At 65.0% G+C, this 57,671-nt stretch carries 46 protein-coding genes (2 of these 46 only partly in view); 26 read left to right on the top strand and 20 right to left on the bottom strand.

Annotated features, from left to right (window positions below; genetic code table 11):
• The 3 genes from tssA to QCE73_RS22735 form a co-directional block, all read right to left on the bottom strand.
• Positions 1–1,001, bottom strand: partial view of a type VI secretion system protein TssA gene (gene tssA / locus QCE73_RS22725; protein ID WP_309883677.1) — the 5' portion only. Its footprint begins 556 nt before the window's first position; 1,001 of the gene's 1,557 nt are visible here — the first part of the coding sequence; the start codon lies at positions 999–1,001; its stop codon lies beyond the left edge, outside the window.
• Positions 1,002–1,062: 61 nt separating this feature from the next.
• Entirely contained in the window at positions 1,063–1,809 is a 747-nt protein-coding gene (locus QCE73_RS22730; RefSeq protein ID WP_035501284.1) for a response regulator transcription factor, read from the bottom strand.
• Positions 1,806–3,776, bottom strand: coding sequence for an ATP-binding protein (locus QCE73_RS22735; RefSeq protein WP_309883678.1), 1,971 nt, complete (start codon positions 3,774–3,776; stop codon positions 1,806–1,808). Before QCE73_RS22735 ends, QCE73_RS22730 begins: the two co-directional genes overlap by 4 nt.
• Positions 3,777–4,140: 364 nt before the next feature.
• Here QCE73_RS22735 and QCE73_RS22740 point away from each other — a divergent pair, with 364 nt between their 5' ends.
• Positions 4,141–5,082, top strand: a complete 942-nt coding sequence (locus QCE73_RS22740) for a hypothetical protein (protein WP_309883679.1) — start codon at positions 4,141–4,143, stop codon at positions 5,080–5,082.
• Positions 5,083–5,130: 48 nt separating this feature from the next.
• Here QCE73_RS22740 and QCE73_RS22745 read toward each other — a convergent pair whose 3' ends face one another.
• Positions 5,131–5,748: a VC0807 family protein gene (locus QCE73_RS22745; RefSeq protein ID WP_309883680.1), complete on the bottom strand. Its 618-nt coding sequence runs from the start codon at positions 5,746–5,748 to the stop codon at positions 5,131–5,133.
• Positions 5,749–5,868: 120 nt separating this feature from the next.
• Between QCE73_RS22745 and QCE73_RS22750 the strand changes: the two genes are divergently transcribed.
• Positions 5,869–7,530, top strand: coding sequence for an NAD-dependent malic enzyme (locus tag QCE73_RS22750; RefSeq protein WP_309883681.1), 1,662 nt, complete (start codon positions 5,869–5,871; stop codon positions 7,528–7,530).
• A 14-nt stretch (positions 7,531–7,544) separates the two neighbouring features.
• Here the strand turns inward: QCE73_RS22750 and QCE73_RS22755 are convergent, their stop codons facing one another.
• The gene (locus tag QCE73_RS22755; RefSeq protein ID WP_309883682.1) at positions 7,545–9,032 is read right to left on the bottom strand and encodes an MmgE/PrpD family protein; all 1,488 of its coding nucleotides are present in this window, start codon (positions 9,030–9,032) and stop codon (positions 7,545–7,547) included.
• Positions 9,033–9,211: 179 nt separating this feature from the next.
• Here QCE73_RS22755 and QCE73_RS22760 point away from each other — a divergent pair, with 179 nt between their 5' ends.
• Positions 9,212–9,658, top strand: coding sequence for an SRPBCC family protein (locus QCE73_RS22760; RefSeq protein WP_035501288.1), 447 nt, complete (start codon positions 9,212–9,214; stop codon positions 9,656–9,658).
• Between the two features lie 69 nt (positions 9,659–9,727).
• Positions 9,728–10,060 (top strand): DUF2322 family protein, encoded by a 333-nt coding sequence (locus QCE73_RS22765; RefSeq protein WP_309883683.1) that lies wholly within the window; start codon positions 9,728–9,730, stop codon positions 10,058–10,060.
• Positions 10,061–10,105: 45 nt separating this feature from the next.
• Here QCE73_RS22765 and QCE73_RS22770 read toward each other — a convergent pair whose 3' ends face one another.
• The gene (locus tag QCE73_RS22770) at positions 10,106–11,458 is read right to left on the bottom strand and encodes an MFS transporter (protein WP_309883684.1); all 1,353 of its coding nucleotides are present in this window, start codon (positions 11,456–11,458) and stop codon (positions 10,106–10,108) included.
• 103 nt (positions 11,459–11,561) lie between these two features.
• Positions 11,562–12,479: a 5-dehydro-4-deoxyglucarate dehydratase gene (gene kdgD, locus QCE73_RS22775; RefSeq protein ID WP_035501290.1), complete on the bottom strand. Its 918-nt coding sequence runs from the start codon at positions 12,477–12,479 to the stop codon at positions 11,562–11,564.
• A 203-nt stretch (positions 12,480–12,682) separates the two neighbouring features.
• Between kdgD and garD the strand changes: the two genes are divergently transcribed.
• Positions 12,683–14,275 (top strand): galactarate dehydratase, encoded by a 1,593-nt coding sequence (gene garD, locus QCE73_RS22780; protein ID WP_309883685.1) that lies wholly within the window; start codon positions 12,683–12,685, stop codon positions 14,273–14,275.
• A 22-nt stretch (positions 14,276–14,297) separates the two neighbouring features.
• Here the strand turns inward: garD and QCE73_RS22785 are convergent, their stop codons facing one another.
• Positions 14,298–15,677: a tetratricopeptide repeat-containing glycosyltransferase family protein gene (locus tag QCE73_RS22785; RefSeq protein ID WP_309883686.1), complete on the bottom strand. Its 1,380-nt coding sequence runs from the start codon at positions 15,675–15,677 to the stop codon at positions 14,298–14,300.
• On the bottom strand, positions 15,674–17,164 hold the full coding sequence (locus QCE73_RS22790) for a tetratricopeptide repeat-containing glycosyltransferase family protein (protein ID WP_309883687.1): 1,491 nt from the start codon (positions 17,162–17,164) through the stop codon (positions 15,674–15,676). Before QCE73_RS22790 ends, QCE73_RS22785 begins: the two co-directional genes overlap by 4 nt.
• Before the next feature lie 280 nt (positions 17,165–17,444).
• Here QCE73_RS22790 and QCE73_RS22795 point away from each other — a divergent pair, with 280 nt between their 5' ends.
• Entirely contained in the window at positions 17,445–18,638 is a 1,194-nt protein-coding gene (locus QCE73_RS22795) for an MFS transporter (protein ID WP_309883688.1), read from the top strand.
• Positions 18,639–18,642: 4 nt separating this feature from the next.
• On the opposite strand, the gene QCE73_RS22800 is transcribed toward QCE73_RS22795, so the two are convergent.
• Positions 18,643–19,437 carry an SDR family oxidoreductase gene (locus tag QCE73_RS22800; protein WP_309883690.1) on the bottom strand — a complete coding sequence of 265 codons (795 nt, stop codon included), beginning with the start codon at positions 19,435–19,437 and terminating at the stop codon, positions 18,643–18,645.
• A gap of 114 nt (positions 19,438–19,551) precedes the next feature.
• On the opposite strand from QCE73_RS22800, the gene QCE73_RS22805 reads away from it, so the two are divergent.
• Positions 19,552–20,499, top strand: coding sequence for a GlxA family transcriptional regulator (locus QCE73_RS22805; protein ID WP_309884185.1), 948 nt, complete (start codon positions 19,552–19,554; stop codon positions 20,497–20,499).
• 40 nt (positions 20,500–20,539) lie between these two features.
• The gene (locus tag QCE73_RS22810) at positions 20,540–21,784 is read left to right on the top strand and encodes a Zn-dependent hydrolase (protein ID WP_309883691.1); all 1,245 of its coding nucleotides are present in this window, start codon (positions 20,540–20,542) and stop codon (positions 21,782–21,784) included.
• Here QCE73_RS22810 and QCE73_RS22815 read toward each other — a convergent pair.
• On the bottom strand, positions 21,765–22,328 hold the full coding sequence (locus QCE73_RS22815; protein ID WP_309883692.1) for an alpha/beta hydrolase: 564 nt from the start codon (positions 22,326–22,328) through the stop codon (positions 21,765–21,767). The two genes, QCE73_RS22810 and QCE73_RS22815, sit on opposite strands and share 20 nt — an antisense overlap.
• 41 nt (positions 22,329–22,369) lie before the next feature.
• Positions 22,370–23,128, bottom strand: a complete 759-nt coding sequence (locus tag QCE73_RS22820) for a universal stress protein (RefSeq protein WP_309883693.1) — start codon at positions 23,126–23,128, stop codon at positions 22,370–22,372.
• A 139-nt stretch (positions 23,129–23,267) separates the two neighbouring features.
• Here QCE73_RS22820 and QCE73_RS22825 point away from each other — a divergent pair, with 139 nt between their 5' ends.
• The 9 genes from QCE73_RS22825 to QCE73_RS22865 all read left to right on the top strand — a co-directional run bounded on the left by QCE73_RS22825 (position 23,268) and on the right by QCE73_RS22865 (position 36,032).
• Positions 23,268–25,940 carry a LuxR C-terminal-related transcriptional regulator gene (locus QCE73_RS22825; protein WP_035501302.1) on the top strand — a complete coding sequence of 891 codons (2,673 nt, stop codon included), beginning with the start codon at positions 23,268–23,270 and terminating at the stop codon, positions 25,938–25,940.
• A gap of 139 nt (positions 25,941–26,079) precedes the next feature.
• The gene (locus QCE73_RS22830) at positions 26,080–28,578 is read left to right on the top strand and encodes a glycogen/starch/alpha-glucan phosphorylase (RefSeq protein WP_309883694.1); all 2,499 of its coding nucleotides are present in this window, start codon (positions 26,080–26,082) and stop codon (positions 28,576–28,578) included.
• A complete protein-coding gene (gene glgX / locus QCE73_RS22835; protein WP_404989810.1) occupies positions 28,562–30,658 on the top strand; it encodes a glycogen debranching protein GlgX in 2,097 nt (698 codons plus the stop codon). Before QCE73_RS22830 ends, glgX begins: the two co-directional genes overlap by 17 nt.
• Before the next feature lie 86 nt (positions 30,659–30,744).
• Positions 30,745–32,334, top strand: coding sequence for a TrkA C-terminal domain-containing protein (locus QCE73_RS22840; protein WP_309883696.1), 1,590 nt, complete (start codon positions 30,745–30,747; stop codon positions 32,332–32,334).
• A 41-nt stretch (positions 32,335–32,375) separates the two neighbouring features.
• Positions 32,376–33,371, top strand: coding sequence for a 2-hydroxyacid dehydrogenase (locus QCE73_RS22845; RefSeq protein WP_035501306.1), 996 nt, complete (start codon positions 32,376–32,378; stop codon positions 33,369–33,371).
• A gap of 12 nt (positions 33,372–33,383) precedes the next feature.
• Positions 33,384–34,055 (top strand): hypothetical protein, encoded by a 672-nt coding sequence (locus QCE73_RS22850; RefSeq protein WP_309883697.1) that lies wholly within the window; start codon positions 33,384–33,386, stop codon positions 34,053–34,055.
• Between the two features lie 345 nt (positions 34,056–34,400).
• On the top strand, positions 34,401–34,874 hold the full coding sequence (locus QCE73_RS22855; protein ID WP_035501308.1) for a glycine zipper family protein: 474 nt from the start codon (positions 34,401–34,403) through the stop codon (positions 34,872–34,874).
• Between the two features lie 35 nt (positions 34,875–34,909).
• Entirely contained in the window at positions 34,910–35,497 is a 588-nt protein-coding gene (locus tag QCE73_RS22860) for a hypothetical protein (RefSeq protein WP_309883698.1), read from the top strand.
• 22 nt (positions 35,498–35,519) lie between these two features.
• Positions 35,520–36,032 (top strand): hypothetical protein, encoded by a 513-nt coding sequence (locus QCE73_RS22865; protein WP_035501311.1) that lies wholly within the window; start codon positions 35,520–35,522, stop codon positions 36,030–36,032.
• 9 nt (positions 36,033–36,041) lie between these two features.
• Here QCE73_RS22865 and QCE73_RS22870 read toward each other — a convergent pair whose 3' ends face one another.
• Entirely contained in the window at positions 36,042–37,013 is a 972-nt protein-coding gene (locus QCE73_RS22870; RefSeq protein ID WP_035501312.1) for a hypothetical protein, read from the bottom strand.
• Positions 37,014–37,228: 215 nt separating this feature from the next.
• On the opposite strand from QCE73_RS22870, the gene QCE73_RS22875 reads away from it, so the two are divergent.
• The 9 genes from QCE73_RS22875 (at position 37,229) to QCE73_RS22915 (ending at position 46,730) form a co-directional block, all read left to right on the top strand.
• On the top strand, positions 37,229–37,441 hold the full coding sequence (locus QCE73_RS22875; RefSeq protein WP_035501314.1) for a DUF2964 family protein: 213 nt from the start codon (positions 37,229–37,231) through the stop codon (positions 37,439–37,441).
• 58 nt (positions 37,442–37,499) lie between these two features.
• Positions 37,500–37,757, top strand: coding sequence for an RNA-binding protein (locus tag QCE73_RS22880; RefSeq protein WP_035501315.1), 258 nt, complete (start codon positions 37,500–37,502; stop codon positions 37,755–37,757).
• 58 nt (positions 37,758–37,815) lie between these two features.
• Positions 37,816–38,613 carry a polyphosphate kinase 2 gene (ppk2, locus tag QCE73_RS22885; RefSeq protein WP_309884186.1) on the top strand — a complete coding sequence of 266 codons (798 nt, stop codon included), beginning with the start codon at positions 37,816–37,818 and terminating at the stop codon, positions 38,611–38,613.
• A gap of 27 nt (positions 38,614–38,640) precedes the next feature.
• Entirely contained in the window at positions 38,641–40,335 is a 1,695-nt protein-coding gene (locus QCE73_RS22890; protein ID WP_309883699.1) for a SulP family inorganic anion transporter, read from the top strand.
• 148 nt (positions 40,336–40,483) lie between these two features.
• Positions 40,484–42,775: a DUF3141 domain-containing protein gene (locus QCE73_RS22895; RefSeq protein WP_309883700.1), complete on the top strand. Its 2,292-nt coding sequence runs from the start codon at positions 40,484–40,486 to the stop codon at positions 42,773–42,775.
• 38 nt (positions 42,776–42,813) lie between these two features.
• Entirely contained in the window at positions 42,814–43,752 is a 939-nt protein-coding gene (locus tag QCE73_RS22900) for a phosphate acetyltransferase (RefSeq protein WP_035501323.1), read from the top strand.
• Between the two features lie 3 nt (positions 43,753–43,755).
• Entirely contained in the window at positions 43,756–44,946 is a 1,191-nt protein-coding gene (locus QCE73_RS22905) for an acetate/propionate family kinase (protein ID WP_309883701.1), read from the top strand.
• On the top strand, positions 44,943–45,725 hold the full coding sequence (gene fabI, locus QCE73_RS22910) for an enoyl-ACP reductase FabI (protein ID WP_309883702.1): 783 nt from the start codon (positions 44,943–44,945) through the stop codon (positions 45,723–45,725). The genes QCE73_RS22905 and fabI overlap by 4 nt, the downstream gene beginning before the upstream one ends.
• 3 nt (positions 45,726–45,728) lie before the next feature.
• Entirely contained in the window at positions 45,729–46,730 is a 1,002-nt protein-coding gene (locus QCE73_RS22915; RefSeq protein WP_309883703.1) for a hypothetical protein, read from the top strand.
• A gap of 9 nt (positions 46,731–46,739) precedes the next feature.
• On the opposite strand, the gene QCE73_RS22920 is transcribed toward QCE73_RS22915, so the two are convergent.
• The 7 genes from QCE73_RS22920 to QCE73_RS22950 form a co-directional block, all read right to left on the bottom strand.
• Entirely contained in the window at positions 46,740–47,321 is a 582-nt protein-coding gene (locus QCE73_RS22920) for a PqiC family protein (protein ID WP_309883704.1), read from the bottom strand.
• The gene (locus tag QCE73_RS22925; RefSeq protein WP_309883705.1) at positions 47,321–48,922 is read right to left on the bottom strand and encodes an MlaD family protein; all 1,602 of its coding nucleotides are present in this window, start codon (positions 48,920–48,922) and stop codon (positions 47,321–47,323) included. The genes QCE73_RS22920 and QCE73_RS22925 overlap by 1 nt, the downstream gene beginning before the upstream one ends.
• Entirely contained in the window at positions 48,919–50,205 is a 1,287-nt protein-coding gene (locus tag QCE73_RS22930; protein WP_187604005.1) for a paraquat-inducible protein A, read from the bottom strand. The genes QCE73_RS22925 and QCE73_RS22930 overlap by 4 nt, the downstream gene beginning before the upstream one ends.
• Positions 50,202–51,677: an efflux transporter outer membrane subunit gene (locus QCE73_RS22935; RefSeq protein WP_309883706.1), complete on the bottom strand. Its 1,476-nt coding sequence runs from the start codon at positions 51,675–51,677 to the stop codon at positions 50,202–50,204. Before QCE73_RS22935 ends, QCE73_RS22930 begins: the two co-directional genes overlap by 4 nt.
• Before the next feature lies 1 nt (position 51,678).
• Positions 51,679–54,900 carry a multidrug efflux RND transporter permease subunit gene (locus tag QCE73_RS22940; protein WP_309883707.1) on the bottom strand — a complete coding sequence of 1,074 codons (3,222 nt, stop codon included), beginning with the start codon at positions 54,898–54,900 and terminating at the stop codon, positions 51,679–51,681.
• Positions 54,901–54,944: 44 nt separating this feature from the next.
• Entirely contained in the window at positions 54,945–56,189 is a 1,245-nt protein-coding gene (locus tag QCE73_RS22945) for an efflux RND transporter periplasmic adaptor subunit (protein ID WP_309883708.1), read from the bottom strand.
• 482 nt (positions 56,190–56,671) lie between these two features.
• A protein-coding gene (locus QCE73_RS22950) for a PLP-dependent aminotransferase family protein (RefSeq protein WP_309883709.1) crosses the window boundary here: on the bottom strand, positions 56,672–57,671 show its 3' portion. It continues 410 nt past the right edge of the window; the window shows 1,000 of its 1,410 coding nt (coding positions 411–1,410); the start codon falls outside the window, past its right edge; it ends in the stop codon at positions 56,672–56,674.

The following is a 57,671-nucleotide window of genomic DNA, read 5'->3' on the forward strand; positions in this document are numbered from 1 at the left end:
CCGAGCTGGGCGAGGGCCATCGCGGCGGCATGGTTCAGATCGAGCCAGAACGGATACGTCAGCACCTGCGTTTCGGCGAAACCGACGATATCCATGTGCGCCGCACGCGACTGCAGATTGCGCAGGGCATCCTGCAACGGCGCGATCGGGCCGGGAAGCCGCGTCTCCGAGCCCTGGGCATTCGGCGCATGCTCGACGCCGGCCCACACGCCCACGCGCCGCAACCTGAACCCGAGCGCGCTCGACGGCTCGTTCTGCGCGTACCAGTTGCCGATGGCCGCGAGCCGGTCGAGCGTTTCGTCGGTGGCGTGGATGGCGCTGTCGGATGAATCGACGGCGAGCGGCGCGAGCGGATCGGCTTGGATCGCGGGCGCGGCTACTGGCGCTGGCGCGGGCCGGGGCGCAGGGGCGGGAGCCGCAGCGACAGGCTCCGGCTCGACCACAGGCTCGACGACAGCCACAGGCTCCGGCTCCGGCTCGGCAAGCTGCACCGTGCCGAGCAACGCCCGCAGCGGTTGCATCGAAGGCGCGTCGGCGTCCTTGTCGGCGAGCACGCTGTCGATGCCCGCGAGCGCCGCGCGCAGACCATCGACGAGCGCGGCATCCTGCGGCGGCCAGCTCGACCAGTCATGCTCCTCGCCATGCGCGCGAACGCGGTCGATCAGCCATTGAATCGCGTTGCGCCGCGCGCGCAGCCGCGCGACCGGCGGATAAAGCTGCTCCCAATGCGTGGCGAGCAGTCCTTCGAGCATCTGCGCGCCGTCGTTCAGACCGGGCAATCCGCGCGTGATCAGGAGCGCGCCCGTCAGATAGCTCGCGACGAGAATGTCCTTGCCCTTGCCCGCCAGCAGCCCCGACGACAACTTCACCACCTGTTCCCAGTCCGGCGCGCCGCTCGCGGCCGGATTGGTCAGTTTGGCGATTTCGTTTTGCAGCAGATCGAAGTCGGGATCGTCGCGCACGTCGACGCCGCAGGGCTGCGCGTCGCTGATGGGTTGCAAGCCAAGGCTCTTGAAGTCGGTCACGGCGTTCTTTGCAGGTGATGAGAGTGAAGGGGCGCGCTCAGGTCCACAGATGTTCGATGTCGGTATCGAAGATATAGCCCGCGCCGCGCTCGGTGCGCAACAGCGCCGGCTTCTTCGGATCGGTCTCGATCTTGCGCCGCAGCCGCAGAATCTGCACGTCGATGGCGCGATCATAGATGTCATCGAAGGCGCGCGTGCTTTCGAGCAGCTTTTCGCGCGTGATGATGCGGCCCGGCGCGTTCAGAAACGTGACCAGCAGATTGAACTCGGAATTGGTGAGCGGCACCGTCGATTGATCCGAGGCGCTCAGGCGGCGTGTGTTCAGATTCAGCGTCCAGCCCGCGAAGCGATACGCGTTCGGCAGCTTGCCGCGCGTGAGCGGCGCGGCGGTCGTCGCGCCCGCGCGGCGCATCACCGCGCGCATGCGTGCGAGCACTTCGCGCAGCGAGAACGGCTTCACGATGTAGTCGTCCGCGCCGAGTTCGAGGCCCATCACGAGATCGGCTTCGTCCTTGCGGCCCGTGATGTACATGATCGGCACCTGCCCCTGCGTTTGCATCTGCTCGCGCCAGCGGCGCGCGAGGTCGGTGCCGTCGCCATCGGGCAGGCCGAGATCGAGCAGCACGAGGTCGTAGCGCTTCGCGGCGAACATGCCGATCGCCTCCTGCGCGCTCGCGGCGCCGTCGGCCTTGTAGCCGTGTCCAGAGAGATATTCGATCAGCAGGATACGCATCGAATGATCGTCGTCGACCACGAGGATGCTGTGTTGCGGCTGCAGAGTCATGAGAAGTCCTTCAAGGCTGATGCGGCGGCGCGTGCGAGCGACTCGCGGTCGATGGGCCGGCTCAGGACGACGACACGCGCGGCGAATCCGATGTCGTTCGCGGGCAGGCTGTCGGCGGCGGCGATCACGAGCGCGAGGTCGTCGTCGGCTTGGGTGGCTGCGTCGAGCGCTTCGTGTGCGTCGGCGTAACCGATCGGCTCGAAGCCCATTTCGGCGAGCCAGTCCTCGCAGCGTTCGCGCGAGCCGGGATCGGCGTCGATCAGCATGACGCGTTCGCCGTTGCCGAGCGGTTCGGGCGGTTCGGGCGGTTCGTGACGTTCGTGCGGGGACGCGGGCACGGGCGCCTTCGTCAACAACGGCAGCACGAGCCGAAAGCGCGTGCCCTCCGGTCCCGTCGCGATGGCGACGCCGCCCTGATGCTCGCACGCGACGCCCGCGACGATCGCGAGGCCGAGGCCCGAGCCGCCGCCTTTCGCGCGCACCGAAAAGAACGGTTCGAAGAGATGCTGGAGATGTTCGGCGGGAATGCCGGGGCCGTCGTCTGCGACGTCCACCCACGCGATGGCGCCCGGCGGCGTATCACCGATGGCGAGCGGCTCGTCCATCGCGAGCGCGCTGCCGACGCGCAGCACCACGCGCGAGCGCGCCGCGAGGCTCGCGTTGCTCGCAAGGTTCAGCACGGCTCGCACGAGCTGGCCGCCGTGCGCCGCGACGAACAGGCGCGAATCGGCGCCCTCGAACTCGATGACGACGCCGTTGCGGCACAACGGCCGCGCAAGCGTGACGCTTTCCCGCACGATCGTCATCAGATCGAGCGATTCGCGCACGCGATCCCCGCGCCGCGCCGCCAGCAGGATTTCCTCGGTGAGTTCATAGCCGCGCGCCGATGCGGCCTGCACTTCGCGCAGCGGTTTGCGCGCGGCCGAGTCGTGCGAGAGCCGGTCGCGGGCGATTTCGGCGTAACCGTCGACGGCCGCGAGGATGTTCTTGAAGTCGTGCGCGACGCCGCCCGCGAGCAGACCGAGCGATTCCATCCGTCGTCCGCGCTCCAGCCGAAGCGCTAGCTGCCTGCGCTCGCGCACGGTCACGGCCACGAAGAACGTCAGAATCGCGAGCCCGGCCATGTCGATTTGCAGGTTCCACGCGCTTTCGGCGTTCTCGTAGTGATACGGGCCGAGCTTCATCAACGTCAGTCCGACGCCGAGCACCGCGGCCGTGCCGAGCGTCGTCGCGGCGGCCGCCAGTCCGCCGTAGATGGCGGTGCCGGCGAGCAGCAGCGAGACGACCGCGCGCTGCACCTGTTCCGACACATGCAGCGCCGCCGCGCCGAGCAGCAACGCGACGACCGCGACGCTGCACGCGAGCGCGAAGAGCGGTTCGGCATGACGCGCGTTGCCCGCGTCCGCCGGCGAGCGCGCGCGCCACGCGAGCACCGCCGGCACGAGCACCAGCACCGCGACGCCGTTGCCGACGAAGAGCGTGCGCCATTCGCGCCACCAGCCGTCGTGACCGAGGTCGCTGGCGAGCGTCGCGCCGAGCATCGACGTGACGCCGATGCCCGCGAGCGGGAGCAGCAGCAGAAAGCGCATCAGGCTCGTGGTGGTGACGATCGTGCCGCTGGCATCGACATAACGCCGGCCGAGCCACGCGCACAGCGCCACTTCGAGCACGTTCAGCACGCAGAAGCCGAGATCGCTGCGCCATGACGTGTTGCTGAAATCGCCCGTCGCGGCGATCGCGATGAACACCGCGAGCAGGTGGATGGGCCAGCGTCGCGGAGCCATCGGCCAGAGTATCGCGATGGCGATGGCAGGCGCGGGCCACGCGATCGCGGCGAGCGTGCCCGCGCTTTCCAGATGCGCGACGGGCCGCGCGAGCAGATAGCAGAGTATGCCGAGCACGACGGGATCGGCGAACGCGCGCAGCGTGCTCGTCGATGGCGCGGGTGCCGGTGTCGGGCGAGGCATGTGCGGATCGCGCCCGCTGGTTCCGCGAAAGAGATTCGCTAGAAAGTTCTGCCGGATGGAGAGTGACATGAGCAGTGAACGAGCGGGCAGGGGCGATGTTTTACGTCGACGAAGGCTTCATCGAATGACGATTCCTCCGTGATTATTTCGGCAGAAACAGGGGGAACTTGAATGGGTAGTTACCGCGCCGGCGACGCTTGCAATTCACCCGACCGTCGGATAAGGTCACCAGCGCCTTCGGTCAGGACCGCCTGGGCGAGTCGGAAAACAGCGCCGCATCGCGCGAGCGAAACATCCCGCGCCGACACAATGAAAGCAGCACATGCGTTCGAACAAGTCATCACCTTCGATGGAAAAAAACGCGATGAACGATTCGACCCGCCCGCCGGCGACCGCGATCACGACGAACATCACGTTGCGCGCGGGCATGGAAGAGCCGTTCGCCGCCTGGCAATCCCGGTTCACGCATACGGCCACGCAGGCAGCGGGATTTCTCGCACTCGACATCGCGCCTGCCTTCGCGGGTTCATACGACTGGCGGATCATCCATCGATTCCGCTCCCCCGAGGCGCTCGAAGGCTGGCGCACGTCCGTGCTGCGCGCGCACCTGTTCGCCGAACTCGCACCGATGCGCGATCCCGCGACCGCCGCATTCGACGACGAAACCGTGCACTCGCTCGATCCGCTTTCGTGCGTCACGGAGGTCATCATGACCGTCGTGGAACCGGGCAAGGAAGGGGTTTTTCGGGCGTGGGCGGAAACCATTCAGGCGAGCCAGTCGAACTTCCCCGGCTACATGGGAACGCTGGTTCAGGCGCCGGTTTCGGATGAGATGCAGTACTGGACGACGCTCGTGCGCTTCTCCACGCCCGCGCAACTCGATGCATGGCTCGGCTGTCCTGCCCGCAAGCAGTTGCTCGAACAGGTCGAACCGCATATTGCCAGGTGGAAAAGCTACCGGATGGCAAGCCCTTTCGCCGGCTGGTTTCCGGAGACGGGCAAGCGGTCGCCGGCGGCCTGGAAACAGTCGGCGCTCGTGCTGCTCGTGCTGTTTCCGGTCGTGATGCTCGAACTCAGGTTCCTGAGCCCGCTGCTCGCGGGGCAGCATGTGGCGATCGCCACGTTCATCGGCAATGCGATCAGCGTGTCGCTCGTGTCGTGGCCGCTCATGAAGATCGCAGTGCTTTGCATGGGCTGGTGGCTGCGCCCTTCGCCTGCGCGGCGCTGGCGTCGCGAAGCGCTGGGCGCCTGCACCATGCTGACGCTCTATATCATCGAACTGGCGATATTCATGCTCGTGTTCTGAAGCGTCATGTGAACGGTCAGGGCCGCTGCCGTACCGATAATCGGGCGGCTATTGCTGCTGACGTTTGATGTAGATGCGGCGATAGATGATCGTCCAGACCGTCAGTCCGCCATACACGACGTACCGGACCCACGTGGAGAGCCGGCCCGCGTCCGGCTCGGACAGCGCGAGCGTGATCCACAGGCGGGCCAGATTCTCCCCGACGAGGCCGATGCCCCACACGACGGTCATCAGCCGGATGGATCTGGCGAGCGCCGGGCGCGATTGCCATCGCGCGTCGAATTCCGCCTCGCCGCCCTGCTTTTCGCGTGACATCGTCGAGCGCGCGAGATAGAACACGAGCGGCCGCTCCAGAAAGAGCGAAAGCAGAAACAGCACGCCGATGATCCCGCTCACGGCAGGGTCGCGCGCTTCGCCCATCCAGCGCGACGCGCCGGACAGCAGCACCATCAGCGACATGGCGATGCCCGCCAGCACCAGAGCGCTCAGCGCATCGAAGTGCCGGTAGCGCACGACATCGATGATCATCCACACGACGAGCGGCACAGCCGAAGCGATGAGCGCGTCCACCACGCCGTAACGGTCGATCGTGATCCGGTAGGCGAGCGCCGGCAATGCCACGTTCACGACAAACGCGAGCGCATAACGTGCGGACGGAATCATCATCGACCTCTCCCGGTCATGCCGTTTCTTCCGACGGATCATCGATACGTCCCTGATCCGGGATCGTGTTGCGGTATCGGCGCGAACGACTATGCTTAGCGATGCATCTCCCCCGACGTTTTCGTGGCATTCCCAGCTCACGTCAAGAAGGAAACGATCATGTCCACGCAGGCTCATGGCTACGATATTCTGCACAATCCCCGGCTCAATCAGGGTTCCGCTTTCTCGCAGGAGGAGCGCCGGAAATATCGCCTGGAAGGATTGCTGCCGCCCGGCGTGACTTCGCTGGAGATTCAGATCGCGCGCACCCATGCGCAACTGTCGAATCTCGACAACGACCTGCAACGATACCTGTTCCTGTCCGACCTGCAGGCGCGCAACGAGACGCTCTTCTATGCGCTGCTCATGTCCGACCCGGCGACTTTCATGCCGATCGTCTATACGCCGACGGTCGGCGAAGCGTGCCAGAAGTTCGACCATGTGTTCAGGGCGACGCGCGGTCTTTATGTGCCGATCGACGCGCGCGGGCGCGTGAAGGAATTGTTGCGCAACTGGCCGGAACAGGATGTCCGCTTCATCGTCGTGACGGACGGCGAGCGCATTCTCGGACTCGGCGATCTCGGCGTCGGCGGCATGGGCATTCCGATCGGCAAGCTCGCGCTGTACACCGCCTGCGCCGGCGTGCCGCCATCGGTGTGCCTGCCCGTCACGCTGGATGTCGGCACGAACAACGCGTCCCTGCTCGACGATCCGCTCTATCTCGGCCTGCGGCACGAACGCGTGCGCGGCGACGACTACACCGCTTTCGTCGATGAGTTCGTGGAGGCGGTGCAGGCGCTCTATCCGAAGTGCTGCATCCAGTGGGAAGACTTCGCCAACTTCAACGCGGTGCCGCTGCTCGCGCGCTTCAAGGACAAGGTTTGCACCTATAACGACGATATTCAGGGCACCGCCGCCGTGGCGCTCGCGGGCATCTACGGCGCGCTGCGCATCTCGAAGCAGAAGCTGACCGACCAGCGCTTTCTGTTTCTCGGCGGAGGATCGGCGGCGACGGGCATCGCCGAACTGATCAGCGCGGCCATGGCGCTGGAGGGTCTGGATATCGACTCGGCCCGCAAGCGCAACAGTCTCTTCGACATCAACGGACTGATGGTGCAGTCACGCACCGATCTCGCCGATTTTCAGAAGGTCTTCGCGATCGATCACGCGCCGATCGACACCTTCGTCGATGCGGTCCGGACGCTGAAGCCGACGGGCATCATCGGCGTGAGCACGGTGCCGAAGCTCTTCAGTCAGGCGGTGATCGAAGCGATGAGCGAGATCAACGAGCGCCCGATCATCTTTCCCTATTCCAATCCGACGTCGCGTTCCGAGTGCACGGCGGAAGAAGCGTACCGATGGTCCAACGGCCGCGCGATCTTCGCGAGCGGCAGCCCGTTCGAACCGGTGCAGATAGAAGGCCAGCAGTTCGTGCCGGGGCAGGGCAACAATGTCTATATCTTTCCCGCGATGGGCATGGCGGTGTTCGCCACGGAGGCCACGCGCGTGACGGAGGACATGTTCATCGTCGCGGCGAAGGCGGTGGCCGAGCAGGTCAGCGACGAGAGCCTCGACAAGGGCCTCATCTATCCGCCGCAAAGCCGCATCCTGGAGGCGTCGATGCATGTCGCGGCTTCGGTGGCGGCGTACATCTTCGATCATGGCTTCGCGCGTGTCGAGCGGCCCGCCGATCTCGCCGCGCATATCAAGTCGGCCGCGTATGCGCCGGCTTATCGGCCGCTCTAGCCGGAGCGTGTGAATCAGCGATTCGGCAGCGCCGCTGTCGCGATCTCGCTCGCGCTGTCCAGTTGCTCGACATGCCAGCACTTGTCGATCAGCGCGCGCGTCTGCTGCTGCGTGAGAATGCCGTCCGCCAGATCCGAGAACTTCGTTTCGAGCTGCTGATCGGTCATCGGCACCTGCGTGCTGCCGATCGCGTGCTCGATGTATTTATGCAGCTTGCGCCCGTCCTTCAACGTGATCGTCATGTCGACCTGTTCCGGCTTGATGTTCGGATCGACGATCGCATTCACCTTGTCGCGCAGTTCGACCGTCTTCGGGTCGCGCACCTTGGCGTCGCTGAACTGCTTCTCGCCGGCGGCGCCGTCGATGATGGCGATCGCCACCGCGTGATAGATGCTGAACTTGCCTTCGAGCCCGATCTGCGGCGTCTTCTTGCCCGTCAACTCGATGACGAGCGGATGCACGCGAAGATCGATGCGCTCGATCTGATCCGCGCTCAGGTGCTCCTGATTGCGTAGCTGGATCGCCGCATCGATAGACGGATGAATGACGATGCCGCACGCGAAGGGCTTGTAAGTGTTCAGCGTCGATTCCCAGTGCGAGCCGAGAGAGTCTGTGATCTCGCGGTAGTCCTGCTTCGTGCTGATCGTGTTGGCCCAGCCGCGTTTCGCTTCGATCATGCCGTCCGAGCTCGTGTAGTTCTGGGCCGCGAGCAGCGCCGCGAAGATGCCGTTCGCGGCGGCGCGCCCAGGATTGAAGCTCTTGTTCATCGAGCCGAAGGACTCGCGCAAACCCACCGGCTGCGATGCCGCGAGGCCGAGCGCCCACACCATCTGCTCGACGCTCAGTCCCATCAGTTTGCCCGTCGCCGCAGCGGAGCCGAACACGCCGCATGTGCCGGTGATATGCCAGCCGACATCGTAATGATTCGGATACACCGCGTTGCCGATGCGCAGTTCCGTTTCGACGCCCAGCACGAGCGCGTTGAGAAAGTCCTTTCCCGTGACCGGACGATATTGCGAGTACGCCAGAATCGCCGACGCGACCGGTCCCGCCGGATGGATGATGGTCTTCAGATGCGTGTCGTCGTAGTCGAAGATATGACTGCTCACGCCGTTGATGAACGCCGCGTTCATGATGTCGAAGCGCTCGGTGCGGCCCAGCAGATTCGCCTGCGGCGGCCCGGAGAACGGAGTGAGCGCGGCGACCGCCCGATTCACCGTCTCGTCGTGCGATCCGCCCACGGCGACGCCGACCCAGTTCATCAACGTCCGCACGCCTTCCTTGCGCACCGGCGCGGGCAGATCGCGATAACCGGTTTTGACGATGAATTCCGCGAGGATGCGCGTGACTCTGGGTGGCCGCGCGTTCGCGCCGCCGCTGGATGATGCGGGTGAGGCGGCGGCGTTGCTCGCCTGCGCAAACGCCGCGTTGCCGGCCGTCGCCGACGCGAATGCGCCCGCGGCGCTCGTCACGAGAAAGCCACGGCGATCGATGATGGGCATGGGACATATCTCCTTGTGCGGGCAGTCCGCCGGAGCGGAAGATGTGATCCGCGAGCAAGTATCATTCCGCGCGAGGACGGCCATCGAGGGTTTTCCCCGATGCTCGCCCGTGTCGATTAACACTGCGATGCATCGTCGTAGAGATGTGTCCAGTTTCCCACGTCGAAGGAGAACCCAGCATGACTACCGGCACCATCCGACTTCACCGTGTCTTGCGCACGACGCCCGAACGCCTCTATCGCGCGTTCCTGGAACCCGATGCGATCGCAAGATGGCTTCCGCCTTATGGCTTCACCTGTCAGGTCCATCATATGGATGCACGTCAGGGCGGAACCCACAAGATGTCGTTCCGCAACTTCGGCACGGGCAACGGCCATTCGTTCGGCGGCGAGTATCTCGAACTGGTGCCCTTCGAAAAGATCCGCTACACGGACCGCTTCGACGATCCGAACCTGCCCGGAGAGATGCAGGTCACCGTCTCGTTGCGGCAGGTGTCGTGCGGAACGGAACTGAGCATCGTGCAGGAGGGCGTGCCCGAAGTCATTCCGGTGGAGATGTGCTATCTCGGCTGGCAGGAGTCGCTGGTGCAACTGGCAAGGCTCGTCGAGCCCGAGATTCCCGACTGACGACGACTGCGACCGATCGGCTAAGATACTGCGCCCCGCATCATCAATTCATAACATGGAGTGCATTCCGTGATCCAGCCGAGCAACGTATTCAAGGACAACCTGGCCCAGATGCCCGCCATCGATGGCATCGAGCGTATCGATCTGGTCGACGGCAAGGGCGAAGTAGTCGCGAGCATCGAAAACAAGCCGGGCAAGCAGGGCTCGCTCGCGGTCTACAACTATCTGAAGCAGACGTTCGGCACGCTCGACGCGAAGGCCGCGGAGCACGGTCTCGCCGTGTTCGCCGAACATACCGCCGATGCGCGCAATCGTCCGGGCGCGCATCCTAATGTCGATCGCCTGCTCGCGGTCGCCGATGGCGGCGAAGCGCTGCGTATCGACGTGATTCAGGCGAGTTGAGCATCAGGCCCGTTCCGCCATCGACGGAACGGGCCTTCAAACGAATCAGACGCGCAACTCTACGCGCTTGATGTCCTTTACGATCACGAGATAGCTGAACACCGTGATCAGCGCATTGATGCCGACGAACGCCAGCGCGCCGTTGAACGAACCCGACTGCGCGACGAGATAGCCGATCACGATCGGCGTCACGATGCCCGCGACATTGCCGAACATGTTGAAGATCGATCCCGAAAGCCCGATGGCTTCCTTCGGCGACGTATCCGCGACCACCGCCCAGCCCAGCGCGCCGATGCCCTTGCCGAAGAACGCGAGCGACATCAACGCGACCACGACCCAGTCCGTATCGACATAATTGCAGCCGATGATGCACGACGACAGCAGCATGCCGCCGACGATCGGCGCCTTGCGCGCCAGCGTGAGCGAGCATCCGCGCCGGATGAGGCCATCGGAGATGACGCCGCCGAGCACGCCGCCCGTGAAGCCGCAGATGGCCGGCAGCGAAGCGACGAAGCCCGCCTGCAGGATCGTCATGTGACGCGCCTGCACGAGATAGATCGGGAACCACGTGAGGAAGAAGTACGTGAGCACGTTGATGCAGTACTGCGCGAGATACACGCCGAGCAGCATGCGGTTCGTGAGCAACTGCTTCACGACCGGCCAGCCCACGCTGTTCGATGCCGCCGTCGATGCGCCGCCCGCGCGGCGATGACCGCGCACGAGACCGCCGCCTTCCTCGATGTACTCCAGTTCCTGCCTGTTCACGCGCGGATGGTCCACCGGGTTCTTCATCACGGAGAGCCACGTGAGCGCGAGCACCAGACCCGCGATGCCCATCACGATATACACCTGATGCCAGCCGAACGCGTGCGTGAGCCACGCCATCAGCGGCGTGAAGATGACCGCCGCGAAATATTGCGCGGAATTGAAGATCGCCGATGCCGTGCCGCGCTCCTTCGTCGGGAACCAGCTCGCGACGACCTTTGCGTTGGCCGGGAACGCGGGCGCTTCCGCCGCGCCCATCGCGAAACGCAGCACGAACAGCGCCGTCACGGCGGTCGCCGCGCTGCCGAGCAGGCCGATGGAGCTTTGCAGCAAAGTGAAGAGCGACCACAGGAAGATACTCGCCGCATACACGCGCCGCGCGCCGAAGCGATCGAGCAGCCAGCCCGCGGGCATTTGCGAGAGCACATACGCCCAGCTGAAGGCCGAGAAGATGTAACCCATGCGGATCGCATCGAAACCGAACTCGGCGCGCATCGCCGAGCCGGTCACGGACAGCGTCGCGCGGTCCGCGTAGTTGAACGTCGTGATCACGAAGATCAGCAACAGAATGAGATAGCGCACGCGGGTGCGCTTCATGACGTCCGCGGGATTCGCGGTGCGGCTCAGCGACATGGACTTCCCCTTCATTTCGATCGTGCCGATGCACGGAGGGCCGCGTGTGCGGCCCTCATGTGCGAAGCGGTTTCCGCGCTTCGCCTGTCTCCCTTCGTGCCGCTTACTGCGCGCCGAGCTTCTTGATCAGCACGTCGAGCTGTTCGAGCTCTTCTTCCGTCAGATCGGTCAGCGGCGCGCGCACCGGACCCGCGTCGTGACCGACGAGCTTCGCGCCCGCCTTGACGATCGACACGGCATAGCCCGCCTTGCGGTTGCGGATCTTCAGGTACGGCAGGAAGAAATCGTCGATCAGACGGCCGGTGGTCGCATGATCTTCGGCGGCGATCGCGCGGTAGAACTCCATCGCCGTCTTCGGGATGAAGTTGAACACTGCCGACGAGTACACCGGCACGCCCAGCGCCTTGTAGGCGGCTGCGTAGACTTCGGCCGTCGGCAGGCCGCCGAGGTACGAGAAGCGCTCGCCGAGACGACGGCGGATCGTCACCATGTTTTCGATTTCGCCGACGCCGTCCTTGAAGCCGATCAGGTTCGGGCAGCTATCGGCCAGTTGCTCCAGCATGTCGGCGTTGAGCTTCGAGTTCGCGCGGTTATAGATGATCACGCCCATGTTCGGCACGGCCTTGCACACTTCCTCGGCGTGCGCGCGGATGCCGTCCTGCGACGCTTCGGTCAGATAGTGCGGCATCAGCAGCACGCCTTGCGCGCCTTGCTTCTCGGCTTCCTGCGCGAACGCGATGGCCGTGCGGGTCGGGCCGCCCGCGCCCGCGAGGATCGGCACCTTGCCGCGGCACACTTCGGTGGCCGTCTTCACGATCTGCGAATATTCGGGTTGCGTCAGCGAGAAGAACTCGCCCGTGCCGCCCGCGACGAACAGCGCTGAAGCACCGTACGGAGCGAGCCATTCGAGGCGTTCCGCGTAGGTGTCCGCGCGGAAGTTGCCTTGCTGGTCGAAGTCCGTGACGGGGAAGGAGAGCAGGCCTTCGGAAACGATTTGCTTCAGTTCTTGCGGTGTCGTCATGATGTGAGTGTCTCGTTGGTCAGCGACCGGCGATTGCCGAGCTTATAGGTCATCGTACAACATGAGATGACATCGGACAACTGTTTTAAACCAATAAAATCAACGGATGCGGGTAAATACTAGCCAAATGTGACCGGCTATGTTGTAGGATGACATAACTCCAGCCGCAGCCGCGCGGTGCGTTCGCTCAAGGATTCGTCAGAATGAACCAGTCCCCTCTCTATATTCGCGTCCACCCGGACGACAACGTCGCGATCGTCGTCAATGACGGCGGGCTCGGCGAAGGCGCCACCTTCTCCGATGGCCTCGTGCTGCGCGAGCGCGTGCCGCAGGGCCACAAGGTCGCGCTGAAGGATCTCGCGGAAGGCGACGCGGTGATGCGCTACAACGTGGTGATCGGCTACGCGACGAAAGCGTTGCCGAAGGGAAGCTGGGTGAACGAGCACGTGACGCGTATGCCGGCATCGCCCGAACTGCACGACTTGCCCATCGCGACGATCAAGGCGCCGGACGAGTCGCCGCTGGAAGGCTTCACGTTCGAGGGTTATCGCAACGCGGACGGCTCGGTCGGCACGCGCAATATCCTCGCGATCACGACGACCGTGCAGTGCGTCGCGGATGTCGTGCAGCATGCGGTCACGCGCATCAAGGCCGAATTGCTGCCGCGCTATCCGAATGTCGACGATGTCGTGAGCCTCGGTCACACGTACGGCTGCGGCGTGGCGATCGACGCCCCCGACGCGATGGTGCCGATCCGCACCGTGCGCAACATCGCGCTGAACCCGAACTTCGGCGGCGAAGTGATGATGGTGAGTCTCGGCTGCGAGAAGCTGCAGCCCGAGCGCCTGATGCCGCCGGGCACCATTCCGATCGCGGCTGCATCGGCGCAGATTGAAGACGTGGCCGATATCGGCGACAACACGCATGACGACAACGGCGGCGCGGTCGTGCTGCAGGACGAGGCGCACGTCGGCTTCGGATCGATGATCGATTCGATCATGCGCATGGCCGACACGCATCTGAGGCGGCTGAACAATCGCCGTCGCGAGACGTGTCCGGCGGCGGATCTCGTGGTCGGCGTGCAATGCGGCGGCAGCGATGCGTTCTCCGGTCTGACGGCGAATCCGGCGGTCGGCTTCGCGACGGATCTCATCGTGCGCGCGGGCGGGACGGTGATGTTCTCGGAAGTCACGGAAGTGCGCGATGGTGTCGCGCAACTCACGGCGCGCGCGGCGAACGGCGAAGTGGCGCAGGCGATCATTCGCGAGATGCAGTGGTACGACGATTATCTGAAGCGCGGCGGCGCGGACCGCAGCGCGAATACGACGCCGGGCAACAAGAAGGGCGGGCTGTCGAACATAGTCGAGAAGGCGATGGGGTCCATCGTCAAGTCGGGCAGTTCGGCCATTTCAGGCGTGCTGTCGCCGGGCGAGAAGGTGAAGCAGAAGGGTTTGATTTACGCGTCGACGCCCGCGAGCGATTTCATCTGCGGCACGCTGCAATTGGCGGCGGGCATCAATCTGCATGTGTTCACGACGGGGCGCGGCACGCCTTATAGCCTCGCGGAAGTGCCGGTGCTCAAGGTCGCGACGCGCTCGGATCTCGCGCGCCGCTGGCACGATCTGATGGACGTGAACGCGGGGACCATCGCGACGGGCGAAGCGACCATCGCCGATGTTGGTTGGGAGTTGTTCAGGTTGATGCTGGATGTCGCGAGCGGGAAGAAGCAGACGAAGGCCGAGGCGCTCAAGCTGCATAATGCGCTTGTGTTGTTTAATCCGGCGCCGGTGACGTGATTATCGGCCCGTCGAGGCCGATTCACCGCATGCGCTCCAACTCATCTACAACCCGCTCGAAAACCTCATTCCAGTTCCCGCGTTCCCTTTGCGTGAAGATGCGCATGGTCGGATACCACGGACTGTCGTCGCGGTTGTGCAGCCATCGCCAGCAGCCGGCGAAGCGATTCAGCAGCCACACCGGCTTACCCATCGCCGCGGCGAGATGAGCGACGGAGGTATCGACCGAGATGACGAGATCGAGATTTGCGATGAGCGCGGCCGTGTCCGCGAAATCCTCCATCTCGTCCATCCAGTCGACAACCTTTGTGCGCTGATCGGGCCTGAGGCGTTTCTCGTCGTTCTCCGGTTTCTGGATACTCACCCAGCACGCGTGAGGCCAGTCGATGAGCGGACCCAGTTGGTCTGTGGGAATGCTTCTGAAACGATCGATACTCAACTCCGAGTGTCCGCCCGCCCATGCAAGCCCGATACGAGGCAAAGATGGGCATCCGAGTTTTTCCAGACGCGATGCGAATTGCTGCATGGCGCGGGGATCGGCTGACAAGTACGGGATTGGCGCAGGTATGGTGTCGAGTTCGGTTCGGAACGCCCCGGGCATCGACATCAGCAAAATATATCGATCCCATTCCCAGAAGTCGCTCGGTATGTCTTCGAACAAAACGAGGTTCGACCAGCGCGTGCCCAGGGATTGAGCGAGTAGGCGGTGCAACGGCTTGGGACATGCAAAGCCGACTTTGGCGAATCGCTCCAGGACCATCGGAAGGTAGCGACAGAACTGCAACATGTCGCCTAACCCTTGTTCGGTCACCACGAGCAGGTGCTGATCGCGACTATCCTCAAACGCTCCGTCCCACAGTTGAATGGGAAGTGCTGGTCTCGACGTGATCCTCTGCCCTGATGGGAAGGCTATGCTCGCCCAGCGATACTCGAAATGAGGCCATGCTTCTTCGAGTCGGCCTGCTCGCAATAAGGCCTGGCTCAGGGACACGCGGGCTATTGGAACATCTGGAATAATTTTAACGGCATGTTCAAGCAGTTCGATCGCTGCGTCGATCTGACCTGACGCCGTGAGGATGTTCCCCAGGTTTTGGTGCGCGACGCCATGATCCGGCGTCAGGCTGATCACATTCCGATACGCCTGCGCCGCTTCTTCGTAGTTTGCAGCCTGTAACAGCGCTTCTCCCAGATTATTGAACAGTGCTGAAGTTTCGAGCGGCGCAGGTTCTCCGGTCGACAACGCAAGCCCAGCGCGCGCCGCCGTTGCGGCACGTTCGAATTCGCCACAGTCCAAGAGTGCGACAGACAGCGCCAGAAAAGACTGGGGACTGGGGAGGATCTGCGTAACGTGTTCTAGGCACGCTTTCGCTTCTACGTCTTGTTTCATATCTTGCGCGATCATCCCTTTAAGTCGTAGTGCCCGGCCGCGCGCCGAAAATCGAGGCGCTTCAACTCGTTTAAAACCCGCTCGAAAACCTCATTCCAGTTCCCGCGCTCCCTTTGCGTGAAGATGCGCATGGTCGGATACCATGGACTATCGTCGCGGTTGCGCATCCATCGCCAGCAGCCGGCGAAGCGATTCAGCAGCCACACCGGTTTGCCCATCGCGGCGGCGAGATGAGCGACGGAGGTATCGACCGAAATGACGAGATCGAGATTGGCGATGAGCGCGGCCGTGTCCGCGAAATCCTCCATCTCGTCCATCCAGTCGACAACCTTTGCGCGCTGATCGGACTTGAGCCGCTTGTCTTCGCTTTCCGGCTTTTGCAGGCTCACCCAGCACGCATGAGGCCAGTCGATGAGCGGACCCAGTTGGTCTGGAAAGATGCTTCTCCACTCATCGACGCCCAACCCCGCGTGTCCGCCTGCCCATACGAGTCCGATCCGAGGCAAGGACGAGCGTTCGAGCTCTTCCAGACGAGATGCGAATTTCTGCGCGGCATGTGGCGCTGCCGACAAATAGGGAATCGTGGCAGGTATGGTTTCCAGATTGGTCTGGAACGCCATGGGCATCGACATCAGCGGGATATATGAATCCCACTCCCAGAATTCTTTCGGTTCGTCGTCGAGCAGGATCAGGTTTGACCAGCGCCTGCCCAGCGAGTGGGCAATTAGCCGCTGCAATGGCTTCGGACATACAAAGCCTACCTTGGCGAATCGTTCCAATACCATCGGAAGGTAGCGACAGAACTGCAAGGTGTCGCCGAAACCTTGCTCGGCAACCACGAGCAAATGCTGATCGCTGCTATTCTCGAACGCTCCCGCCCACCGTCGAATGGGCCGCGCTGGTCTTGACGCCATGCGCTGTCCTGATGGAGACATCATGCTGACCCAACGATGCTCGAAATGAGGCCACGCTTCTTCGAATCGGCTTGCCGTTAATAAGGCATAGGCCAGATTCGATCGGTTCTCGAGATGGTTCGGATCGAGGTGCAGCGCTTGCCCATAGTGTTCGATGGCCGCGTCGATTCGATCCTGAATATGAAAGATGTATCCAAGGTTGTAATGTGCGGCGCTATCCTCAGGCATCAGCGCGATCACATTCCGATACGCGTTTGCTGCGTCTTCAAACTTTCGATCGAGCCGCAGCGCGTCTCCCAGATTGTTGAACAGCAATGACGTTTCAACAGGGGAATATCGCTCGGTCGAGAATGCCAGACCCGCACGCGCTACCGTCGCGGCGCGTCCGAATTCTTCACAGCGTGTGAGTGCGTCGGACAGGAGTGAGTGAGATGCGGGACTCGGGAAGATGCGCGTGGCCTCTTCAAAGCACGCCGCCGCGTCCGCGTCGCGCTTCATCTCCCGCGCGATGATTCCCTTGAGCAATAAGGCCCGACTGCGCTCCTCGATTCCGGTGCACCGCGAAAGACACGCGTCGACGTGCTCCATCGCCGAGCCCCACGATTCCTTCTGAAATGCTTCGACAGACCGCATGTAGTGGCTGCGACTATCCTCACTGAAACAATCTAAAACACTCATACATTAACAAGTCGCGGGGATGATCTGGAGTCGCGACATCGCGCTCTTCGACGGCCGATTTTAGGGAAAACTATCAACGTAAAGTGTGATAAACAGCCGCAAATGCATCCGAATTCACTGTTGCGCCGCTTCCCCTTTCCGTCAGCCAAGATGCCACTCGCCGCTCGATCCAAAAGAGCCCATCCACCCAATGACATCCCGCCCCACCACGCCCCGACCATCCCCCATCCCCCGCACCATCTGGGCGCTGGGCTTCGTCAGCCTGTTCATGGACCTGTCGTCCGAACTGGTGCACGCGCTGCTGCCGATCTACCTCGTCACCACCATGGGGATGAGCGTCGCCGCGCTCGGCGCGCTCGAAGGCGCAGCCGAAGCGACCGCGATGATCGTCAAGGTCTTTTCCGGATCGTTGAGCGACTGGCTCGGACGCCGCAAGGAACTCCTGCTTTTCGGCTACGGTCTCGCCGCATTGACGAAGCCGCTGTTCCCGCTCGCCGATACCCCCGCGATGGTCGTGACGGCGCGTCTCATCGACCGTTTCGGCAAGGGCATCCGCGGCGCGCCGCGCGATGCGCTCGTCGCCGATATCGCGCCGCCGGCGATTCGCGGCGCCTGTTTCGGTCTGCGGCAATCGATGGACACGATCGGCGCGTTCGCCGGACCGCTCGTCGCGATCGTGCTGATGCTCGCGTTCTCCGATCACATCCGCACGGTGCTGTGGTTCGCGACGGTGCCGGCGTTCATCGCGATCGTCATCATTCTGTTCGGTGTTCGCGAGCCTGAACGTGCGCACGTGAAAGGCGCATTCCGCACGCCGCTGCACTGGCGGTCGATGCGCGCGTTTTCCGGGCGCTACTGGTATGTCGTCGGCATCGGCGCGACGTTCACGCTCGCGCGTTTCAGCGAGGCGTTTCTGGTGCTGCGCGCCCAGCAAACCGGACTCGACATCGCCTGGATTCCCGGCGTGATGGTGGTAATGAGCCTCACCTATTCGCTGAGCGCATATCCCGCCGGCGTGTTGTCGGACCGCTGGGACCGGCGCGCGCTGCTCGCCTGCGGCCTCGTCCTCCTGATCGCGGCCGATGTGCTGCTCGGCGCGGGCTCATCGATGCTCACGCTGTTCGCCGGCGTCGCCGTGTGGGGACTTCACATGGGCTTCACGCAGGGCATTCTCGCGGCGATGGTCGCCGAATCCGCGCCGCCGTCGCTGCGCGGCACCGCATTCGGCGTGTTCAATCTCGCGAGCGGCGTCTGCATGCTGCTGTCGAGCGCGATCGCGGGCTGGCTCTGGGATCGCAGCGGCGCGCCGACGACGTTCTTCGCGGGCGCCGCCATTGCCGTGATTCCGCTCGTCATGTGCGTGCTCGCGCCGCGCTCCGAATGACGCGTCAGGCGGCGTATCGCGCAGCCGGCGTGTCCGTGGACAACTCGGGCGCCATCGCCTGCCGCGCGGCTTCATACGCATCCCACTTCGCGCCGTCGTGCAGCGATGGAATCGTCACGAACTCGCCGCGATCGAAGCCGACGAGCGCCGCATCGACCATATCGCCCGCGGACATGACGATCGCCTTGTCGAGATTCTCCAGCGGCAAGCCGCCCGTTTCCCAGAAGTCGGTGGCCGTCGCGCCCGGCAGCACCGCCTGAACATGCACGCCCTTGCCCGCCAGTTCGCGCTGCAGCGACTGGCTGAACGCGAGCACGAAGGCCTTGGTGCCGCCGTACACGCCGTTGAGAATCTCCGGCGCGATGCTGACGATCGACGCGATATTGATGACCGCGCCCTTGCCGCGCGCAACGAAGCCGGGAACCGCCGCATAAGTGAGGCGCGTGAGCGCGGTCACGTTCAGATCGATCATCCGCGTCATCGCGTCGACGTCGCTGTCGAGCAAGGGCGTATGCGTGCCGATGCCCGCGTTGTTCACGAGCAGCGTGATGCTCGCGTCTTCCTTAAGCTTCGCTTCGACGGCGGCGAGGGCGTCGCGGTCGTTCAGATCGGCATCGAGAATCTCGACGCTGCGGCGCGTCTCGTTCGTGATGCGCCCGGCGAGCGTCGCGAGGCGATCGCGATTGCGCGCGACCAGAATCAGGTCGTAGCCGCGCCGCGCGAGGCGCTCCGCATAAACCGCGCCGATGCCGGAAGACGCGCCCGTAACGAGCGCCGTGCCGAGGTGTGTCTGCGTCATGATTTCACTCCGTCAGAAAACTGGTTGGATTGCGTGAGTGAATTCTGAGCCCGTTTGACGGTGGCGCAAATGACGTATAAGGTATGGATTCAGGACATCGGACGGACAACGGACATGCATCGCGTCGGCTATTTGTTGAGCGAAGGCTTTCAGGTGATGGCGCTCGCGTCGCAATCGGTGTTCGAGTACGCGAACATCACCGCGGGCGAAGCGTTCTACCGCATCGAAAATTATTCGATCACAGGCGGCGAAGTGCGCTCGTCGCTCGGCATGAAGATCGACACGCGGCCGGTCAGTCCGCGCATCGCCGTGGACACGTGGATCGCGGCGGGCGTCAACGACCCGCTCGACACGCCGACGCCCGCCGACATGCTCGCGTTCCTGCGCCGGTCGGGCGGGCGCGCGCGGCGCATCGCGGGCATCTGCACGGGCGGCTTCGTGCTGGCCGAAGCGGGGCTGCTCGCAAACCGGCGCGCGACCACGCACTGGGCTTACGCGCGCGAAATGCAGCAGCGTTTTCCGGATGTGCGCGTGGAAGAAGACCGCATCTTCATCGTCGATGGTCCGGTCTGGACGTCGGCGGGCATGACGGCCGGCCTCGATCTCGCGCTCGCGATGGTCGAAAAGGATCTCGGTGCGGAGATCGCGCGCTCGGTCGCGCACAAGCTCGTGATGCATCAGCGGCGCGCGGGCGGCCAGTCGCAGCATTCGGAGATGCTGGATCTCGCGCCGAAGTCGGATCGCATCCAGAACGCGCTGAACTTCGCGCGCAAGAACCTCAACCGGCCATTGACGGTCGAGGAACTCGCGGGCGAGGCGCATTTGAGCCCGCGTCAGTTCAGCCGCGTGTTCGCGCTGGAGACGGGGCAGTCGCCGGCGAAGGCGGTCGAGGGCTTGCGGCTGGAAGCAGCGCGCCTCCTGATCGAAAAAAGCCGCCATTCCCTCGAAACGATCGCGCAGGAAACGGGTTTCAGGGACCGGCGGCACATGCGCGAGGCGTTCATGCGCGGCTTCGGCGTGCCGCCGCAGGAAGTGCGGCGCGAGGCGCGGACGGAGGCCTGATGCGCGGCTCATTCATGCACTACAACGTCGAGGACAAGCCGTGTTGAAGATCGACCCCGAGCGCCTGCTAGGCGACCTCAAACACCTGCGCACGTTCGGCGCGACGGGGCCGGGCGTCGTGCGCCTGTCGCTGTCGCCGGTAGATATCGCCGCGCGCCGCTGGCTCGCCGGCCGCATGAGCGACGCGGGCCTCACCGCATCGATCGATGGCGTCGGCACCGTGTTCGGCCGCTCGCGCAAAGCGGGTCCGGCGCTGCTCATCGGCTCGCACACCGACACCCAACCGACGGGCGGCTGGCTCGATGGCGCGCTCGGCGTCGTCTACGGTCTGGAGATCGCACGCGCGCTCGCCGAATGTGACGAGACGCGCCATTTCGCGGTGGACGTCGCATCGTGGATCGACGAAGAGGGCACGTTCTCGGGCTTTCTGGGCAGCCGCAGTTTCGTCGGCGAAAACGTCGATGAAGCCGTGCGCGGCGCGCGCAATCGCGATGGTCTGCTGCTCGGCGAAGCGCTCGAGCAGGCGGGACTCGCGCAAGCCGCGCGCGTACGCATCGATAAAACGCGGCACAAGGCGTATCTGGAGCCGCATATCGAGCAGGGCGGGCGGCTGGAGGCGCACGGCAAGTCGATCGGCGTGGTGACGACGATCGTCGGCATACGTGAGCTGAAGCTGCATTTCACCGGCCAGCGCAATCATGCCGGCACGACGCCGATGTCGATTCGCCGCGATGCGGGTGCGGCGCTCGTCGCGTTCATCGCGCGCATGGACCAAGCGTTCCGTCAGCTCGCCGATGCCTATACCGTGTGGACGGTCGGACGCATCGAGCTCGATCCGGGTTCGTTCAGCGTCGTGCCCGGCGCGGCGGACCTCTATCTGCAATTCCGCGACGCCAGCGCCGCGCGTCTGCACGCGATGGAAGCCGCGCTCGCCGCGCTGATCCGCGATTTCAACGCCGAAGGCCGGGCGAGCGTCGTCATGACGGACAGCGAGCCGCCCGAAGAACCCGTAACGATGGACACCGCATTGCAGTCGCATCTCGCGAACGCGGCCAAAGCGCTCGCGCCGGGCCAGTGGGAGCGCATGCCGAGCGGCGCGTCACACGATGCGCAGGTCATCGCGCATCATGTGCCCGCGTGCATGCTGTTCGTGCCGAGCATCGGCGGCGTCAGTCACGACTTCATCGAAGATACGGCCGAGGCGCATATCGTGCTCGGCTGCGAAGTGGCGGCGCGGGCGGCGGCGGACATTCTGCGGGACCTGCTCAGCCGAGCTCCGCGATGAACCGCTCGGCATCGCGCCATACGCCGAATCCCGACGCCGGGTTCATGTGCCCGACCTTGCCGAGATCGACGAGCCGCGCGCCCCAGTCGCGCGCCATGTCTTGGACGCGCTCGAAACGCGCCAGAGGATCGTCCTGGCTCGCCGCGACGACACACGGAAACGGCAGGCGCTCGCGCGGACTCGGAAGCCATCCGTTCGCACGAAGCTCATCGAGCGTCGGATAGCCTTCGGGCAGCGGAGAGTCGAAATCGGGCGGCGTGACGAGCAGCGCGCCCTGAATCTCGCGCCGCTGACGCTGCGCCCAGTGCACCGTGATCATCACGCCTGCGCTGTGCGCGACGAGCACGACCGGCCCCGTGATATGCGACAGCTCCGCGTCGAGCGCGGCGACGCGCGCGCTGCGATCGAGCTTGTCGCGTTGCAGCGGCGGCACGGTGCGCACGTTCGGATGCGCCTTCGCGAAATGCGTCTGCCAGTGATCCTCGACGTGATCGCGCAGGCCGGGAACCATGAGAATCGTCGGCGCGTTCGGTGATGCGTTCATGCGATGAATATCCTTGTCGGTCACGAAAGTAGTGCTGCGTGTCAGCGCGTGTTGTCTGCGAGCGCGCTCCAGTCTTCGTCGCGCAGATAGCGGCGCGCAGCGGGCAGCACGACGCCTTCGATGCGTCCCATGCGTTCCCACGCGAACTGCGCGCACGCATGCAGGGTGTGGTCGACGGGCTCGTCGTTCATGACCGATTTCGCGACGCGCGCGAGCATGTCCGCTTCGCGCCCGGCGAGGCGCGCGAGTTCGTCCAGTTCGGCATCGAGCGATGAGGTCCGCTCGCGCAGCGCCATCGTGAGCGCGTGCTCTTCGCCATGTGCTTCGCGAAGACGTTCGATGGCGCGCGCATCGGGCCGCGGCGTGCGCAGCACATCGTCGTAAGCATCCGAGCGCGTGCGATGCACGTCGAGCAATGCGCCGAGCGCTTTCGCGACCATCGGGCGCGCGTCGCGCGGGCACACGAGCACGGCGACGCCGGGCACGGGCGGCACCGCGCCGCCGTGCGCGATGCACACGAGGTCGTACTCGCGCGCCGCCTGGCCGCCGCCGCCTTCGGAGGTCGCGCCGCCGAGCGCCGCCAGCACTGACGCCGGCACGCCCTGCGCGCGGGCCGCCGCTTCGGCGCGGGCCAGCAGCGAAGCGGCTTGCCGATACTGCGCCGCATCGTCGTTTGCGCCCGCCTCCGGGCAAAAGAACGTGATGCGGGCGCCGAGCGATCGCGCGAGCTCGGACGCATGGCCGATCGCTTCGACGCACGCGTCGCTGCGTTCGATGGGCACGAGCAGGTGTCGGTACATGGTGAATCCTTCGGCTTGCGGTTGCACTGATGAATGCATCGTAGTGCGGGCATCGCCCGCGCGCCCCTCCCGTGTCGGGAGGGGGCTTGACGCGTGTGCGCCATCCGAACCATGCTAGGCTGATGACAAAAATTAAACGATGCCCACCGACTCCCCATCCACCGAACTCGTATTGAAGACCATGGCGCCGCGCGCGCCGTCGGGCCTGCTTGCGCGCGCGCGTCTGAACGCGGAAAGCGCCCGCAGCCAGATCGTGCTCGTGCAGGCGGGCGCGGGGTACGGCAAGACCTCGCTGCTCGCGCAATGGCGGCGCGAGTTTCTGGCGCGCGGCGCGGCCGTCGCATGGCTGCTCGCCGACGATCGCGACGACGCCGAACGCTTTCTGCGCGCGCTCGTCCACGCGATCCGCACGGGCTGCGCGCGTCCCGGCTTCGGGCGGCTCATCGCCAAAGGCGCGGGCGCGCCCGGCCCGTTCGATCTCGCCACCGCCTGGCTCGCCGAACTCGCGCAACTCTCGCTCGATGTCGTGCTGATCGTCGATGAAGCGGACCGGCTGCCCGCCTCGGGCGCGCACATGCTCGACTACGTGATGCACAACGCGCCGCAGAATCTGCGCATCGTGGCGGCGGGGCGGCAGGGGCTCGACAAGCCGGCGGCGGAACTGCTCGCGTATGGACAGGCGGAACTCATCGGCCCGGAGGCGCTGCGCTTTCGTGTCGATGACACCATCGCGCTCGTCACGCAGCGTTTCGGCGCGCGCGTGGATGCCGATGCCTGCGCGCGGCTCTTCGAAATCACCGATGGCTGGCCGCTCGGCCTGCAACTCGCGCTCACCGCGATGGCGCGCGCCCAGGACCCGCGCGCGGCGCTCGACAACCTCGCGGCGGGCCCGCGCGGCCTGCGCGAGCCGCTGGTCGCGGCGCTGCTCAGCGAACTGTCATCGGACGACGAGCGCTTTCTGGTCGAGATCAGCGTCGTGGACGTGCTGCATCCCGAGTTGTGCGCGGAGCTGACCGATGCCGCCGATGCGCCGCAGCGCCTGGCGCGGCTCGTGCGCGACACGCCCGTCTTCGTCACGGCGGAAGAAAGCGACTGGTGCCGTCTGCATCCGCTCGCGCGCGACGTGCTTCAGACACGGCTCGGCGCGCTCGCGGACGACGAGCGCGCGGCGCTGCACCGGCGCGCGGCGCGCTGGCTGGGCGCGCGCGGCATGCTCGAACAGGCGGCGCGTCACGCTCATGCGGCGGGCGAGCGCGAGCACGCCTACGAACTCGCGGAGCGCTCGCTGCACGATGCCGTGAAGCAGGGCCAGCTCGGCACCGTGCTCGACTGGCTTGAGCGCCTGCCGGAAGACGAGCTGGAACAGCGCCCGCGCCTGTGCCTCGCCGTCGCGTGGGCGCTCGCGCTGGGCGAACGTCATCGCGAGGCGGAGCGGCAGGTGCAGCGGGTGCTCGCATCGCCCGGCGCCGACGATGCCCTGCGCTACGAATGCGCGCTGATCACGAGCGCGGCCGCCTGGTACGCCGACGATCCCGACCGTTTCGTGGCGATCTTCGAGCCGTGGGCGCAAAAGCCGCCCGCCAAGGATTCGTGGCTCTCGCAGGCGCACGCGAACCGCCTCGCCGCCCGCGCGATGCTGCTCGGCGAACCCGCGCAGGCGCGCAGGCTCCAGCAGGCCGTGACGCGCGCGCAGATCGGCAAGGGACTCGGCTATGTCGTGCGCTGGGGCGATCACATGGTCGGCCTGACGTGGCTGCAGGAAGGGCAGGTGAAGCTCGCCGAGAGCGTGCTGCTGCCCGCGCTCGCGAGCGCCGAAGAGGATCTCGGCCGGCGTCATCCGCTGACGTGCATGTTCGCGGCGACGTGCGCGTCGATCGCCTACGAGGACGATCGCATCGACGAGGCCGGCGCGCTGCTCGCCAATCGCCTCGACGTGCTCGAACACGCGGCGATGCCGGAGACGGTGATGCTCGCGTATCGCACGGCGGCGCGCATCGCGGCCTTGCGCGGCGACGAGCATCGCGCGCTCGATCTGCTCGAAATGCTTCACGCGATGGGCGTCGCGCGCAACCTGCCGCGTCTGTGCGCGACGAGCCTCGCCGAGCAGGTGAGCGCGCATGCGGGCCGCTACCGCGCGCAGACCTGCGACGCGCTGGTCGAGCGCATCGATGCGATCGTCGATGAACACGCGCCCGCGCGTGGACCGATCTGGCGTCGCTCGATGCACATGCTCCAGTCGATGGCGCACGGCGGCGCGGCGCTCGCGCGTCAGGACTGGCAGGCCGCGATCGAACCGCTCGCGCAGGCCGAGCAGATCGCCGTGACGATGAAGCTCGGCCGCCAGCGCATCGAACTGATGGCCTTGCGCGCGTTCGCGCAGGAACGCGCGAGCGGCGACGGACACGCGCCGTTTCTCGAAGCGTTGAACCTCGCGCGCACGTATCACCTCGGGCGCGTGCTGATCGACGCGCACCCGGCGCTCGCCGACTGGGCGCGCCGCCTGAGCGAAGCCGGCGACATGAATGCGGGCGAGCGGCCCGTCGTGCCGCCGCATGTCGTGCGCGTGCCGCCGCGTTCCGGAGAAGGCGGCCCGCGCGCGTTGCCGAGCGTGATCCTCACGCCGAAGGAGCGCGAGATTCTCGAACTGCTCGCGCGCAACCTGAGCAACAAGGAAATCGCGCTCGCGGCGGCGGTCGGCGAAGGCACGGTCAAGTGGCATCTGAAGAATCTCTTCGGCAAGCTCGACGCGAGTTCGCGCAAACATGCGGTGCGTCGCGCGCTCGCGCTCGGGTTGCTCGAAGGCGTGCAATGACGTTGCGCGGCGCGTCGATTGCGCAAATGGAAACAATCGGACGTTCGACGCCTGTGGATGCAACGGACGTGCGCCGCTTGTAATCCCAGCCGCCTAACATATTCTTGCTCAGTGTGATGACCCGAACCGGGGAGCGACCATGAGCGATGTACCCGCATTCGATGCAGGCGCGAACGTCAGAGCCGCCGCGAGCGACGTACCCGGCTATGCGTTCCAGCATGACGTCGTGAGGAATCTCATCTGCCGTCAGGCGCGCTATCCGGACATCGCGACGCAGCAGGACTGGTACATGGCGCTCGCCTACAGCGTGCGGGACCGGATGCTCGCGCGCTGGGCCGCGTCGATGAAGACCTATGCGGCGAAGGACATCAAGGTCGCCTGCTATCTTTCGGCGGAATTCCTGATCGGCCCGCAACTCGGCAATAACCTGCTCAATCTCGATATGCAAGCCGAAGCGCGCGAAGCGCTGCACGCGCTCGGCCACGATCTCGACAGCCTGCTTGCCATCGAAGAAGAGCCGGGGCTCGGCAACGGCGGCCTCGGACGGCTTGCCGCGTGCTATCTGGACTCGCTCGCGACGCTGGAGATTCCGGCAATCGGCTATGGCATACGCTACGAGTTCGGCATCTTCGATCAGGAGATCCGCGACGGCTGGCAGGCGGAAACCACCGACAAGTGGCTGCAAAAGGGCAATCCGTGGGAAATCGTGCGCCCCGATGTCAGCTACTACGTTTCCTTCGCCGGACACACGGAAAGCGAAACGGATGCCGATGGCCGGCTGCGCGTGCGCTGGATTCCGAGGCGGCAGGTAAAGGGCGTCGCGTGCGACATGCCGGTGCAGGGTTATCGCGTCGATACCTGCAACATCCTGCGCCTGTGGAAAAGCGAGGCGGTCGAGTCCTTCGACTTTCAGGATTTCAACGCGGGCGAATACTACGAGGCCGTCGAGGAAAAGGTCATCTCGGAGACGCTCTCGAAAGTGCTCTATCCGAACGATGAGCCCGAAGCCGGCAAGCGCCTGCGTCTCGCCCAGCAGTACTTCTTCGTCTCATGCTCGCTTCAGGACATGCTGCGCATGATGGATGCGAAGGGCACGTCGATCGACCGTTTCGCGGACCTTTTCGCCGCGCAGCTCAACGATACGCATCCGTCCGTCGCGGTGGCGGAGCTGATGCGTCTGCTCATCGACGAGCGTGGACTTTCGTGGGATGCGGCGTGGGACATCACGCGGCGCACGCTCGCCTATACGAACCACACGCTCCTGCCCGAAGCGCTCGAAACATGGGGTTTGCCGCTCTTTCAGAGCCTGTTGCCGCGCCCGCTCGAAATCATCTACGAAATCAATCGCCGCTTTCTCGACGATGTGCGCCGCAAGTATCCCGGCGACGATGCGCGCGTCAAACGCATGTCGCTGATCGACGAAACCGGCGACAAGAAAGTGCGCATGGCGAATCTCGCGACGGTCGGCAGTCATGCGGTCAACGGTGTGGCGGCGCTGCATTCGGACCTGCTGAAGCAGACCGTGCTGCGCGATTTCGCCGACATGTTCCCGGAGCATTTCCTTAACGTGACGAACGGCGTCACGCCGCGCCGCTTTCTGATGCTGAGCAATCCGGGACTCGCGCGTCTGCTCGACAAGACCATCGGCGATGGCTGGCGCAGCGATCTCGCACGTCTCGATGCGCTCGCGGCCCACGCCGACGATGCCGCCTTCCAGGAAGCATGGCGCGCGATACGGCGCGACAACAAGACAGCGCTCGCGGCGCGCATCCGGACCTCGACCGGCATCGACGTCGATCCGGAAGCGCTGTTCGATATCCAGGTGAAACGCATCCACGAGTACAAGCGTCAGCATCTGAATGCGCTTTACATCATCACGCTGTATAGACGCCTGTGCCGTGATCCGGATTCCGATGCGGCCTCGCGCTGCTTCATCTTCGGCGGAAAGGCCGCGCCGGGCTATGCGATGGCGAAGCTCATCATCCGCCTGATCAACGGCATCGCGGAAGTCGTGAACAACGATGCGAGCATCAAAGGCCGCATGAAAGTGGTCTTTTATCCGGACTTCAACGTGAAGAACGGGCACTGGATCTATCCCGCAGCGGACCTCTCCGAGCAGATATCGACGGCGGGCAAGGAAGCATCGGGCACCGGCAACATGAAGTTCATGATCAACGGCGCGCTGACGATCGGCACGCTGGACGGCGCGAACGTGGAGATTCGCGAGGAGGCGGGCGCGGAGAACTTCTTCCTCTTCGGCCTCACCGCGCAACAAGTGGACGAGTTGAAGCGCACCGGATATCGCCCCGCGGATTACGCGCAACAGAACGACGACCTGCGCGATGCGCTCGATCAGATCGCGCAAGGCCGCTTCTCGCGCGGCGACAAGGAGATGTTCCGCCCGCTGCTCGATAACTTGCTGCACCACGATCCTTTCCTCGTGCTCCCCGATTTCGCCGATTACGTTGCGTGTCAGGATCGCGTGAGCGAAGCATGGCGCGACGCGCGGCAATGGACACGCATGTCGATCATGAATACGGCCCGCTCGGGCAAGTTCTCGTCGGACCGCGCGATCGGCGAGTATTGCGAGCGCATCTGGAAGACGCGTCCCGTGAGGATCGATCTTGCTCAGTCCTGACGCGCACGGCCGGAAAAGCTATCGCACGCAGCCCGGCTCGCGCTTTCCGCTCGGCGCCACGGTCGTGCCGGGCGGCGTGAACTTCTGCGCGTTCTGCCGGCGCGCGACGCGTGTGGAACTGCTGCTGTACGCATCGGAGGAGAGCGCCGAGCCGTTTCAGGTCGTCGCGCTGACGAGCGAGGCGAACCGCACGTATCTCTTCTGGCATGTGTTCGTCGAGGATCTTCCGTTGCGCTGCTGCTATACGTGGCGCGCATATGGCCCGCTCGGCGTGCCGCAGATGAGCGACGAGCACGCGAGCCGCAAGGAACTGCTCGATCCGCACGCGCGCGGCGTGAGCGACCGCTTCTATCGCCGTCAGCATGCCGCCGATGCGCACGCGGCCGGTCATGCATCGCTCAGGGGCATCGTCACGGCGCCGCTCGACCGCGCCGACGACGACATCGAGATCCGCACGCTCGACGACGCGATCATTTACGAACTGCATGTGGGCGGCTTCACGCGGCATCCGTCGAGCGGCGTGCGCCATCCCGGCACGTTTGCGGGTCTCATCGAGAAAATCCCTTATCTGAAGGCGCTCGGCGTCACGCACGTCGAGCTGTTGCCGGTGATGGCCTTCGATGAACAGGACATTCCGCCGTTCGCCGCGGCGCGTGGCCTCTCCAACTACTGGGGCTACAGCACGCATAGCTTCTACAGCCCGCATCCGCGCTATTGCGTGGAGCCCGCCCGAGCGCCGCAGGAGTTCCGCGAATTCGTCGATGCCTTACACGCGGCGGGCATTCGCGTGTTGCTCGATGTCGTGTTCAATCACACGTCGGAGGCGGGCAAGAACGGACCGGTGATCCATTTCAAGGTCTTCGCCAACGAGGCGTTCTATCAGATCGATTCGAACGATGCGCGGCACTATCGCGACTACACCGGCTGCGGCAATACGCTCAACTGCAATCATCCGCTGGTGTCGGCGTTCATCATGCGCTGCCTCGAATACTGGGTTCGCGAGCTCGATGTCGATGGATTCCGCTTCGATCTCGCGAGCGTATTCGTGCGCGGCGAGCACGGCGAATTGTTGCGCACGCCGCCTTTGCCGTGGGCGATGGAGGCATCGCCGGTGCTCGCGCGCGTGCCGTTGATCGCGGAAGCATGGGACGCGGGCGGCCTCTATCACGTCGGCTCGTTTCCGGGCATGACGTGGGCCGAATGGAACGGGCGTTACCGCGATGTGATCCGGCGTTTCGTGCGCGGCGATCCGGGCATCGTGGGCGAGGTGTGCACGTGCATCGCGGGCAGCGCGGACCTTTATCAGAACGATGGCCGGCTGCCTGCGAACAGCATCAACTTCGTGACCTGTCACGATGGCTTCACGCTGAGCGATCTCGTCAGCTACGAGGCGAAGCATAACGAAGCGAACGGCGAGGACAACCGCGACGGCAGCAACGACAATCTGTCGTGGAACTGCGGTGCGGAAGGCGAGACCGACGACCCCGCGATCATCGGTCTGCGGCTTCGACAGGCGCGCAACTTCATGGCGATCCTGCTCCTGAGCCAGGGCGTCCCGATGCTGCTCGCCGGCGACGAAATCCTGCGCAGCCAGCGCGGCAACAACAACGCTTTCTGTCAGGACAACGCGCTCTCGTGGATCGACTGGCAACTCTCCGGCGACGCCCTCGACATGCTGCGCTTCGTGCGCGAGATGATCGCGCTGCGCAAGCGTCACGCGAGTCTGCGCCGCCGGCGCTTTCTGACGGGGCAGCCGTCGAACGGGCAGACGCACGCCGATGTAGCATGGCATGGCGAACGGCTCGATGCGCCCGCGTGGCACGATCCCGGCGCGCGCCTCGTGGCGTTCACGCTCGCGGGTCAGACGGCGGGCGAGCCGATGCTGCACATCGTCTTCAACATGAACGACGACGCACGTGATATTGCTCTACCTGTGGTCGATAGCGGAAGCTGGCGGCGTATCGTGGACACGGCGGCGCAGGCACCGCTGGATATCGTCGCCGATGTCGAGAGGGCGTCGGTCGAACGCGCTGCATGCCGGGTCGGCGCGCGCAGCGTCGTCGTGCTCGAATCGCGTTGATGTAAGGTGTTGCTGGACTGCGCGGAGTAAAGCGCCTTTAATGTTCGTGTACTGCTGAGTTGCTTTGTCCACCCACAGGAGGCGGCATGGATGCAGTCAGGGCCTTTCTCGAGAATCAGTCGCTGTTCGCGCTCTTCCTGACGATCGCGCTCGGGTATCTGATCGGCGAGATCAATATCAAGGGCGTGGCGCTCGGTTCCGGCGCGGTGCTGTTCGTCGGGCTCGCGATCGGCGCATTTGCGCCGAAGTCCGCGCCGCCGCCCTTGCTCGGCACGCTCGGGCTGCTGCTGTTTCTCTATGGCATCGGCATTCAATACGGCGCGCAGTTCTTTCGCGGGCTCACCAGCCGCGATGGCGCGAAGGCGAACCTGGCCGCCTGCATCGGCGTGGTCGCCTCGGGCCTCGTGGCCTGCGGCCTGATTCACTTCGGCATCTCGCTCGCCGATGCGCTCGGCATGTTCGCCGGCAGCGGCACCAGCACGGCGAGTTTGCAGGTCGCGATCGCATCGATGAAAAGCAACGATGCCGCCGTGGCCTACAGCATCTCGTATCCGTTCGGCGTCGCCGGTCCGATCCTCTTCATTTACCTGCTCAACGTCACGCTGAAGGTGAAGATTCAAAAGCCGCCGGCGAAGCTGATCGAAACGGCGGAGATCGCGCTGAGAAACGCGAGTCTCTTCGGTCTGAAGCTGTCGGAGCTTGCGAGCCGCCTGCCTTCCGGCGTGGTGATCGCCGCGGTGCGGCGCGCGCATCATAATCAGTTGCCCACGGCCGACTTCACGCTGCGCGCCGACGACGTGCTCCTCGCGACCGCCACCGACCGGCGTCTGCTCGACGAAGCTACCGCGCTGTGCGGCGAATTGCAGCCGGGACGCATGGCGAGCCATCGCGAAGACCTCGACTACATGCGCGTGTTCGCATCGAATCCGGCGGTCGTCGGCATGGCGCTCGGCGATATCCGCTTCCCCGACGGCGTGAACTGCGCGGTCGCGCACGTGCGCCGAGGCGACGCCGACATGGTCTCGACGCCCGATCTGATCCTCGAAGCGGGCGACCGGGTCGGCCTGCTCGTCAATCGTACGCATCAGGCGACGATGCGCACGTTCTTCGGCGATTCGATCAAGGGCACGGCCGATCTGAGCTTCATCTGCCTCGGAATCGGCGCGGCGCTGGGCCTGCTCGTCGGCGCGATTCCGCTGCCGGTTCCCGGCCTCGGCGCGTTCAGCCTCGGGCTCGCCGCGTTGCTGCTGGTCGCGCTGTGTCTCGGCAAGGCGCGGCGCAACGGGCCGTTCGTCTGGGTGATGCCGCTGTCGGCGAATCTCGTGCTGCGCAACCTCGGCCTCACGATCTTCCTCGCGCAAGTGGGCATTTCCTGCGGGCCGAAGTTCGTCGCGACCGTGGCGACGGCCGGGCCGATCCTGCTGGTCTTCGGTGTGATCACGCTGCTGGTTCTCGTGAGCGTCACGGCGGTGTGCTGCCTGTGGATCTTCAAGCTGCCCTTCGATACGTCGATCGGCGTGATCTGCGGCGCGACCGGCAATCCGGCGATTCTCGCGTTCGCCAATCGCGTCGCGCCGACGGATCAGCCCGACATCATGTACGCGATGATTTTCCCGTCGATGACCATCGTCAAAGTGCTTTTCGTGCAGATTGCCATATCGCTTGCCGCGGGTTAGACCTTGCGTCACCATGCCATCAAAATCTGAAGGAGCGCATCATGGAAGTGGCGATCTACAGCTCGACACCCTACGAGCGTGAGTATCTCGACGAAGCAAACAAGATCGAGAAGCATAAGCTCAGATACCACGACATGTCGCTCGATATGGACACGGTCGAGCTCGCGGCGGGCTATGGCGCCGTCTGCATCTTTGTCAACGACAAGGCGGACGCCGAGGTGCTCGAAGCGCTGCACAAGGGCGGCACGCGTCTGGTCGCGCTGCGCTGCACGGGCTTCAACAATGTCGATCTCGCGGCCGCCGCGAAGCTCGGCATCAGGGTCGTTCGCGTCGTCAATTACTCGCCGAACTCGGTGGCGGAGCACGCGGTTGCGCTCTTGCTCGCGATCAACCGCAAGGTGCATCGCGCGTACAACCGCACGCGCGATTCGAACTTCTCGCTCGACGGCCTCATCGGCTTCGATCTGTACGGCAAGACGGTGGCTGTCGTGGGCACGGGCAAGATCGGCTGCGTCTTCGCGAAGATCATGCAGGGCTTCGGCTGCAACGTGATCGGCTACGATCCGTATCCGTCGAAGCAATTCGAGGCGCTGGGGCTGCACTATGCGACGCCCGGCGAGATCGGCGAGCGCGCGGACATCGTCGCGCTGTTCTGTCCGCTGACGCCGCAGACGCATCACATCATCAATTCGGAGTCGCTCAGGCGTGCAAAGCGCGGCGCGCTGCTCGTCAACACGAGCCGCGGCGCGCTGATCGACACGGAAGCCGTCATCGAGGCGCTCAAGACCGGCCAGCTCGGCGGTCTCGCGATCGATGTCTACGAACAGGAAGCGGATCTTTTCTTCCGCGATCTGTCGAGCGAAATCATCACCGACGACATTTTCCAGCGGCTCGTCTCGTTCCCGAATGTCATCGTGACGGGACATCAGGCTTACCTGACCCGCGAAGCATTGACGACGATTTGCGAAACCACGCTGCAGAGCATTACGGCTTTCGAAAAGAACGCGCCTCTGGAAAACGAGGTGAAGGTCAAATAGCGGCGCTAGCCGATGGCCACCGGAGATTCGCCGAAAGAACGCGCGCGCGAGCCCGTGCTCGACACTGTGGATCGCGTGTCGGAGCTGTGCTTCGGCCTGTTCATGGCGTTGACGTTCGTCGGCACGGTATCGGCGGCGACGGGCGGCGAGGCCGCGGGGCACAAGATGCTCTACACCGCCATCGGCTGCAATCTCGCGTGGGGTCTCGCCGATGCCGTCATGTATCTCGTGCGCACGATCGCGAACCGCGCACGCAGGCATGCGCTCGCGCTCGCCATACATCGCGAGCCCGATGCGGCGGCGGGCGTGCGCGCGTTGCGCGAGCGCCTGTCCGCGGCGCTCGACCCGTTCGTCTCCGACGCCGATCTCGAATCCATCCGCAAGCGCATCGCGGCAAGCGGCAGCCTGCCCGAACATGCGCGCTTCGTGCGCGACGACTTTCTCGCGGCGCTGGGCATTTTCATCATCATCGTGCTGTCGACGTTTCCTGTCGCCGCGCCTTTCGTCCTCGTCAGGCATGTGCCCACGGCATTGCTGATATCGCGCGTGCTGACGCTCGCGATGCTGTTCTTCTGCGGCTTCGCGCTGGGCGGCTATGCGGGCTGGAAAGGCTGGAAAGCAGGGCTTTCGATGATGGCGCTGGGCGTGCTCCTGACGATGGCGATCATCGCTTTAGGCGGGTAGTTAATAGCGCGAAGTGTGCGACGAACGATCGAAATAAACACCTACGTTGCCATTCTTGCAATCGATGAAAGGTTCGCATATCTTCGAGAAGTCAATCGATTCCCAAGGCCGGAATCGCCGCCACCCAATCCCGAAGTCATCCACACCGCAGCACAGCCCGTCGACAGGCGTATTTCACATCCTCACGAAACACGGAAAGCATGCGAGAGCCGCTTTCGCGATGACATTCATTGCGAACAACCACGGTGTCGTGTATCAAAAGAATTGCGGTGCGTCCGCGCAACCGCTCGCGAATCCGATCCGACGCATGCTCTCGAATCGCTCGAACCAAAGCAAGGAGTCGCCATGAATGCAAACAGATTGCGTGCGGGTTGCGCCATCGCGATCGCCGTGATGGCGCTCGATGCCGTTGCGCAGAACAAGCCGATCGCTTATCCGTCCAAAGGTCAGAGTGCGCAGCAACAGCAAAACGACGACGGCGCGTGCTATAGCTGGGCGAAGAGCAACACGGGCATCGACCCGGCGACCGCATCGGCGGCGCCGCCACCGCAAGGCGGCGCCGCCGTGGGTGGCGGCCAGCGCGTGGGCGGTGCGGCGCGCGGCGCGGCGGGCGGTGCGGCGATCGGCGCGATCGCGGGCGATGCGGGCAAGGGCGCGGCCATCGGCGCGGTAACGGGCACGATGGCGGGCGGCGCGCGTGCGCGACAGGAGAAACGCGCGCAGCAGTCGAATGCGCAAGCGCAGAGCCAGGGCGCGATGTCCACGTACTATCGTGCGTGGGCGGCGTGCATGCAGGGACGCGGCTACTCGATCCAGTAACGTCGTGCGGCGCAAATAGAACAAGGAGCGCGATCATGAAGCGCATGAGCTTCGTTGTCTTGTCGTGCCTTGCGATCTCCGCAAGCGCGCTTTCCGCCGAGCCCGAAAACGACGTGAGCGTCACGCGCGATGCGAACGGCGCCACGGTGCAGGGCGTCGCGAAGGTCACGGCGACGATCGTCGGCATCGATCCGGCGACGCGCACCGTCACGCTGAAAACGCAGGCGGGCAAGGTGATCGAGCTCGAAGTGACGAACGAGGCGCGCAACTTCGATCAGCTCGCGCTCGGCGATGTCGTGACGACGCAGTATCGCGAGTCCCTGACGCTGAGTCTCGTCGACAAGAAAACGCAGGCGTCGCGCTCGGAGAACGACACCGCCGAACGCGCGCCGCGCGGTGCCAAGCCGGGCGGCGAGCTGGGCCGCGAGGTGACGGTCATCGCGGATGTGATCGCCGTCGATCGTCATGCGAAGATCGTCACGTTGCGCGGGCCGCGCGGCGAAATCGTGGACTTGCACGTGCTCGACCCGGAGCGCCTGAAGCGCGTGAAAAAGGGCGATCAGGTGAAGGCGGTCTATACGGAAGCGCTCGCGATCTCCGTGGAGCCCGCCACGACGAAATAAGCGCAAACGCGGGAGAGACCCAATGAAAAGACGCGTCGCATTCACATTGACGCAGGGCGTGTGCATCGTCGCCGTCGCACTCGCCGGCTGCGCGCAGCCCGAACAGCGCGTGCAGCCCGGCATGGACCAGCAGGCGATCGTCGCGAAGCTCGGGCCGCCCAAGGAAACCTACGACCTGCCCAACGGCGGCAAGCGCCTCATGTGGCCCACGCAGCCGATGGGATCGACGACCACCGCCGTCGATCTCGATGCGGCGGGCAATACGGTCAGTGTCCGGCAAGTGCTTCAGGAAAACGAGTTCTACCGGGCCGAAGTCAACAAATGGACGCGCAACGACGTGCTGATCGCATTCGGCCGTCCGTTCGAGACGGCGTATTTCAAGCGCATGGATCGCGAGGTGTGGTCGTATCGGTACATTCAGAACAACATCGACCACATGCTGTTTCATTTTTACTTCGACGCTCAGGGCGTCCTCAGGCAGACGCAGAAGCAGCCGGACCCGAAATACGATCCGAGCCAGCGCAACGTGCTGTGACGCGGCGCGCTAGAAGCTGACGGCAAAGCCGAACGACACGCCGTGCACGTTGTGGCCGAACACGTAGCGCACCATCGCCCGCGTGCGCGTGATGACGACGGGATATCTGCTGCTGTCGAGTTCGAGCCCCACGCCGAGCGAGGTCAGGTCGTTGAAGCCGAGCACGCCGGCGCTGTCGCCGAAATAATGCGAGTACGCGGTTTCGAGCACGTAGCGCACCGGCCGGTCGAGCGCGGCAAAGCCTGTGGGCGCACGCCAGCGCGCCCACAGACTGAATTGCTGCGCGGTCGCCGATCCCTGCACCGCATCGGACGAGCTGCCGAAACTGCGCAGATAGATATCGGTTGCGCGGAGTTCGACATCGATCTCGTAGTGCTCGCGGTAATGCTCCAGATCGAGCATCAGCGAGCCGCCGAGACCGTACGCGTTGAGCGCGCCGTCTTCGAGGAACTGGAGATTGGTGTTGGCGACATGATTGAACACGGTTTGCGCGACACGCAGATCGCTCGCCACGCGGCCGACCATGCCGTTCAGGATCGGCCGCAGGCGCAACTCGTCGGTGATCGGGAAATCCCAGCCGATGCCCACGGTCGTGCTCAGCGTGTTCCATTTCGCCGGCACCGGGCGTTGCTGATTGCCGTCGGTCGCGATGAAGGTCGGATCGTAACGGCTGTAGGCGACGGTGCCTTCGAGATAGAGCGGAAACGACCGGCTGAGGGTAAAGCCGCCGCCGAGCTGCGTCTGGCCGAAGCCCGGATTGCCGCTCGCGCCGCTGTTGATGGAGAGCGAGCTGGTCGTGACGTCGGGCACCGCGGTGTACGACATGATCGCGAGCACGGCGTTCGCGTAGTTCTTGACGTTGGTGCCGACGACGGCCCTTTCCGGCGCGGCCTGCGCGTGCGCGACGGCAGGCGCGACGGCGAGCAGGACGAGCGCCGAAAAGTTGCGCAACCGGCTCGAAGACAGGATCGGCTTTCGCATGTGCGCAGCGCCCGGACGTTGAACGGCTGGTTGGTCGTACGTTGCATTCGGCCGCTCCGCCGATGCGTCATTGCATGCGCGGAGCCGTTGACCGATCCCACGGTCACCAGCAGAGAATGTAGTCTAACGATGGCCGCGCGCCAAGCCCGATGCATACGCGCGCGTTCATACGTCCTAAACTGGAACCATTCCGCGTAACGTATCGGGAGACATCGATGAGACTGAACGAGCCGCGCATGGTGGTTGCCTCGATCGGCGTGTTCATCTGGCTCGCCGGCCTTTACTTCACGATGCACGGCGTGCTGTATGACATCAAGCCCGAATTCCGCTACGGCATGTGGGCGCTCGGCATCGGCATCGTGATCTTCGTCGTCGCGTTGAATCCGCTCGCGCAACGCAGATCGGGAAAGCGCGATCGATCGACCTGACCGGCCGTTCGTGTACTAGGCTATAGAAGCATCACAGAACTCAACGGAGAACTTCGCAATGGGTGACCTCTGGATAGGCAATGTAGACGAGTCCACGACCGACGACGAAATTCGGCAGTTTCTCTGCAATTACGGCTTTCCTCCGTACGATTCGATTCAGCGCGTGCCCGGCACCGGGGAACATCCGGCCGCGGTCGTGAGTTTCGATAAGGTCGAGCCGCACGTGCTGCGCACGTTTCAGCCGCGCATCCACAACATGTTCTGGAAAAATCGCACGCTCATGGTGCAGGTCGTGCCCGAGCGCAACGAAACCTGATGGACCACATGGGGAGCCAGCATTGAAAGAAGACAAGGCTGTCAGCGAATCGCGGGGCGTGCGCGAAGGCGCGAGCGTGCATGAGCGCCTGAGCCGGAAACAGTACGAGAAGGAGCTTGCGCGTCTGCACGCCGAGCTCGTCAAGCTGCAGGAATGGGCCGTCTATACGGGCGCGAAGGTCTGTATCGTGTTCGAAGGGCGCGACGGCGCGGGCAAGGGCGGCACGATCAAGGCGATCACCGAGCGCGTGAGCCCGCGCATCTTCCGCGTGATCGCGCTGCCCGCGCCGACCGAGCGCGAGAAGTCGCAGATGTACGTGCAGCGCTATCTGCCGCATCTGCCCGCGGCGGGCGAAATCACGCTGTTCGACCGGAGCTGGTACAACCGCGCGGGCGTCGAACGCGTGATGGGCTTCTGCACCGACGAGCAGGCGACCACCTTCCTGAAGGGCGTGCCGCTCGTGGAGCGCGCGATCATCGACTCGGGCATCATCCTGCTCAAATACTGGCTCGAAGTCGGCCAGGAGGAACAGACGCGGCGTCTCGAAGAGCGCATCCACGACGAGCGCAAGATCTGGAAGCTCTCGCCAATGGACCTGCGCTCGTACAGCCGCTGGTACGACTATTCGCGCGCCCGCGACGACATGTTCGAAGCCACCGACACCGATCTCGCGCCGTGGTACGTCGTGCGTTCCGACGACAAGCGCCGTGCGCGCCTCAACCTGATCAGCCACTTGCTGTCGAGCATTCCCTACACGGCGGTGCCGCGGGAAAAGGTGAAGCTGCCCAAGCGCCAGAAGGCGGAAGGCTATCGCGAGAGCGACCGGCCGCTTCGTTACGTGCCCGAGCGCTTCTGAGCGCGATACCGGCGCACGGATATCGACATGCCGCCACGCGCGTCCATCGCTGCCGAATGGCTGTTTCACTACGAGAAACGATGGGCGCGCGCCGATACGCTCGCGGGCCTGACGGCGGCGGCCGTCGTCATCCCGAAGGCGCTCGCCTACGCGACGATCGCGGGCCTTCCGGTTCAGGTCGGTCTCTATACGGCATGCGTGCCGATGATCGTCTACGCGTTCACCGGATCGTCGCGCGCGCTTTCCGTCAGCACGACGACCACGCTCGCGATTCTCGCCGCGAACGCGCTGAGCATGACGGTCGGGAGCGACGACGCACAGGCGCTCGCCGTCGCCAGCGCCACGCTCACGATGCTCGTCGGCGCGATGCTCGTCGCGGCGGCGTGCCTGCGCCTCGGCTTCGTCGCGAACTTCATTTCCGAGCCGGTGCTCGTCGGCTTCAAGGCGGGCGTGGCGATCGTCATTGTCATGGATCAGTTGCCGAAGCTGTTCGGCATCCACTATCCGAAAGGGTCGTTCTTTCATAACGCGGGTGCGTTCGTCGCGGGCTTGCCGCATCTCTCGGCGAGCACGCTCGTGCTCGCGCTGCTGACGCTCGCCGCGCTGGTGCTGCTCGAACGCTTCGCGCCGCGCGCGCCGGCGCCGTTGTTCGTCGTCGCGGCGGCGATCATCGCGGTGGCCGTCCTCGATCTGCGCGCGCATGGCGTCGAAACGGTCGGCGCGGTGCCCGCGGGTTTGCCGTCGTGGACAAAGCCGGATCTGGCGCTTGCATTGAAGCTGTGGCCGGACGCGCTCGGCATCGCGCTGATGAGCTTCACCGAGAGCATCGCGGCGGCGCGCGCATTCGCGCGCAACGACGAGCCGGTGCCCGACGCCAACCGCGAACTGCTCGCGACCGGCCTCGCGAACGCGGGCGGCGCATTGCTCGGCGCGATGGTTGCGGGCGGCGGCACGAGTCAGACGGCCGTGAACCGGCAGGCGGGCGCGCGCACGCAACTCGCGGGACTGGTGACGGCGCTCATCGCGCTCGCCGTGATGCTGCTGTTCGCGCCGCTGATGGCGTTGATGCCGCATGCGACGCTCGCCGCCGTCGTCGTGTTCTATTCCATCGGGCTTTTCAGTCCCGCCGAATTCCGCGCGATCCTGAAGATTCGCCGCACCGAGTTCGTCTGGGCGTTGACGGCCTGCGCGGGCGTCGTGCTGCTGGGCACGCTGGAAGGCATCGTGGTCGCGATCGTCGTGTCGCTTTTCGCGCTCGCGCATCAGGTGTCGAATCCGCCGGTGTATGCGCTCAGGCGGATACCGGGCACGAACGTGTTCCGCCGCGATTCGTCGAAACATCCCGACGACGAAGCGTTTTCCGGCATGTTGCTGCTGCGTCCCGAGGGACGGATCTTCTTCGCCAATGCGCAACGTGTCGCCGAAAAGATCCGGCCGCTCGTGCGCGAGTCGGGCGCGAAAGTCGTCGTGCTGGACCTGAGCCGTGTCTTCGATGTCGAATACACCGCGCTCAAGATGATGATCGAAGCGGACGAGCGCCTCGCCGCGAGCGGCACCACGCTGTGGCTCGCGGGCCTGAATCCGGGCGTGCTCGCGGCGGTGCGGCGCTCGCCGCTCGGTGAACGGCTCGGCGAAGCACGCATGTTCTACAACCTCGAACATGTCGTGACGAAGTATCAGGAGATTGCTTCAGTCGATGGCGACGCCGGCGCGCGACGTTGAGCCGCCCCTATTTGCCACTTCCCTGTCGCACATTGCGCATATATTTTAATGATGGTATTCAAGTCTTCGGTCCATGCGTTCGTCTTGCCGGCCGATGCATCCGCTTCCAGCGCCATCCCTTGCACGTTCTCTTCGCGGAGGTCACGTCATGCCGTATGCAGATCAACTGGCGCGAAGCCAGGAAATCGCGGACAAAGTCGCGCGCGTGTTCCAGAAGCGCGCTGAACTGGCGCAACAGCAGTTCAGCGAGCGCGCACACGATGCGGGCACGCGTCTTGTCGGCAACGGCGGCGCGGATCATTTCGACGGCTACGGCTACGCGCTCGATCTCATGCAGCGCTCGATTCTCTTCTGGGACACGCTGCGTCAGCGCGGCAACAACTTCATCGAGCAGACGAAGCGCGGTCTCGAACCGGTGCTGCATTTCGCGCATGAAATGCTGATCGATGGCCGCACCTTCGCGCGGCCCGTGAACTATGCGCTCTTGCGCATCGTGCCCCCCGAGGGCGTGATCATCGATCCGCTGAAGCGTCCCTATCTCATCATCGATCCGCGTGCGGGGCACGGTCCCGGCATCGGCGGCTTCAAGGACGATTCGCAAGTGGGCGTCGCTTTGCGCGCGGGTCATCCGGTGTACTTCGTCACGTTCTTCCGCGACCCGCAACCGGGCCAGACGCTGCTCGACGTGTGCGCGGCCGAGCAGCAGTTCGTCAGGCACGTGCGCGAGCTGCATCCCGACAGCGCGAAGCCCGCGGTCGTCGGCAACTGTCAGGGCGGCTGGGCCGCGATGATGCTTGCAAGCTCGCAGCCCGACGATACCGGCCCGCTCGTCATCAACGGCGCGCCGATGTCGTACTGGAGCGGCGCATGGAGCGAAGGCGAGGGCGACAACCCGATGCGCTATTCGGGCGGCATGCTGGGCGGCACCTGGCTCGCGTCGCTGACGGCGGACCTCGGCAACGGCAAGTTCGACGGCGCGTATCTCGTCGAGAACTTCGAGAACCTGAATCCCGCGAACAGCTTCTGGGACAAGTACTACACGCTGTTCGCCAACATCGACACCGAGCCGCCGCGCTTTCTCGACTTCGAGCGTTGGTGGGGCGGCTATTACCTGATGAACCGCGAAGAGATCGAATGGATCACGCGCAATCTTTTCGTCGGCAACAAGCTGTGGTCGGGTGAAGTGAGCGGCGTGTCGGGCGCGTCCTTCGATCTGCGCGCGATCAAGTCGCCGATCGTTCTCTTCGCTTCGATGGGCGACAACATCACGCCGCCGCAACAGGCATTCAACTGGGTCGCGGATATCTACGGCAGCACGGACGAGATCAAGGCGCGCGGACAGGTGATCGTCGGGCTGATGCACAAGAGCATCGGGCACTTGGGCATCTTCGTGAGCGGCAAGGTCGCGAAGAAGGAATACACGCAGATCGCATCGGTGCTGGAGGCGATCGAGTCGTTTCCGCCGGGTCTTTACGGCATGGAGATCGCGGAACGCAAGGGCGAGGGCGGCAAGACCGAATACGACGTGAGCTTTCACGAGCGCCGCCTGGAAGACCTGACGGCGCGCTTCAACCGCTTCGAACGCGTGGACGAGTTGCCGTTCGAAGCGGTGAAGCAGGTATCGGATTTCAATCAGCGCGCCTATGAACTGTTCGCGCAGCCCTTCGTGCAGGCGATGGCCAACGACACCACCGCGAGCATGCTGCGCGCGTTTCATCCGTTGCGCGCGCAACGCTGGATGTTCTCGGATTACAACCCGTGGCTCGCATGGCTCGGCCCCGCGGCGGAGGCGGTCAGGGCCGCGCGCAAGCCCGCCGCCGCGGACGAACCGCTGCGCCGTGCGGAGCATTGCGGCTCCGACATGATCAGTGCGGGCCTCGACTTCTATCGCGCGATGCGCGACGCGGCGACCGAAGCGATGTTCTTCTCCGTCTACGGCAACATGTTCTCGGCGCATCCCGCGCAACAGCACGAGCCCCGCGAGCATGTCGCCGATCCGCGCGAACTGCCTTTCGTCCAGGAAGCGCTCGCATCGATCGGGCATGGCGGATATGCGGAGGCCGTCGCGCGCGTCGCGTGCCTGCTGATGCGGCATGACGAGCCGCTGCCGCTCACACGCATGGTCCTGCGTCAGACGCTCGCGGCCGACTACGCGGAATATCTGCCGCAGATGCCGCGCGATGAATGGCGGCGGATTCGCGGCGAACAGGAAATCGTCGTGCGCTACGAGCCGGAACAGGCGCTCTCGACCTTGCCCGATCTGCTCGACGATAACGACGACCGCAAGAAGCTCCTCACCCTGTTCGACAAGCTGCACGCGGATAGCCGCATGCAAGGCTTCGAGCCGACGGCGGCGCAGCATGAGATGCTCGCGCGCATTCGCGCGGCGCTGCCCGTCAAGGCCGCGCGCGCGCCGAAACGTTCCGCGCCCGCGCACTGAGGCGCAGGCGGCGCATCGCACGTTCACACGGAGGCGGTATGAATCATACGCACGAGAAGTATGAACGGCTCATCGAGGTCTGCAAGGCGCTGCCGCCGCTCGTGGTGGCGGTTGCGCATCCGTGCGACCGGACATCGCTGGAAAGCGCGGTCAAGGCGCACGAGATGGGCCTGATCTCGCCGCTTCTCGTCGGGCCGCGCGAGCGCATCCGCGAGGTCGCGGAGGAATGCGGGCTGAACATCGCGGGCTTGCCGATCGTCGATGCGCCGCACAGTCACGCGTCCGCGGAAAAGGCGGTGGAACTCGTGCGCGAGGCGAAAGCCGAAGCGCTCATGAAAGGCAGCCTGCACACCGACGAAGTCATGGCCGCCGTCGTGAAACGCGAAGGCGGCCTGCGCACGCAGCGGCGCGTGTCGCACTGCTTCATCATGGATGTGCCGGGCCACGAGAACGTGCTCATCATCAGCGACGCCGCGATCAATATCGCGCCGACGCTCGCCGACAAGGTCGATATCGTGCAGAACGCGATCGATCTCGGCCACGCGCTGCGTCTCGAAGAGGTCCGGGTCGCGATCCTCTCCGCGATGGAAACGGTGAACCCGAAAGTGCCGTCGACGCTGGAGGCAGCCGCGCTCTGCAAGATGGTGGATCGCCATCAGATCACCGGCGCGCTCGTCGATGGTCCGCTTGCGCTCGACAACGCGATCGATCTCGAAGCGGCGAAGACGAAGAAGATCGATTCGCCCGTCGCGGGGCGCGCGAACGTGCTGATCGTGCCGGATCTCGAAGCGGGCAACATGCTCGCCAAGAGCCTCTCGTTTCTGGCGGGCGCGGATGCGGCGGGCATCGTGCTCGGCGCGCGCGTGCCGATCATCCTGACGAGCCGCGCCGATTCGCTGCAATCGCGGCTCGCGTCGTGCGCCATCGCCTCGCTCGTGGCGTTGAAACGCCGCGAAGAAGCGCAAATGGCGGGGTGAATCATGGCCGACGTCATTCTGGTCCTCAACGCGGGTTCATCGAGCATCAAGTTCAGTGCATTCGATGTCGAAGGCGAGGCGCTCGAACTCGTCATGCACGGACAAGTGGAAGGGCTCTTCAGCTCGCCGCATTTCGTCGCGTTCAATGCGAACGGCGAAAAGGCCGGCGAGCATGCGTGGGGCGAGGGCGTCAGGCTCGAACATGCCGAAGCCATCGCGCATCTCGGCGCGTTCCTGCGCGGGCATGGCGCGGGACATCGGCTGATCGGCGTGGGGCATCGCGTCGTGCATGGCGGCGCGCATTTCACGAAGCCCGTGCTGACGAACCCCGAAGTGCTCGACGCACTCGACAAGCTCACGCCGCTCGCGCCGCTGCATCAGCCGCACAATATCAAGCCGATCCGCATCATCGCCGAGCGCAATCCGGGCCTGCCGCAAGTCGCCTGCTTCGATACGGCGTTTCACGCGACGCAGGCGCCGCTCGCGCAGGCGTTCGCGCTGCCCGAATCGATCACGAAGAACGGCGTGCGGCGCTATGGCTTTCACGGTCTCTCGTACGAATACATCGCGAACGCGCTGCCGGATATCGCGCCCGATGCGGCGAGCGGGCGCACGGTCGTCGCGCATCTGGGCAACGGCGCGAGCCTGTGCGCGATGCACGCGGGCAAGAGCGTCGCGAGCACGATGGGCTTCACCGCCGTCGACGGTCTCATGATGGGCACGCGCTGCGGCAATCTCGATCCGGGCGTGATCCTGTATCTGCTCGACGAACTCGGCATGAACGCACGCGAGATCGAAGACCTGCTGTATCGACGCTCGGGCTTGCTGGGCGTATCGGGCATCTCGGGCGACATGCGCGCGCTCCTCGCGAGCAGCGACGAACGCGCGCGTTTCGCCGTCGATCTCTACGTGTATCGCATCGCCCGCGAGATCGGCTCGATGAGCGCCGCGCTGCAAGGGCTCGATGCCATCGTGTTCACGGCGGGCATCGGCGAGCATTCGAAAGAGATACGTCAACGCGTGTGCGAGCAGGCGGCATGGTGGGGCATCGAGCTCGATGCCAAAGCCAACGAGAGCGGCGGCCCGCGCATCAGCGCGGCGTCGAGCAAGGTGAGCGCGTGGGTGATGCCGACCAACGAGGAACTGATGATCGCGCGTCACGCATTGACGTTGATCGAAGGAGCATCCGCATGACGCTCACCGTGCCACAGCCCGTGCTGAAGGGCGCGAAGGCGCTCGTCACCGGCATCGCCAACGAGCATTCCATCGCGTACGGCTGCGCGAAGGCGTTCCGCGAACTGGGCGCCGATCTCGCCATTACCTACGCCGACGACAAGGCGCGGCCGTATGTCGAGCCGCTCGCGAAGGATCTCGAAGCGCCGATCTTCATGCCGCTCAACGCATCGAGCGAGGCCGAACTCGAAGCGGTGTTCGGGCGCATCGCGAGCGAGTGGGGCACGCTCGATATCCTCGTGCATTCGATCGCGTGGGCGCCGAAGGACGACTTGCAAGGCGGCTTGCTGAACTGCTCGGCGGACGGCTTCGCGAAGGCGATGGACATCTCCTGCCATTCGTTCGTGCGCATGGCGAGGCTTGCTGCGCCGCTCATGAAAAGCGGCGGCGCGATGTTCACGATGAGCTATCACGGCGCGAACAAGGTCGTGCCCAATTACAACGTGATGGGCCCGGTGAAAGCCGCGCTCGAAGCGTGCGCGCGCTATCTCGCCTACGAGCTCGGGCCGCAGGGCATTCGCGTGCATGCGATCTCGCCGGGCCCGCTCAAGACGCGCGCGGCGTCGGGGCTCAAGGACTTCGACCTGCTGCTGACCGAAGCCGCGGAACGCGCGCCGCTCGGCGAACTGGTGGACATCATGGACGTCGGCTTCACCTGCGCGTTCCTCGCGACGCCTTTCGCGCGGCGGATGTCGGGCGAAACGCTTTATGTGGACGGCGGCGTGCACATCATGGGATGAAGCATGTTCAACTGGCTGTTCAGGCGCGAAGACACTACGTCGCGCGAGGACGTCCGGCAGGCGCTCGATCGCATCGTCGCGGTCGCGCCGCAGGTGAAGCTCGCGAATCGCTACGAGTCGCGGATCAAATCGGTCATCGGCAAGACGCTCGACCATGCGCATGAACTCGTCGGCGCGCTGCCCGCGCCGCGCGATGCGACGCCCGGCGCATGGGCGGACGATCCCTGTCTGCGCGCGAAGTTCGCGACCCCCGACGACATCACGACGGTCATCGGCGAGTCCCGCGACGTGCGCGACTGGTTCGACGGCAACATCGCCGCCGACTACGCCTTCGCGGTGCTGGGCGCGACGCTCGTCGAGCGAAGCGTGCTCGTCTCGGCCGTCGAGAACGGCGCGATGCGCTCGGATGTCGCGCGCACGGCGGTGAGCTTCGAAGACAAGCGCATGCGTTTTTGCAGCGACACGGACGCAGCGCTCAGGCAGGAACTCGTGCAGCGGATCGTCGAGCAGTTCGCGCTCGAAGCGATGTCGCGCGTCGCCGGTCAGGAAGCGCGGCGCGACGCGCTCCAGGAACATCGCGCGCTGCTGAACGCGCGCATGCACATGCTCGGCCGGCGCGGCGCGGGCATGAGCCGCCTGACCGCCGCCACCGATGTTTCGGGCGACGCCTCACGGCTCCAGCGCGATTTCGAGGAGAACGAAGCCGCGCTCTCCGCGCTGGGCTCGCCCGCCGATTCCATCGAGACGCAGCTTCAGACGATCGTCGATCTGCTCGCCGATCCGGCTGCGCTCGTCTCCGTCGCGCACCGCGAACTGTGCCTGAACCAGATGAATCTGCTGATGGACGCGCGCTGCGACGAACCTCATGCGGACATCGGGATCATGCTTGCGCGCCTGCCGACCCAGCCGCCGCAAACGCGTGCGGTGGAGATCGTGCGCATCGCGCGGCGCGATGTGCCGCCCGCCGGCGCCGCATTCGACGAGGCCGCGCGATTCGTGCTGTGACACCCGGCGTTACTGAGGCACGCCGCCCTGAATCGCCTTCGCGATGTCGCGGCTCACGCTCGCGAGCGCGCGGCTGTGCGCCGCCACGAGCGCATTCCAGTCGCCGCCGGTGACGGGTTCGCGCACGAGCGAGCGGCCGGTCAGCGCGTTGTCGTCGCCGAAGCGGCGCACGGACCAGTGCGCGTCGATCGTGACGGCATCGCCGGGAACGGATTCGAACTGCTGGATATCGACACGCACGCGCAAGGCCTGCGGGTCCGCGAGCGCACGCGAGGCCGGCGCCACGCGATCGGAGCCGAGCAGCAACGTGAGATCGCCGGCGATGGCATCCGCGATGCCGCCGTTGAGCGGCGCGCCCCAGCGCGCGTATTCGTTGAACGCGACTTCGTTGCTCGTGCTGCGCGTGACGATCTGCGGCCGGTCGACGAGATCGGGCACCGTCACCGGCCCGACGATCACGGGCCGCGAGTTCGTGTGCGCGGCCGTCGCGGCGAGCGAGGGATCGGCGCTCAGACGGTAGAAGCTCGCTTGCGGCGAGGCGCATGCGCCGAGCAGAGCGGCGAGCAGGAGAGAGAGCAGAGCGGGCCGCATCACTTTTTGTCCTCCGGCTTGCCGCGCAGCAATGCTTCCGGATGCTGCTGCAGATAGTCCGCGAGACTGCGGAACGAGGCCGCCGTGCGCGTCAGTTCGCGAACCGCTTCCGCCGTGTCCTGCTGCAGCCCCGAATCCGGCATGAGCGTCGAATGCGCCGCATCGAGCGCGGCGCGCGCGGCGGCGAGCGTGGTCGCGGCTTGCGGCACGACTTGCGTGTTGAGGCCCTGCATCAGCGCGGTCGTGCTGTTGAGCGTCTGCCGTGCGCTCGCGGTGAGTTCCTCGATCGGCAGCTTGTCGATGCGCGTCATGATGCGGTTCATCGAATCCTGCAGCGATTCTAGGCCGCTCGGCGTCGTCGGCAATTCGGGCGGCGTGCGGCTCCAGTCGATGCTCGCCTTCTTCGCGGTCGGGAAGAAATCGAGCGAAACATACAACTGGCCGGTGAGCAGGCTGCCCGTGCGCAATTGCCCGCGCAGGCCGCGCGACACGAGCACGTCCGCGAGCTCGCGCCTGTCGGCCACGACGCGTCCGCTCTTCGGCTCGACCGCGAAGCGCGACGTGAAGCGCTCCGGATAGAGCCTGATTTCGACCGGTATGCTGATGCGCTTCGTGACCGGATCGAAGCGCGTGTTGATGGCCGCCACCTCGCCGATCTGGATGCCGCGGAATTCCACCGGCGCGCCCACGGCGAGCCCGCGCACCGAGCCTTCGAAGTTGAACACGTAAGTGTCGACGATGCGCTCCTGCACGCGCAGCGCTTCGGCGCGCGTCGGAAACAGGTTGAAGGTCGTGTCGGGCGGCGCCTCGGACCAGCTGAGCGACACGGCCGGCGTCTCGAACGCGAGCCCGCCGATCAGGATCGACACGAGCGATTGCGTGTTGACCTTGAGCCCGTCGGTGCCGAGCGTCACGTCGATGCCGCCCGCCTGCCAGAAGCGCGAGTCCGCGTTCACGTAGCGGTCGTAGGGCGCGTTGACGAATATATGCAGCGTGACGCCGCTGCCGTCCTTGTCGAGCTCGAAGGCCGTCACCTGGCCGACCTGCAGACGGCGGAAATACACCGGCGTGCCGACATCGACCGAGCCTAAGTCCGTCGCCTTCAGGACGAACTGCCGTCCGGGCACGTCGCTCGCGAACACCGGCGGCGTTTCGAGGCCGGTGTAATCGCGCCGGTCCTGCTTCGCGTGCCCGATATCCATGCCGATATACGCGCCCGACAGCAGCGTGCCGATGCCCGACACCGAGCCGCCCGCCACGCGCGGCCGGACGACCCAGAAGCGCGTGTCGTCGACGAGCATGTTGGTCGCGTCGCGCGTCAGCTCGGCGGTGGCGACCACGTGCTTGTAATCCTTCGAGAGCGCGACCGATTTCACGAGGCCGATGTCCACGTCTTTGAACTTGATCTTGGTCTTGCCGGCTTCGATGCCTTCGCCCGTCTTGAAGGTGATCGTGACAGTCGGCCCCTGTTCGAGCACGGCTTTCGCGGCGAGCCAGATGCCGATGACCACCGCGATGGCCGGCACGACCCATACCCAGGGAATGCGCCAGCGCTTTTTCGGCGCGACTTCCGCATCGGGGATATCGCCGGGTGTGTTCATCGTCGTTCGTCCCGAGGCGGCGCGAAGTCCCAGATGAGGCGCGGATCGAACGACATCGCCGCGAACATCGTCAGCACGACGACCGCGCCGAACGCGATCGCCGCCGGACCGGCCTCGATCGTCGCCATCGCGCTGAACTGCACGAGCGCGACGAGCACGGCGATCACGTAGATATCGAGCATCGACCAGCGGCCCACCAGCTCGACGATGCGGTAGATGCGCGCGCGCCGCAGACCTTGCTGCGTCATGCGCAGATTCGCGGTCGCGGCGAGATAGCCGATCGCGAGAATCTTGAGCATCGGCACGGCGATGCTCGCGATAAACACGATGATCGCGAGCGGCCACGATCCCGAATGCCACAGGTACGCGACGCCGCTCATGATCGTGTCCTTCTGCGCGCCGAAGAGCGAGCTCGTGTTCATCACCGGCAGCAGGTTCGCGGGGATGTAGAGAATCGCCGCGGAAATCAGGTATGCCCACGTGCGCGACAGGCTCGCGGGCTTGCGCAGATGCAGATGCGCGCCGCAGCGCGGGCAGCACAGATGGTCATGACGCAGCGTGCCGCGCGTGGAGAGGCCGCAATCGTGACAGACGCAGATGCCGCTCGCCGCCGCCGTGCGCCCGTGAAGCGGCGTGTCGGCGGGCATGCCGGGCGGCGCGCCTTCGATGCGCATCCACATCGCGCGCTCGTCGAATGCGGACGTCGCCGCGACGAGCAGCAGCATCAGCGCCGCGAGCGACCACAGCGCCGGCCCCGTGACCACCGACGCGATATGCGCGAGCTTCACGACCGCGACCAGCAGCCCGAGCATCAGCACTTCGGTCATGCCCCAGTTGCGCGCGACGCGCAGCAGACGGAAGACGGCGTCGGCGTGCCACGGCCTGCGGTTCAGATAGAGCGGCAGCAGCAGCCACACCATGCCGAGCGCCTGTAGCGCGGGCATCAGGATCGTCGTGATGAAGATGAGGCCGGCGAGCGGCCACATGCCGTCGCGGTAGAGCACGCGCACCGCGCCGATCAGCGTCGTCTCGACGACATCGCCGTTCACCGCGAGGCCGACGATCGGAAACGCGTTCGAGATCAGCCACAGCACGAAGGCGGCGAGCGCGAAGGCGAGCGCGCGGTCGAAGCCGCGTCCGCGGCGGCGATAGAGCACCGCGCGGCAACGGCAGCAGCGCAGCGTGCCGCCGGGCGGCACGACGCCTTCGCGCTGCATCAGATCGCATTCGTGGCACGCGATGAGCGGCCGCGCTGCGCGATCGTCAGATGTGACCGTGTTCATTGCACTGTCTGGGAAGCGGGCTGGTCCGGCTTGGCCGTATCGGCGGAAGGCGTCGCGGATTGTTGCTGCGTCGTCATCTTGTCGGCCGCGACGACCCAGCCGCCGCCCATCACCTTGTAGAGCGTGACGAACGACACGAGCGCTGCGGCCTGCGTCTGCGCCTGCGAAAGCTCGGCGTTGAAGAGGCTGCGCTCGGCGTCGAGCACTTCGATATAGCTCGTGTAGCCGCCTTCGTAGCGCGCCCGCGCGAGCCGCGAATAAGTGGCGAGCGCGGTGACCTGGCGGCCCTGCACTTCGAGTTGCTCGTGCAGTTTCTGCGACGCGATCAGCGCGTCGTCGACTTCCTGGAACGCGACCTGGATCGACTTCTGATACGTGAGCAACGCCGCCTGCTGCTGCGCTTCGGCCGACTGCACCTGGCCGGAGATATTGCCCGCCGTGAAGATCGGCTGCGTGATCTGCCCCGCGAACGCCCACACGCGCGCCGGCCCCGTGAAGAGCGACGAGAACTGGCCGCTCGCAGTGCCGAAGAGGCCGGTCAGCGAAATCTGCGGGAAATAGAGCGCGCGCGCCGCGCCGATGAGCGCATTGGCCGCGACCAGATCCTGTTCCGCCTGACGCAGATCGGGGCGCCGCTCCAGCAGGTCAGACGGCAGGCCCGCCGGGATCACCGGCGTCGCGAGTTCGTTGAGCGTCCGGCCGCGCACGATCGGCCCCGGATTCGCGCCGAGCAGCACCGAGAGCGCGTCTTCCTGCTGCGCGATCTGCGTTTCGAGCTGCGGAATCACCGCGAGCGAGGCTTCGTATTCGGACTGGCTCTGCGCGAGTTCCATCTGCGAAACTTCGCCGCCTTCGAAGCGCAACGTGAACACATGCACCGATTCGGCGCGGCTCTGCGTCGTCGCCTTGGCAATTTCGAGCTGCTTGTCGAAGCTGCGCAGATTCAGATACGCCGACGCCACCGACGCCACCAGCGACAGGATCGTCGCGCGCCGTCCTTCCTCGCTCGACAGCAGGTTGGCGCGCGCGGCCTCGGTGAGCCGCCGGTTGCGGCCGAAGAGATCGAGTTCCCACGACGCCGACACCGACGCCTGGAAGTCGTTGTAGACCGGCCCGAAGCCGTTGAGCGGCTGCGGCCCCGCCGCCGACGCGCGCTGCCTCGCCGCCGACGCCCCCGCCGATATCTGCGGGAACAGCGCGGCACGGGTTGTCACGAACTGGCCCATGAACTGATCGACGCGCGCCGCCGCGATCTTCACGTCCTTGTTGTTCGCGAGCGCCGTCGAGATCAGATCGTTGAGCACCGGGTCCTGGAACTCCTGCCACCATTCGGTGTTCGCCGGATCGGCGACTTCGGCCGTGGCGAAGCGAAACGTCGCCGGCGTATCGACCGGCTGACGCGAATAATTCGGACCGAGCAGGCAGCCGGAGAGCGCTAGCGCGGCGGCGAAGCTGGCGAAAGTGCGCCGCATGTCAGTCTCCCTTGTCCGGGGCGGACGGCGAGGCATTCGAACCGCTTCCCGATGCGTTCTGGGACGGCTTCGCATCGGTGGCGGTGGGCGCTTCGTCGCCTTTCTTTTTCTTCGAGCGCGAGGACATCGTTTCCAGTCCCCAGAAGAACATCGGGATGAAGAACACGGCGATGACCGTCGCGCCGAGCATCCCGCCGATCACGCCCGTGCCGATGGAATGCCGGCTGTTCGCGGATGCGCCCGTGGCGATCGCGAGCGGCACGCAGCCGAGAATGAACGCGAGCGAGGTCATCACGATCGGGCGCAGGCGCTCTTCGGCGGCGGTCATCGCCGCGTCGTAGACGGACGCGCCCGCCTCGCGGTTCAGCACCGCGAACTCGAAGATGAGAATGGCGTTCTTCGCCGCGAGCGCGACGAGCATCGTCAGGCCGATCTGGAAGTACACGTCGTTGTTGAGGCCGCGCAGGAGGATGGCGAGCAGCGCGCCGAAGATCGCGAACGGCACCGCCATCAGCACGCCGAACGGCAGGCTCCACTTCTCGTACTGCGCCGCGAGGATCAGGAACACCATGATCAGGCCGAACACGAAGACGAGCGCCGACGAACTGCCCGACTGCTTCGCCTCGTAGGCCTCGCCGCTCCACCCGATGCCGTAGTCCGACGGCAAGCCCCGTGCAATATCTTCCAGCGCGTCTATGACCTGTCCGGACGCGTAGCCGGGCGCGGCGTTCGCCGTGATCTTCACCGCGGGGAAGTTGTTGAAGCGCGTGATGAGATCGGGGCCCGTCACATAGCGCGTCGTGACCATGGACTTGAGCGGCACCATCTCGCCGGACTTGCTCTTCACGAAAATCTGCGTGAGATCGTCCGGCTTCAGCCGGTACTGCGGCTCCGCCTGCAGGATCACCTGCCAGAGCCGGCTCGACCGGTTGAATTGCGACACGTAGAGCGAGCCGAACATCGTCTGCATCGCGCTATAGACGTCCTCGACGGGCACGCCGAGCGTTTCGGCCTTGTCGCGATCGACATTGGCGAGCATCTGCTGCGACGACGCGTTGAAGGTCGAGGTGACGCCCGTCAGTTCCGGACGCGCCTTGGCCTTGGCGACGAAATCGTCCACGACGCCCGCGAACTGACCGATGGTCGCATCGCCCTTGCTCTGAATCCACATCTCGGTGCCGCCGGTCGTGCCGAGGCCCGGAATCGACGGTGGATTGAGCGGCACGACGATGCCTTCCCTGATCTGCGACAGATGCTTGTACGCATCGACGAGCACCGCACGCGCGTTCTGCGTGCGGATATTGGCCGACTTGTAGCGTTCCTCGAAACTCTTGAAGCCGACGAAGAACGTCGACGAGTTGTTCTTGTTCTGGCTATCGAGAATGCTGAAGCCATCGACGGTCGTAATGCTGCCGACCGCCGGCTGCTTCATGAAGTACTCGGTCACGCGATCGGACACCGCGCCGGTGCGATCGAGCGACGCGGCATCGGGCATGATCACCGCGCCGAGCAGATAGCCCTGATCTTCCGGCGGCAGGAACGCGGTCGGTATGTCGCGCATCATGACGACGGCGAGCGCGATCATGCCGATGAAGAGCAGCAGCGCAATCGCGAAACGCTTGATGATGAGCCGCACGACGCTCGTGTAGCCGTGCGTCATGCGCAGGAACTGGGCGTCGAACCAGCGGAAGAAGCCTTTCTTCTCGTGATGCCCCGGTTTGAGCAGCAACGCGGCGAGCGCGGGCGACAAGGTCAGCGCGACGATGCCCGAGATCACCACCGAGATCGCTATCGTGATGGCGAACTGCTTGTACATCTGCCCCGTGATGCCCGAGAGGAACGCCACCGGCACGAACACCGCGCACAGCACGAGCACGATGGCGACCACCGGCCCGGCCACTTCGTCCATCGCCTTCTTGGCGGCGGTCTTCGGATCGAGCTTGTGCACGGTCATGTTGCGCTCGACGTTCTCGATCACGACGATCGCATCGTCCACGACAATCCCGATCGCGAGCACCATGCCGAACAAGGTCAGCATGTTGATGGAGAAGCCGAGCGCCTCCATGCCCATGAACGTGCCGACGATCGACACCGGCACCGCGATCACCGGAATCAGCGTGGCGCGCAGGCTTTGCAGGAACACGAACACGACGATCACGACCAGCACGACCGCTTCGAAGAACGTATGCACCACGTCAGAGATGGACGCGCGCGTGAACTCCGTCGTGTCCATCGCGATTTCGTATTCGATGCCCTGCGGGAACGTCTTCTTCATCTCGGCGAGCGACGCGCGCACCTGCTTCGCCACGTCGAGCGCGTTCGCGCCCGGCTGCTGATAGACGGCGAGCACCGTCGCCGATTTGCCCTGGAAGCGGCTGCGGATCGAATAGTCTTTTTGCCCGAGCTCGGCGCGGCCCACGTCCTTCAGACGCACGATCGCGGCGCCGCCCGATTGCGCGCGGATGATGATGTTCTCGAACTCGGAGGGCTCGGTGAGCCGCCCGGTCGTCGTCACCGCGAAGGACTGCTCGACGGGCGCGCCGGTCGGCGATTGTCCGAGACGGCCCACGGCGAACTGCTGGTTCTGGTTCGCGACCGCGCGCTGCACGTCCGCGGCGGTGATGCCGAGCTGCGCCATGCGATCGGGCTTGAGCCAGATGCGCATCGCGTAATCGGGCGTGCCGAAGATGCTCGTCTGGTTCGCACCGGGAATGCGCTTGAGCGCGTCGAGGACATACACGTTCGCGTAGTTCGCGATGTACGTCGCGTCGTAGCGCTCGTCGGGCGAATAGATGGCGATGACCATCATGAACGCCTGCGACTTCTTCTGCACCTGCACGCCCTGCGCGGTCACCGACTGCGGCAGTTGCGGCAGCGCGAGATTCACGCGGTTCTGCACGTCGACCTGCGCGAGTTCCGGGTTGGTGCCGATCTGGAAGTAGGCGTTGATCGTCAGATTGCCCGTCGACGAACTCGACGAGCTCATATAGATCATGTTGTCCGCGCCGTTGACCTGCTGCTCGATCGGCGCGGCGACGTTGTTCGCGACCACGTCCGCGCTCGCGCCCGGATAGGTCGCGGAGATCGTGATCTGCGGCGGCGTGATGTCGGGATACTGCGCGGTGGGCAGCGCAAGCATGCACAGCGCGCCGCCCAGCGTGATGATGATCGATATGACCGACGCGAAAATCGGACGGTCAATGCAGAAATGTGAAATGTTCATTGGCCTCTTCCGCGCGACATGCTTCCGATAGACGTCAGATCAAATCACTTTTCGCCTGCGCTCTTCGTTTGCCCGGCCGACGCCTCCTGCGCGCCCGACGCCGGCGCCGCGGGTGCGGCCGTGACGCGAATCTGCGAATCCGCGCTGACCCGGATCGCGCCATCGACGATGACGCGCTCGCCCGCCTTCAGGCCGCTCGTGATGAACCAGTCGTCGCCATGCCATTCGCCGACTTCGACGACACGCTGGTGCGGCTTCGATTGCTCGTCGAGCACCCAGACGAAGTGGCTCTTCGCGCCCTGCAGCACGGCGCGCTGCGGCACGAGAATGGCGTTGGGCCGCACCGCGCCCACCACGCGCGCCTTCACGAACTGCCCGGGCCGCAACGTACCCTGTGGATTGGCGAACACCGCGCGCACGAGGAACGTGCCCGTCTCCGTGCTGAACGCCGGATTCGTGAAGTCGATACGGCCGGTCTTCGGAAAGACCGAGCCATCGGCCTGAATCACGACCACATCGAACTTGTTGTCGGGCGGAAAGTGCAACTGGCCCGTCTTGATCTGCTCGCGATACTTCAGCAACTCGTTCTCCGAGATGCTGAAGTTCACCCACATCGGGTCGAGCTGATAGACGGAGGTGAGCAGGCCCGATTGCGTCGGCGTCACGTAGCTGCCTTCCTGCACGCGCGCGAAGCTGGAGAGGCCCTTGAGCGGCGAGCGGATCGTCGTGTAGCTCAGATTGAGCTCCGCGGTCTGCACCTCGCCTTTCGCGGCGATGACGGCGGCCTGCGCGCTCTTTTCGTTGCCGACGGCATCGTCGAGATCTTTCTTGCTCAACGCGTTCATCGCGGCGAGCGGCTTCACGCGCGAGAGATTCTGCTGGGTGACGAGGAGCCGCGCATCCTGCTGCGCGAGCGAGCCCTTCGCGGTCTGCAACGCGGCTTCGAAGGGGCGCTTGTCCATGAGGAACATCACCTGCCCGGCCTGGACGAGCGAGCCTTCGGTGTACATGCGCTTTTCCAGGAAGCCGTCGACGCGTGCGCGTATCTCGACCTCGCGCGAGCTTTGCGTCTGCGCGGTGAATTCGAATTCGACGGGCGTCGACTGAGCGGCGACGGTCACGACAGTGACATCGACGGCGGGCTTCTGCGCTTCGGCTGGCGGCTTCCTGCACGCCACGAGCGCAAGCGACGCCATCGTGGCAATTGCAACGAGACGCAACGCGCGCATCGGGCGCGACGGTTGAGCGAACGAGCAGCAGTCCAGCATCTGTTCCGACACGAACGCCATAGGCGCCTCCCTCTTGGGATGGCCGATCGTTGATGAGCGAGCGCGCCCGGGAAGGTGCCTCGCCACGACATGCTCGCGGTTGCGTTTCAGCGAAGGCGTGCCTTCGCCATGCGATGAAATCGCGGGACAGGAATCTTGGGCGACGTCAGCGAGCGCGAGCCTGATGCTTTTGATGTGTCGTAGCTGCCTCCGGTTTTGGCGGTCGAGTTATAGCCAGAGATGCTCATTGTTTCGCCACGGTGTTGCGTGACGAGACTACTAATAGCCGAATACGGCTGAAAACGCCATAGCGTTTAATGCCATTTCGACTGAGGCGGCGGATCGGGATGCGCAGCAATTACTGCCGGCTTTGGTTTGCAGGCCGACGGGATCGCCGGCTGCGGCGGGACGCTATGGATTGCTTGGCAGTCTGCCGAACGGGCGTGCCGGAATTCGAAACGCCGGACGAGACTGTAGACAGTTTCGTCCGGCGTGCATGCTTGTCACAGATGCCCGAACAACGCCCGCGGCCGGTCCCTCAACGTGCCCGCCAGCATCCTCAGGCCGCTGACGAGCTGATCGCGGCTTTCCGCGCACGCGAGATTGATGCGCACGCCGTGCTCGATCTCCGAGCGGTCGACCGCGAACGCAGACGACGGCATCACCACCACGCCGCGCGCCTTCGCATTCGCCGCGAAATCGTCGGCGCGCCACGGCAGCGGCAGCTTCAGCCAGACGAACATGCAGGCCGGATCGGACTGAAGGAGATCCTGCGGCAGCAACTCGCGGGCGAGATCATGCCGTGCGCGAATCTCGGCGAGCTGCGCATTCATGATGTGCTGCGCGGTGCCATCCTCCATCCAGACGGCGGCAATCAGCATCGATAGCGGAGCGGGCATCCACGCCGTCGTGCGCACGGCCTCCGCACAAAGCGCCGAATTGTCCTGCGGGCTCAGCAGATAGCCGAGCCGCAAGCCGGGCGCGAGTATCTTCGAGGTCGCCGAGATATGGAACGTCAGCTCGGGGCACAGGCTCGCGAGCGTCGGCAGGCGTTGCGCGACGAGCGGGCCGTACACATCGTCTTCGATGATCGCCACGCCATGCCGCCGCGCGACATCGACGAGCGCCATGCGCCGCTCGAGGCTCATCGTCGTGACGGTGGGATTCTGCAGATTCGGCACCGTGAAGATCGCCTTCACCGGCACGCGCCTGCATACGCGCTCGACCTCGTCGATGAGCAGGCCGTCGCGGTCGCTCGGAATGCCCACGATCTCGAACTGGAACACCGGCGCGAGCGCCTTCAGCCCGTAATACGTGAGCTGATCCGCGAGGATCACGCCATCCGTGCCGATCAGGCTGTTGAGCACCGCATACAGGCCGTGCTGCGCGCCGCTCGTGACGACGACCTGATCCGGCGTCGGCGCGAAGCCCGGCGCGCTCATCCAGCGCGCACCCGCCGCGCGCGCCCACGAAGGGCCCTGCGGCGGCTGATATTCCTGCAAC

It is taken from the genome of Caballeronia sp. LZ029 (assembly GCF_031451275.1).
GTDB lineage: Bacteria > Pseudomonadota > Gammaproteobacteria > Burkholderiales > Burkholderiaceae > Caballeronia > Caballeronia jiangsuensis.

What these genes read in the sequence shown, in the direction of transcription:
- QCE73_RS22760 (WP_035501288.1), top strand. Translation starts at nt 9,212, where the DNA reads ATGACTACCGGCACCATCCGACTTCACCGTGTCTTGCGCACGACGCCC.
- QCE73_RS22905 (WP_309883701.1), top strand. Translation starts at nt 43,756, where the DNA reads ATGGCCGACGTCATTCTGGTCCTCAACGCGGGTTCATCGAGCATCAAG.
- QCE73_RS22740 (WP_309883679.1), top strand. Translation starts at nt 4,141, where the DNA reads ATGAACGATTCGACCCGCCCGCCGGCGACCGCGATCACGACGAACATC.
- QCE73_RS22870 (WP_035501312.1), bottom strand. Translation starts at nt 37,013, where the DNA reads ATGCGAAAGCCGATCCTGTCTTCGAGCCGGTTGCGCAACTTTTCGGCG.
- QCE73_RS22945 (WP_309883708.1), bottom strand. Translation starts at nt 56,189, where the DNA reads ATGGCGTTCGTGTCGGAACAGATGCTGGACTGCTGCTCGTTCGCTCAA.
- QCE73_RS22915 (WP_309883703.1), top strand. Translation starts at nt 45,729, where the DNA reads ATGTTCAACTGGCTGTTCAGGCGCGAAGACACTACGTCGCGCGAGGAC.
- QCE73_RS22850 (WP_309883697.1), top strand. Translation starts at nt 33,384, where the DNA reads ATGGCCACCGGAGATTCGCCGAAAGAACGCGCGCGCGAGCCCGTGCTC.
- QCE73_RS22840 (WP_309883696.1), top strand. Translation starts at nt 30,745, where the DNA reads ATGGATGCAGTCAGGGCCTTTCTCGAGAATCAGTCGCTGTTCGCGCTC.
- QCE73_RS22895 (WP_309883700.1), top strand. Translation starts at nt 40,484, where the DNA reads ATGCCGTATGCAGATCAACTGGCGCGAAGCCAGGAAATCGCGGACAAA.
- QCE73_RS22770 (WP_309883684.1), bottom strand. Translation starts at nt 11,458, where the DNA reads ATGTCGCTGAGCCGCACCGCGAATCCCGCGGACGTCATGAAGCGCACC.
- QCE73_RS22855 (WP_035501308.1), top strand. Translation starts at nt 34,401, where the DNA reads ATGAATGCAAACAGATTGCGTGCGGGTTGCGCCATCGCGATCGCCGTG.
- QCE73_RS22730 (WP_035501284.1), bottom strand. Translation starts at nt 1,809, where the DNA reads ATGACTCTGCAGCCGCAACACAGCATCCTCGTGGTCGACGACGATCAT.
- QCE73_RS22860 (WP_309883698.1), top strand. Translation starts at nt 34,910, where the DNA reads ATGAAGCGCATGAGCTTCGTTGTCTTGTCGTGCCTTGCGATCTCCGCA.
- QCE73_RS22815 (WP_309883692.1), bottom strand. Translation starts at nt 22,328, where the DNA reads ATGAACGCATCACCGAACGCGCCGACGATTCTCATGGTTCCCGGCCTG.
- fabI (WP_309883702.1), top strand. Translation starts at nt 44,943, where the DNA reads ATGACGCTCACCGTGCCACAGCCCGTGCTGAAGGGCGCGAAGGCGCTC.
- QCE73_RS22805 (WP_309884185.1), top strand. Translation starts at nt 19,552, where the DNA reads ATGCATCGCGTCGGCTATTTGTTGAGCGAAGGCTTTCAGGTGATGGCG.
- QCE73_RS22795 (WP_309883688.1), top strand. Translation starts at nt 17,445, where the DNA reads ATGACATCCCGCCCCACCACGCCCCGACCATCCCCCATCCCCCGCACC.
- QCE73_RS22830 (WP_309883694.1), top strand. Translation starts at nt 26,080, where the DNA reads ATGAGCGATGTACCCGCATTCGATGCAGGCGCGAACGTCAGAGCCGCC.
- garD (WP_309883685.1), top strand. Translation starts at nt 12,683, where the DNA reads ATGAACCAGTCCCCTCTCTATATTCGCGTCCACCCGGACGACAACGTC.
- QCE73_RS22785 (WP_309883686.1), bottom strand. Translation starts at nt 15,677, where the DNA reads ATGATCGCGCAAGATATGAAACAAGACGTAGAAGCGAAAGCGTGCCTA.
- QCE73_RS22925 (WP_309883705.1), bottom strand. Translation starts at nt 48,922, where the DNA reads ATGAACACACCCGGCGATATCCCCGATGCGGAAGTCGCGCCGAAAAAG.
- QCE73_RS22880 (WP_035501315.1), top strand. Translation starts at nt 37,500, where the DNA reads ATGGGTGACCTCTGGATAGGCAATGTAGACGAGTCCACGACCGACGAC.
- QCE73_RS22940 (WP_309883707.1), bottom strand. Translation starts at nt 54,900, where the DNA reads ATGAACATTTCACATTTCTGCATTGACCGTCCGATTTTCGCGTCGGTC.
- QCE73_RS22735 (WP_309883678.1), bottom strand. Translation starts at nt 3,776, where the DNA reads ATGCCTCGCCCGACACCGGCACCCGCGCCATCGACGAGCACGCTGCGC.
- QCE73_RS22800 (WP_309883690.1), bottom strand. Translation starts at nt 19,437, where the DNA reads ATGACGCAGACACACCTCGGCACGGCGCTCGTTACGGGCGCGTCTTCC.
- QCE73_RS22920 (WP_309883704.1), bottom strand. Translation starts at nt 47,321, where the DNA reads ATGCGGCCCGCTCTGCTCTCTCTCCTGCTCGCCGCTCTGCTCGGCGCA.
- QCE73_RS22935 (WP_309883706.1), bottom strand. Translation starts at nt 51,677, where the DNA reads ATGCGGCGCACTTTCGCCAGCTTCGCCGCCGCGCTAGCGCTCTCCGGC.
- QCE73_RS22825 (WP_035501302.1), top strand. Translation starts at nt 23,268, where the DNA reads ATGCCCACCGACTCCCCATCCACCGAACTCGTATTGAAGACCATGGCG.
- kdgD (WP_035501290.1), bottom strand. Translation starts at nt 12,479, where the DNA reads ATGACGACACCGCAAGAACTGAAGCAAATCGTTTCCGAAGGCCTGCTC.
- QCE73_RS22845 (WP_035501306.1), top strand. Translation starts at nt 32,376, where the DNA reads ATGGAAGTGGCGATCTACAGCTCGACACCCTACGAGCGTGAGTATCTC.
- QCE73_RS22875 (WP_035501314.1), top strand. Translation starts at nt 37,229, where the DNA reads ATGAGACTGAACGAGCCGCGCATGGTGGTTGCCTCGATCGGCGTGTTC.
- QCE73_RS22865 (WP_035501311.1), top strand. Translation starts at nt 35,520, where the DNA reads ATGAAAAGACGCGTCGCATTCACATTGACGCAGGGCGTGTGCATCGTC.
- QCE73_RS22755 (WP_309883682.1), bottom strand. Translation starts at nt 9,032, where the DNA reads ATGCCCATCATCGATCGCCGTGGCTTTCTCGTGACGAGCGCCGCGGGC.
- QCE73_RS22900 (WP_035501323.1), top strand. Translation starts at nt 42,814, where the DNA reads ATGAATCATACGCACGAGAAGTATGAACGGCTCATCGAGGTCTGCAAG.
- QCE73_RS22820 (WP_309883693.1), bottom strand. Translation starts at nt 23,128, where the DNA reads ATGTACCGACACCTGCTCGTGCCCATCGAACGCAGCGACGCGTGCGTC.
- QCE73_RS22890 (WP_309883699.1), top strand. Translation starts at nt 38,641, where the DNA reads ATGCCGCCACGCGCGTCCATCGCTGCCGAATGGCTGTTTCACTACGAG.
- QCE73_RS22930 (WP_187604005.1), bottom strand. Translation starts at nt 50,205, where the DNA reads ATGAACACGGTCACATCTGACGATCGCGCAGCGCGGCCGCTCATCGCG.
- QCE73_RS22745 (WP_309883680.1), bottom strand. Translation starts at nt 5,748, where the DNA reads ATGATGATTCCGTCCGCACGTTATGCGCTCGCGTTTGTCGTGAACGTG.
- QCE73_RS22790 (WP_309883687.1), bottom strand. Translation starts at nt 17,164, where the DNA reads ATGGAGCACGTCGACGCGTGTCTTTCGCGGTGCACCGGAATCGAGGAG.